At 68.8% G+C, this 54,824-nt stretch carries 55 protein-coding genes, 1 tRNA gene and 1 riboswitch (1 of these 57 only partly in view); of the genes, 16 read left to right on the top strand and 40 right to left on the bottom strand.

Annotated elements, in window-relative coordinates; all coding sequences use genetic code 11:
* Positions 1–40 precede the first annotated feature (40 nt).
* Complete coding sequence (locus tag ABIC63_RS13220; protein WP_354320072.1) at positions 41–940, top strand: 23S rRNA (adenine(2030)-N(6))-methyltransferase RlmJ; 900 nt, start codon at positions 41–43, stop codon at positions 938–940.
* Positions 941–984: 44 nt separating this feature from the next.
* On the opposite strand, the gene ABIC63_RS13225 is transcribed toward ABIC63_RS13220, so the two are convergent.
* From ABIC63_RS13225 to ABIC63_RS13245, 5 genes are all read right to left on the bottom strand, one after another.
* Positions 985–1,662, bottom strand: coding sequence for a septal ring lytic transglycosylase RlpA family protein (locus ABIC63_RS13225; protein WP_354320073.1), 678 nt, complete (start codon positions 1,660–1,662; stop codon positions 985–987).
* Positions 1,659–2,492, bottom strand: a complete 834-nt coding sequence (gene metF / locus ABIC63_RS13230) for a methylenetetrahydrofolate reductase [NAD(P)H] (protein WP_294370471.1) — start codon at positions 2,490–2,492, stop codon at positions 1,659–1,661. Before metF ends, ABIC63_RS13225 begins: the two co-directional genes overlap by 4 nt.
* A 21-nt stretch (positions 2,493–2,513) precedes the next feature.
* The gene (locus tag ABIC63_RS13235; protein ID WP_354320074.1) at positions 2,514–3,287 is read right to left on the bottom strand and encodes a TlyA family RNA methyltransferase; all 774 of its coding nucleotides are present in this window, start codon (positions 3,285–3,287) and stop codon (positions 2,514–2,516) included.
* Positions 3,288–3,405: 118 nt separating this feature from the next.
* Complete coding sequence (gene ahcY / locus ABIC63_RS13240) at positions 3,406–4,839, bottom strand: adenosylhomocysteinase (protein WP_354320075.1); 1,434 nt, start codon at positions 4,837–4,839, stop codon at positions 3,406–3,408.
* A gap of 77 nt (positions 4,840–4,916) precedes the next feature.
* Positions 4,917–4,986, bottom strand: a riboswitch (S-adenosyl-L-homocysteine riboswitch).
* A gap of 9 nt (positions 4,987–4,995) precedes the next feature.
* Positions 4,996–6,693 carry an adenylate/guanylate cyclase domain-containing protein gene (locus ABIC63_RS13245; RefSeq protein WP_354320076.1) on the bottom strand — a complete coding sequence of 566 codons (1,698 nt, stop codon included), beginning with the start codon at positions 6,691–6,693 and terminating at the stop codon, positions 4,996–4,998.
* Between the two features lie 26 nt (positions 6,694–6,719).
* Here ABIC63_RS13245 and ABIC63_RS13250 point away from each other — a divergent pair, with 26 nt between their 5' ends.
* On the top strand, positions 6,720–7,436 hold the full coding sequence (locus tag ABIC63_RS13250; protein WP_354320077.1) for a Crp/Fnr family transcriptional regulator: 717 nt from the start codon (positions 6,720–6,722) through the stop codon (positions 7,434–7,436).
* A 17-nt stretch (positions 7,437–7,453) separates the two neighbouring features.
* On the opposite strand, the gene ABIC63_RS13255 is transcribed toward ABIC63_RS13250, so the two are convergent.
* Positions 7,454–7,894 (bottom strand): DoxX family protein, encoded by a 441-nt coding sequence (locus ABIC63_RS13255; protein WP_354320078.1) that lies wholly within the window; start codon positions 7,892–7,894, stop codon positions 7,454–7,456.
* A gap of 8 nt (positions 7,895–7,902) precedes the next feature.
* The gene (locus tag ABIC63_RS13260; RefSeq protein ID WP_354320079.1) at positions 7,903–8,286 is read right to left on the bottom strand and encodes a DUF4148 domain-containing protein; all 384 of its coding nucleotides are present in this window, start codon (positions 8,284–8,286) and stop codon (positions 7,903–7,905) included.
* Between the two features lie 613 nt (positions 8,287–8,899).
* Between ABIC63_RS13260 and bcsD the strand changes: the two genes are divergently transcribed.
* Genes bcsD through ABIC63_RS13295 form a run of 7 tightly spaced genes read left to right on the top strand, consistent with a single transcriptional unit; the run spans position 8,900 to position 20,709 of the window.
* Positions 8,900–9,388 (top strand): cellulose biosynthesis protein BcsD, encoded by a 489-nt coding sequence (gene bcsD, locus ABIC63_RS13265; RefSeq protein WP_354320080.1) that lies wholly within the window; start codon positions 8,900–8,902, stop codon positions 9,386–9,388.
* An 8-nt stretch (positions 9,389–9,396) separates the two neighbouring features.
* Positions 9,397–9,795 carry a hypothetical protein gene (locus ABIC63_RS13270; protein WP_114802311.1) on the top strand — a complete coding sequence of 133 codons (399 nt, stop codon included), beginning with the start codon at positions 9,397–9,399 and terminating at the stop codon, positions 9,793–9,795.
* Positions 9,796–9,801: 6 nt separating this feature from the next.
* Positions 9,802–10,593: a cellulose biosynthesis protein BcsQ gene (bcsQ, locus tag ABIC63_RS13275; RefSeq protein ID WP_114802310.1), complete on the top strand. Its 792-nt coding sequence runs from the start codon at positions 9,802–9,804 to the stop codon at positions 10,591–10,593.
* Positions 10,594–10,639: 46 nt separating this feature from the next.
* Positions 10,640–12,805, top strand: a complete 2,166-nt coding sequence (bcsA, locus tag ABIC63_RS13280; RefSeq protein ID WP_354320081.1) for a UDP-forming cellulose synthase catalytic subunit — start codon at positions 10,640–10,642, stop codon at positions 12,803–12,805.
* Positions 12,806–12,810: 5 nt separating this feature from the next.
* Positions 12,811–15,117 carry a cellulose biosynthesis cyclic di-GMP-binding regulatory protein BcsB gene (gene bcsB / locus ABIC63_RS13285; protein ID WP_354320082.1) on the top strand — a complete coding sequence of 769 codons (2,307 nt, stop codon included), beginning with the start codon at positions 12,811–12,813 and terminating at the stop codon, positions 15,115–15,117.
* A gap of 10 nt (positions 15,118–15,127) precedes the next feature.
* Positions 15,128–16,336 carry a cellulose synthase complex periplasmic endoglucanase BcsZ gene (gene bcsZ / locus ABIC63_RS13290; protein WP_354320083.1) on the top strand — a complete coding sequence of 403 codons (1,209 nt, stop codon included), beginning with the start codon at positions 15,128–15,130 and terminating at the stop codon, positions 16,334–16,336.
* Positions 16,318–20,709: a cellulose biosynthesis protein BcsC gene (locus tag ABIC63_RS13295; RefSeq protein WP_354320084.1), complete on the top strand. Its 4,392-nt coding sequence runs from the start codon at positions 16,318–16,320 to the stop codon at positions 20,707–20,709. The genes bcsZ and ABIC63_RS13295 overlap by 19 nt, the downstream gene beginning before the upstream one ends.
* Before the next feature lie 181 nt (positions 20,710–20,890).
* Here the strand turns inward: ABIC63_RS13295 and ABIC63_RS13300 are convergent.
* From ABIC63_RS13300 to petA, 6 genes are all read right to left on the bottom strand, one after another.
* Positions 20,891–20,966: transfer RNA gene (locus ABIC63_RS13300), tRNA-Thr, on the bottom strand.
* A 36-nt stretch (positions 20,967–21,002) separates the two neighbouring features.
* Positions 21,003–21,524, bottom strand: a complete 522-nt coding sequence (locus tag ABIC63_RS13305; RefSeq protein WP_354320085.1) for a ClpXP protease specificity-enhancing factor — start codon at positions 21,522–21,524, stop codon at positions 21,003–21,005.
* A gap of 37 nt (positions 21,525–21,561) precedes the next feature.
* Entirely contained in the window at positions 21,562–22,173 is a 612-nt protein-coding gene (locus tag ABIC63_RS13310) for a glutathione S-transferase N-terminal domain-containing protein (protein WP_017761645.1), read from the bottom strand.
* A gap of 102 nt (positions 22,174–22,275) precedes the next feature.
* Positions 22,276–23,031, bottom strand: a complete 756-nt coding sequence (locus ABIC63_RS13315; RefSeq protein WP_017761644.1) for a cytochrome c1 — start codon at positions 23,029–23,031, stop codon at positions 22,276–22,278.
* A 24-nt stretch (positions 23,032–23,055) separates the two neighbouring features.
* Positions 23,056–24,459 (bottom strand): cytochrome b, encoded by a 1,404-nt coding sequence (locus ABIC63_RS13320; protein ID WP_114802304.1) that lies wholly within the window; start codon positions 24,457–24,459, stop codon positions 23,056–23,058.
* A 16-nt stretch (positions 24,460–24,475) separates the two neighbouring features.
* Entirely contained in the window at positions 24,476–25,096 is a 621-nt protein-coding gene (gene petA, locus ABIC63_RS13325; protein WP_354320086.1) for a ubiquinol-cytochrome c reductase iron-sulfur subunit, read from the bottom strand.
* 240 nt (positions 25,097–25,336) lie between these two features.
* On the opposite strand from petA, the gene mscL reads away from it, so the two are divergent.
* Positions 25,337–25,771, top strand: coding sequence for a large conductance mechanosensitive channel protein MscL (gene mscL, locus ABIC63_RS13330; protein WP_294370502.1), 435 nt, complete (start codon positions 25,337–25,339; stop codon positions 25,769–25,771).
* 72 nt (positions 25,772–25,843) lie between these two features.
* On the opposite strand, the gene pdxA is transcribed toward mscL, so the two are convergent.
* The 3 genes from pdxA to ABIC63_RS13345 are packed head-to-tail and all read right to left on the bottom strand — an operon-like array spanning position 25,844 to position 28,981.
* The gene (gene pdxA, locus ABIC63_RS13335) at positions 25,844–26,896 is read right to left on the bottom strand and encodes a 4-hydroxythreonine-4-phosphate dehydrogenase PdxA (protein ID WP_354320087.1); all 1,053 of its coding nucleotides are present in this window, start codon (positions 26,894–26,896) and stop codon (positions 25,844–25,846) included.
* A gap of 10 nt (positions 26,897–26,906) precedes the next feature.
* Positions 26,907–27,671, bottom strand: coding sequence for a Nif3-like dinuclear metal center hexameric protein (locus ABIC63_RS13340; RefSeq protein WP_294370506.1), 765 nt, complete (start codon positions 27,669–27,671; stop codon positions 26,907–26,909).
* Positions 27,668–28,981, bottom strand: coding sequence for an MFS transporter (locus ABIC63_RS13345; RefSeq protein ID WP_354320088.1), 1,314 nt, complete (start codon positions 28,979–28,981; stop codon positions 27,668–27,670). The genes ABIC63_RS13340 and ABIC63_RS13345 overlap by 4 nt, the downstream gene beginning before the upstream one ends.
* 299 nt (positions 28,982–29,280) lie before the next feature.
* Between ABIC63_RS13345 and ABIC63_RS13350 the strand changes: the two genes are divergently transcribed.
* Entirely contained in the window at positions 29,281–30,438 is a 1,158-nt protein-coding gene (locus tag ABIC63_RS13350) for a S1C family serine protease (RefSeq protein ID WP_354320089.1), read from the top strand.
* A 127-nt stretch (positions 30,439–30,565) separates the two neighbouring features.
* On the opposite strand, the gene tatC is transcribed toward ABIC63_RS13350, so the two are convergent.
* The 7 genes from tatC to hisI form a co-directional block, all read right to left on the bottom strand.
* Entirely contained in the window at positions 30,566–31,381 is an 816-nt protein-coding gene (gene tatC, locus ABIC63_RS13355) for a twin-arginine translocase subunit TatC (RefSeq protein WP_354320090.1), read from the bottom strand.
* A 92-nt stretch (positions 31,382–31,473) separates the two neighbouring features.
* Positions 31,474–31,935 (bottom strand): Sec-independent protein translocase protein TatB, encoded by a 462-nt coding sequence (tatB, locus tag ABIC63_RS13360; protein WP_294370512.1) that lies wholly within the window; start codon positions 31,933–31,935, stop codon positions 31,474–31,476.
* Positions 31,936–31,970: 35 nt separating this feature from the next.
* Complete coding sequence (gene tatA, locus ABIC63_RS13365) at positions 31,971–32,210, bottom strand: Sec-independent protein translocase subunit TatA (RefSeq protein WP_017761020.1); 240 nt, start codon at positions 32,208–32,210, stop codon at positions 31,971–31,973.
* A gap of 43 nt (positions 32,211–32,253) precedes the next feature.
* Positions 32,254–32,610 carry a histidine triad nucleotide-binding protein gene (locus tag ABIC63_RS13370; RefSeq protein WP_354320091.1) on the bottom strand — a complete coding sequence of 119 codons (357 nt, stop codon included), beginning with the start codon at positions 32,608–32,610 and terminating at the stop codon, positions 32,254–32,256.
* Between the two features lie 48 nt (positions 32,611–32,658).
* On the bottom strand, positions 32,659–33,048 hold the full coding sequence (locus tag ABIC63_RS13375; RefSeq protein WP_234194549.1) for a DUF4870 family protein: 390 nt from the start codon (positions 33,046–33,048) through the stop codon (positions 32,659–32,661).
* Positions 33,049–33,096: 48 nt separating this feature from the next.
* On the bottom strand, positions 33,097–33,474 hold the full coding sequence (locus ABIC63_RS13380; RefSeq protein WP_476346733.1) for a phosphoribosyl-ATP diphosphatase: 378 nt from the start codon (positions 33,472–33,474) through the stop codon (positions 33,097–33,099).
* 23 nt (positions 33,475–33,497) lie between these two features.
* A complete protein-coding gene (gene hisI / locus ABIC63_RS13385; RefSeq protein WP_294370519.1) occupies positions 33,498–33,890 on the bottom strand; it encodes a phosphoribosyl-AMP cyclohydrolase in 393 nt (130 codons plus the stop codon).
* Positions 33,891–34,033: 143 nt separating this feature from the next.
* Between hisI and ABIC63_RS13390 the strand changes: the two genes are divergently transcribed.
* From ABIC63_RS13390 to ABIC63_RS13410, 5 genes are all read left to right on the top strand, one after another.
* Positions 34,034–34,393 (top strand): hypothetical protein, encoded by a 360-nt coding sequence (locus tag ABIC63_RS13390; protein ID WP_354320092.1) that lies wholly within the window; start codon positions 34,034–34,036, stop codon positions 34,391–34,393.
* A 56-nt stretch (positions 34,394–34,449) separates the two neighbouring features.
* Positions 34,450–35,163: a YjbF family lipoprotein gene (locus ABIC63_RS13395; protein WP_294370521.1), complete on the top strand. Its 714-nt coding sequence runs from the start codon at positions 34,450–34,452 to the stop codon at positions 35,161–35,163.
* Positions 35,160–38,138, top strand: coding sequence for a YjbH domain-containing protein (locus tag ABIC63_RS13400; protein ID WP_502935872.1), 2,979 nt, complete (start codon positions 35,160–35,162; stop codon positions 38,136–38,138). Before ABIC63_RS13395 ends, ABIC63_RS13400 begins: the two co-directional genes overlap by 4 nt.
* A gap of 108 nt (positions 38,139–38,246) precedes the next feature.
* Complete coding sequence (locus ABIC63_RS13405) at positions 38,247–38,681, top strand: low molecular weight protein-tyrosine-phosphatase (RefSeq protein WP_043115070.1); 435 nt, start codon at positions 38,247–38,249, stop codon at positions 38,679–38,681.
* Positions 38,682–38,707: 26 nt separating this feature from the next.
* The gene (locus ABIC63_RS13410) at positions 38,708–40,939 is read left to right on the top strand and encodes a polysaccharide biosynthesis tyrosine autokinase (RefSeq protein WP_354320094.1); all 2,232 of its coding nucleotides are present in this window, start codon (positions 38,708–38,710) and stop codon (positions 40,937–40,939) included.
* Positions 40,940–41,074: 135 nt separating this feature from the next.
* On the opposite strand, the gene ABIC63_RS13415 is transcribed toward ABIC63_RS13410, so the two are convergent.
* From ABIC63_RS13415 to ABIC63_RS13495, 17 genes are all read right to left on the bottom strand, one after another.
* Positions 41,075–42,166 (bottom strand): polysaccharide biosynthesis/export family protein, encoded by a 1,092-nt coding sequence (locus ABIC63_RS13415; RefSeq protein WP_502935873.1) that lies wholly within the window; start codon positions 42,164–42,166, stop codon positions 41,075–41,077.
* 195 nt (positions 42,167–42,361) lie between these two features.
* Entirely contained in the window at positions 42,362–43,141 is a 780-nt protein-coding gene (gene hisF / locus ABIC63_RS13420; RefSeq protein ID WP_114802299.1) for an imidazole glycerol phosphate synthase subunit HisF, read from the bottom strand.
* 7 nt (positions 43,142–43,148) lie between these two features.
* Entirely contained in the window at positions 43,149–44,015 is an 867-nt protein-coding gene (locus ABIC63_RS13425) for a D-hexose-6-phosphate mutarotase (protein ID WP_354320095.1), read from the bottom strand.
* A gap of 48 nt (positions 44,016–44,063) precedes the next feature.
* Positions 44,064–44,810, bottom strand: coding sequence for a 1-(5-phosphoribosyl)-5-[(5-phosphoribosylamino)methylideneamino]imidazole-4-carboxamide isomerase (gene hisA, locus ABIC63_RS13430; protein WP_294370529.1), 747 nt, complete (start codon positions 44,808–44,810; stop codon positions 44,064–44,066).
* 129 nt (positions 44,811–44,939) lie between these two features.
* Complete coding sequence (gene hisH, locus ABIC63_RS13435; protein WP_476346724.1) at positions 44,940–45,596, bottom strand: imidazole glycerol phosphate synthase subunit HisH; 657 nt, start codon at positions 45,594–45,596, stop codon at positions 44,940–44,942.
* A gap of 43 nt (positions 45,597–45,639) precedes the next feature.
* Positions 45,640–46,287, bottom strand: coding sequence for an imidazoleglycerol-phosphate dehydratase HisB (hisB, locus tag ABIC63_RS13440; protein ID WP_244917690.1), 648 nt, complete (start codon positions 46,285–46,287; stop codon positions 45,640–45,642).
* On the bottom strand, positions 46,284–47,396 hold the full coding sequence (gene hisC, locus ABIC63_RS13445) for a histidinol-phosphate transaminase (protein ID WP_354320096.1): 1,113 nt from the start codon (positions 47,394–47,396) through the stop codon (positions 46,284–46,286). The genes hisB and hisC overlap by 4 nt, the downstream gene beginning before the upstream one ends.
* Before the next feature lie 35 nt (positions 47,397–47,431).
* A complete protein-coding gene (locus ABIC63_RS13450; RefSeq protein ID WP_354320097.1) occupies positions 47,432–47,788 on the bottom strand; it encodes a hypothetical protein in 357 nt (118 codons plus the stop codon).
* On the bottom strand, positions 47,785–49,110 hold the full coding sequence (hisD, locus tag ABIC63_RS13455) for a histidinol dehydrogenase (protein ID WP_294370538.1): 1,326 nt from the start codon (positions 49,108–49,110) through the stop codon (positions 47,785–47,787). Before hisD ends, ABIC63_RS13450 begins: the two co-directional genes overlap by 4 nt.
* 28 nt (positions 49,111–49,138) lie before the next feature.
* The gene (gene hisG, locus ABIC63_RS13460; RefSeq protein WP_017759882.1) at positions 49,139–49,780 is read right to left on the bottom strand and encodes an ATP phosphoribosyltransferase; all 642 of its coding nucleotides are present in this window, start codon (positions 49,778–49,780) and stop codon (positions 49,139–49,141) included.
* Positions 49,777–51,057: a UDP-N-acetylglucosamine 1-carboxyvinyltransferase gene (murA, locus tag ABIC63_RS13465; RefSeq protein ID WP_354320098.1), complete on the bottom strand. Its 1,281-nt coding sequence runs from the start codon at positions 51,055–51,057 to the stop codon at positions 49,777–49,779. Before murA ends, hisG begins: the two co-directional genes overlap by 4 nt.
* 43 nt (positions 51,058–51,100) lie before the next feature.
* Positions 51,101–51,343, bottom strand: a complete 243-nt coding sequence (locus ABIC63_RS13470) for a BolA family protein (protein ID WP_234194533.1) — start codon at positions 51,341–51,343, stop codon at positions 51,101–51,103.
* A 74-nt stretch (positions 51,344–51,417) separates the two neighbouring features.
* On the bottom strand, positions 51,418–52,188 hold the full coding sequence (locus ABIC63_RS13475) for an ABC transporter permease (RefSeq protein WP_294370765.1): 771 nt from the start codon (positions 52,186–52,188) through the stop codon (positions 51,418–51,420).
* 5 nt (positions 52,189–52,193) lie between these two features.
* Positions 52,194–53,141, bottom strand: coding sequence for an ABC transporter ATP-binding protein (locus ABIC63_RS13480; protein ID WP_294370546.1), 948 nt, complete (start codon positions 53,139–53,141; stop codon positions 52,194–52,196).
* A 51-nt stretch (positions 53,142–53,192) separates the two neighbouring features.
* On the bottom strand, positions 53,193–53,483 hold the full coding sequence (locus tag ABIC63_RS13485) for an STAS domain-containing protein (RefSeq protein WP_017759877.1): 291 nt from the start codon (positions 53,481–53,483) through the stop codon (positions 53,193–53,195).
* Between the two features lie 13 nt (positions 53,484–53,496).
* On the bottom strand, positions 53,497–54,150 hold the full coding sequence (locus ABIC63_RS13490; RefSeq protein WP_294370548.1) for an MlaC/ttg2D family ABC transporter substrate-binding protein: 654 nt from the start codon (positions 54,148–54,150) through the stop codon (positions 53,497–53,499).
* A 121-nt stretch (positions 54,151–54,271) separates the two neighbouring features.
* Positions 54,272–54,824, bottom strand: the 3' portion of a protein-coding gene (locus ABIC63_RS13495) for an MlaA family lipoprotein (RefSeq protein ID WP_354320099.1). The gene runs 236 nt beyond the window's last position; the window shows 553 of its 789 coding nt (coding positions 237–789); the start codon falls outside the window, past its right edge; its stop codon occupies positions 54,272–54,274.

Consider the following 54,824-nt stretch of genomic DNA (forward strand, 5'->3'; position numbering starts at 1 on the left):
ATAGGCGCCACCTGAAGGCTGCCGCGGTTAGCATTGCCCCATGTTCAGCTACCGCCATGCCTTCCACGCCGGCAACCACGCCGACGTGCTCAAACACACGGTGCTGATCGCCGTGCTCGACTACCTGCTCGAGAAGGAAACCGCCCTCACGATGGTCGACACCCATGCCGGTGCCGGCCTCTATCGCCTGGATGGTGACTATGCCGGCAAGAGCGGCGAGGCCGCCGAGGGCGTGCTGCGGCTGGCCGAGGCGGCCGCCGCGTCCGACACCCCCCTGCCCGATGCGCTCGGTCGCTACCTGGCGCTGGTGCGCGAGTTCAATCGCGGCGAGGCGCTGCGCGTGTACCCGGGCTCGCCTTTCGTCGCCCATCAGCTGCTGCGCGAACACGACCGCCTCAAGCTCTACGAACTGCATCCCACGGACGCCAAGACCCTCGACGGCAACGTGGCCCAGCTCGATGCCGGCCGGCGCATCGCCGTGCTGCGGGAGGACGGCTTCGGCAGCGCTACCAAGTTCCTGCCGCCGCCCTCGCGCCGCGCGCTCGTGCTCACCGATCCGAGCTACGAAATGAAGACCGACTATGGCCGCACCGCCGCCTACGTGGGCGAGGCGCTCAAGCGCTTCGCCACGGGCGTCTACGCGGTCTGGTATCCGATCATTCCCCGACCGGAGGCGCACGAGCTGCCGCGCCGGCTCAAGACGCTGGCAACCAAGGCCGGCAAGCCGTGGCTCAATGCCAGCCTCACGGTCAAGTCCAGCCGCATGGCTGTCGCGCTGCCGGGCGAGACCAGCCGCCGGCCTGGCCTGCCCGCCAGCGGCATGTTCATCATCAATCCGCCGCACACCCTGGCCGCGCGGCTGCGTCCCAGCCTGGCCCGCATGGCGCAAGTGCTGGCGCAGGACGCCAACGCCGCCTTCACGCTGGAGCACGGCGGCTGATCCACGGCTGCGGTCGGGCTTGCCCGGCCAAGGCCGGGCCTACCTCAGCGCTTTCGCTTGTTCACCACGCGCGCTGGCGCACGGCGCGCTGGCGCGGGACGCGGCGCCGCCGCCATGTTGATGGGCGCCAGACCACCTTCGACGCGCTCGCCCGCGCAACGACCGCCCTCCTCCGGGATCATCGTCAGCGACACCTGCTTGAAGCCGATGGTGGTCAGCTGGATCTGCTCGGCCGCGGCCTGACTCAGGTCGATGATGCGACCCGGCGTGAAAGGCCCGCGGTCATTGATGTAGACCAGCACCTCGCGCCCATTGACCAGGCTGCGCACGCACACCTTGGTGCCGAAGGGCAGCGTCTTGTGGGCGGCGGTGAAGCTGGTCATGTCGAACAGCTCGCCGCTGGCGGTGCGCCGGCGGTGGAACTGCACGCCGTACCAGGAGCCCCCGCCCCGCTCGAATTCCTCGACCTGCAAATCGTCGGGCGGGCCGTCGGGCGTCTCGCCCAGGTCGGGAAAGATCTGGACCACGCGCGAACGCGGTGCCTCGGCGGCGGCTGGCGGTTGCCGTTCCAGCGGGCGCAGCGTGGGCCGGGCCGCGGGAGCACCGGTCGCCGAAACGCCGTCAGCCCCGGCCTCCGGGGTCGTCGGCAGCGGCGCACAGGCCACGGCCAGCAGCGTCGCGAGTGCCGCACATGCGGCCCGCGCCGTTGCCCAGACGCTCATTCGCCCAGGCCCAGCCGATCCAGCAGCGCCAGGGTGGGCGCGGCCTGGTTCATGGTGTAGAAGTGCAGCGCCGGTGCGCCGCCCGCCACCAGCCGCTCGCACAGGGCCGCGACCACATCGAGGCCGAAGGCCTTGATCGAAGCCGTGTCGTCGCCGAAGGACTGCAGCCGCAGCCGCACCCAGCGCGGAATCTCGGCGCCGCAGGCATCCGAAAAGCGCATCAGCTGCGTGGAGCTGGTGATGGGCATGATGCCCGGCACGATCGGCACGTCGGCACCGGCGACGCGCGCCTCGTCGACGAAGCGGAAGTAGGCCTCGGGCGTGAAGAAGTACTGCGTGATGGCCGAATCGGCGCCCGCACGCACCTTGGTCGCGAAGGCCTGCATGTCGGCCTGGGGCGTGCGCGCCTGCGGATGCACCTCGGGATAGCAGGCCACTTCCAGGTGGAAGTCGCGTCCGGTCTCAGCACGGATGAAGGCGACCAGGTCGCTCGCGTACTGGAATTCGCCGCCGATGCCGTAGCCGCTGGGCAGGTCGCCGCGCAGCGCCACGAGGCGGCGCACGCCCATGGCCTTGAGCTGATGCAGTTGATCGCGCACCGTCTCGCGCGTGGCGCCGATGCACGAGAAATGCGAGGCGGCATCGGTGCCTTCTTCCAGGATTTCCTTCACCGTGGCGAAGGTGCCCGCCTGGGTGGAACCGCCGGCGCCATAGGTCACCGAGCAGAACTGCGGCGCGCGGGCACGCAGCTGCGCCCGCACGGCCCGCAGCTTGACCGCGCCTTCGGGCGTCTTGGGCGGGAAGAACTCGAAACTGATCGGCAGCGCCATGGGGAACCCCTTTTCTTGTCGTTAGTTGTCGTGCACGGCCGCCGAAGGCGCCGCGTGGATGAAGAACTCGCGGTTGCCGTCGCCGCCGACGATGGGGCTGTCCAGCCATTGGAGCAGCCGCAGGCCGGCATCGGCACAGCCCTGCCGCAGCCGGGCCTCGACCTCGGCGTACAGCGCGGGATCGCGGACGATGCCGCCCTTGCCGATCTGCGCCGGCTGAAGCTCGAACTGCGGCTTCACCAGCATCAGCAGGCGCCCCGTCGGTGCCATCAGCGGCACCAGCGCCGGCAGCACCAGCGTCAGCGAGATGAAGGACAGGTCGCCGACGACCAGCCCGAAATCCGCGCCGCCCACCGGCGCGAACTGCGCAGGCTGCAGATGGCGCGCGTTGACCTTCTCCAGCGCCTGCACGCGAGCATCGGCCCGCAGCCGTTCATGCAGCTGACCATGGCCGACGTCCACGCCCACCGCGGCGGCGGCACCGCGCTGCAGCAGGCAGTCGGTGAAGCCGCCGGTCGACTGGCCCACGTCCAGGCAACGCAGGCCGGCGACATCGAGCTGCGCCGCATCGAGTGCGCCTTCGAGCTTCAGGCCGCCGCGCGAGACGTAACGGGCCTCGGCCGCGTCCGCCAGTTCGAGCTCGGCCGTGGGCGGCACCTCGTCGCCGTTTTTGGTGGCCGAACGCCAGGGCTGGCCGGCATGCAGGCGCCAGCGCAGGCCGCCCGCGATCAGGCGCGCCGCCTGCGAGCGTGAAGCGGCCAGGCCGCGTTCGACGAGCAGCTGGTCAGCGCGCATGGGAGGAAACAGGAGCAGGCCGGGCCGCCCCGTGCGAGGCGCCGCGGCCACCGGCTCCGGCGCGCCGCTTGCGCCCTGCACGGGCGCCCAAGGCGGCGGCACGAAGCCCGGTGGGTGCTCAATAGCGGTAGGTGTCGGGCTTGTAGGGCCCGGTCTTGGCGACGCCGATGTAGGCGGCCTGCGCGTCGGTCAGCTCGGTGAGCTGGGCGCCGACCTTTTTCAGGTGCAGGCGTGCGACCTTTTCGTCCAGCACCTTGGGCAGCACGTACACCTTGCCGGCCTCGTAGGCGTCGGGCTTGGTGAACAGCTCGATCTGCGCGATGGTCTGGTTGGCGAAGGAGGAGGACATCACGAAGCTGGGATGGCCCGTGGCGCAGCCCAGATTGACCAGGCGGCCCTTGGCCAGCAGCGTGATGCGCTTGCCGTCCGGGAAGATCACGTGATCGACCTGGGGCTTGACCTCTTCCCACTGGTACTTCTCGATCGAGGCAACGTCGATCTCGTTGTCGAAGTGGCCGATGTTGCAGACGATGGACTCGTTCTTCATCGCCAGCATGTGCTCGTGGCGGATCACGTCCTTGTTGCCGGTGGTGGTCACGAAGATGTCGGCCTTGTCGGCGGCGTATTCCATGGTGACGACTTTGAAGCCTTCCATCGCGGCCTGCAGGGCGTTGATCGGGTCGATCTCGGTCACCCACACCTGGGCCCGCAGGGCGGCCAGGGCCTGGGCGCAGCCCTTGCCCACGTCGCCGTAGCCGGCCACCACGGCGACCTTGCCAGCGATCATCACGTCGGTGGCGCGCTTGATGCCGTCCACCAGCGATTCACGGCAGCCGTAGAGGTTGTCGAACTTGCTCTTGGTGACCGAGTCATTGACGTTGATCGCGCGGAACAGCAGCGTGCCCTTGGCGGACATCTCGTTCAGGCGGTGCACGCCGGTGGTGGTCTCTTCGGTCACGCCGATGATCTCGGCGGACTTGCGGCTGTACCAGGTCGGGTCCTGGGCGATCTTGGACTTGATGGCGGCGAAGAGGATGCGCTCTTCTTCGCTCGACGGGTTGGCGACCACCGAGAGGTCCTTCTCGGCGCGCTGGCCCAGGTGCATCAGCAGCGTCGCATCGCCGCCGTCGTCCAGGATCATGTTGGGGCCTTCGCCCTTCGAACCCTTGGGGCCGAAATCGAAGATGCGGTGGGTGTAGTCCCAGTAGTCCTCCAGCGACTCGCCCTTGATGGCGAACACCGGGGTGCCGCCGGCGGCGATGGCGGCGGCGGCATGGTCCTGCGTCGAGAAGATGTTGCACGAGGCCCAGCGCACGTCGGCGCCCAGGGCCTTGAGGGTCTCGATCAGCACCGCCGTCTGGATGGTCATGTGCAGCGAACCCGTGATGCGGGCGCCCTTCAGGGGCTGCGCTGCCGCGAATTCCTCGCGGATGGCCATGAGACCGGGCATCTCGGTCTCGGCAATCTTGATTTCCTTGCGGCCCCAGTCGGCCAGCGAGATGTCGGCGATCGCCAGATCGGCGGAAAGGTCGGCTTTGAGAACGGCGCTCATGCAATGCTCCAGAACACGGGTTTCAGGGTTTCCGCTGCACGTCGGGAGAGGGAGAGAAAGCACTCACCACGGCGCGATGCGGGTGAGCGTGGTTGCGTATGAATTCCGAGCCTCACGCCTGACGGCGCTGCAACGCTCCTCGGTTGGGGGCGGATTCTACAAAAGCGGCGATGCACCCTGACCCTGCACGGCCACGGCCAGCGCCTCCGCCGACCAGGCGACCACCTCGATGGGCTCGCGGCGGCCCCGCACCTCGATGCGCCGCATTTCCCCGGCCGCCGGCGACAGGCCCGCATGCCTCACCGCGAAGCGCGAGGCCACCAGCGCCGCGCCGGCCGCCTTGGTCTGCTCCTGCAGCCGGCTGGCGGTGTTCACGACCTCACCCACGGCGGTGAAGCTCTGCACGTCCAGGTGGCCGACCTCGCCCACGGCGGCCGTGCCCGCATGCAGGCCCATGCCGAAATCGAGGGACTGGCCGAATTCGCGCTCGAATTCGGCGCTCCACGCGCGCAGCCGCGCGCTGATGAGCGCCGCCGCGCGGAAGGCCCGCCGGCAGGCGAGATCCAGGCCTTCCTCCAGGCCGAAGAGGGCCATCACGCTGTCGCCGATGAACTGGTTGGGCACGCCGCCCGCCTCCCGCACGGCCTGGCCGACCAGCGCGAAGTAGCGGTCGAGCACGTAGACGAGGTCGAAAGGCCACTGGCGCTCGGCCAGGCCGGACCAGCGGCGCAGGTCGACGAAGAGCACGGCCACCTCCCGCTCGCCGTCCAGCCGCGGACGGTGGCCTTCGGCGGCCGCGCCGGCGCCCAGCAGCGGGGAGACCTCCAGATCGCCCGTCGGCCTCAATTGGCAGGCGAGCCTGACCTGGGCGCCGGCACGCACACGGGCCAGCGTGCGTTGCTCGTCGGGGCCGGGCGGCGGGCAGTGCCCGGCAGGGCCCGCCACCCGCACGCGGCAGGTGGAACAGCGCGCCCGGCCGCCGCACAGCGACAGGTGGGCAATGCCATGGGCCCGGCTGGCCTCCAGCACGCTCCAGCCGACAGGCACCTGCACGCTGCGATCCGGATAGCGCAGCGTCAGCATGCGGGTGCCGGACAGCCGATGCAGGCGCCCTCGTGCCATCCGCGCGAGCAGGCACGCCGCCAGCAGCGTCACGTAGAGGTCCTGGCCATGCTCGGCGAGCATGCCCAGCCGGTGACCCTGGACGGCGTCGGGCGCGTTCACCGGTCCTGGCGCGAACTGCCACTCCCGCCCCATCGCCACGAAACCCAGCGCCGCCAACGTGGGCAGCAACACAGCCGCCGTGAGCAGCAGCGGCTGCGCCCGCCGCCAGCGCGGGTCCGCGCGCAGGGCGAAATGCAGGCCCATGCAGCCGTGCAGCCAGGCGGCGGCCAGTGCGATGACCTGGAAGGCACCGCCGGCGCTGGCCCACAGGCCCTCGACCACCCAGGCGTAGCTGCCGTTCAATCCGAACACGGTGTAGCCGCCGCGCATCGACGCCAAGTGCGAGGCCAGCAGCAGCGGCAAGGCGAAGCCCAGCACGATGCGCAGCCCCTGCGAAGGCGGCATGCGCAGGCTGCGCCGCTCCCACAGCGCCACGAAGGCGAGGGCCAGGTGGACGGCGACCGCGCCATAGAGCAGCAGCGTGCCCGGCCAGGAATGCCAGAAGGCGCGAAGCGGCCCCAGCGCTCCTTCGGCCACCCGGAGCGAGACCAGCCCCAGCGCGTGGTTGAGCAGGTGCAGCGTCACGTAGGCCATCAGCACCAGGCCGCTGGCCCAGCGCAGATCGCGGCGCGAACGCAAGGAGAAGGGGGCGGGGGCGGCCGGTGCGGCGACCGGCGGAGGCGGGCTCATGGGCGGCTGAGCATAATCGCGCGCCCATGATCGACCGGCCCTCCAGTCTCGCGCTTCGGCGCTTCGCCCTCTTCGACGACCTGCCCCCGGCGCGCCTGGACGCACTGGCGGGCCGCTGCGTCTGGCGCCGGGTGGCTGCCGGCCAGCCGCTGCTGCTGCGGCGGCAGCCGCGCGCCGACATCTACCTGGTGATCGACGGCGCCGTGCGTGTGACCACCTACGGCGCCAATGGCCGGCAGGTCACTTTCCGCGACCTGGGTGCCGGCGAGATCGTCGGCGACCTGGCCGCGCTGGACGGCCAACCCCGCTCGGCGGACGTGATGACCGTCGAGGACAGCCTGGTGGCGGTGCTCGACCGCGAGGCCTTCCTGGAGCTGCTGCAGGACGAACCGACGGTGGCGCGGCGCCAGATGCAGCGCCTGACCACCCTGGTGCGCCAGTTGTCGGAGCGGGTGATCGAGCTGAGCACGCTGGGCGTGCAGAACCGGCTTCACGCCGAATTGCTCCGGCTGGCCCGCACCGCCAGCCCGGATGCCGCCGCCGGCGAGGTGCGGCTGGCGCCGGCGCCTCGCCATGCCGAACTCGCCAGCCGCATCAGCACCAACCGCGAGCAGGTCACCCGCGAACTCAATGCGCTGGTGCGCAGCGGCCTGCTGCGCAAGGAGGGCGACGCCCTCGTCGTCACCGACGTGGCGCGCCTGGCCCGCGTGGTCGCCGAGGTGATGGGCGACGGCGGCGCCTGAGGCGCGTCGTGCTCAATTCAGTTCAGCCCGCGCTGGCCGCCGGCCACGGCATAGCGGCCCGCGCCCAGCAGCATCACCGCCAGGGCACCGAAGAGGTACAGCCCCTGCAGTTCCAGCGCCCAGCCGCCCTGGCCGGTCAGCGAGAAGAACTGGCTGGTATGCACCAGCAGGAAGGCCACGATCATGTTGATCACGACCACCGCCGCGGCCGGGCGCGTCCACAGGCCCAGGATCATCAGCGCCGGCGCCAGCACTTCGCCCACATAGACGAGGTAGCCGATGGCCCCGGGAAGGCCGTGGGCGGCCAGCATCTTCACGATGAAGCCCGGGCCCGTGCCCAGCTTGAAGATGCCGTGCAGCAGCACCAGCACGCCGACCGCCAGGCGCAGCACCAGCTTGCCGGCATCGTCGTGGCGGGGAAGCAGCGCGGCGCCCGTCTCGGAGGAAGCGTAGGACATGGCGGGCCTCACAGGGGTTGTTGGGCGGCGCCGGAGGCCTGCTGACGCTGCGGCTCACGCTGCATGTTGGCGGGCAGGCGGCTGTCGACGAAGGCGCGCGGGTCCAGGTTCTGGTTGGGGGCATGGGCCGCGGCCACCGCCTCGGCCTGCACCTGGGCGCGCGTGCGGGCGCTGACGAACACGGGCTGCTGGCCGAAGCTGCTCGCTTCGCCGATGGCGGCCACGTCGCCGCTGCGCTCGGCGGCGACCAGTTGCTGTTGCACCTCGGCACGCGACAGGGTGCTGTGCACCGCCGTGCGGTTCTGCTGGATGTAGTCCTCCTGCGTTTCGGCGGAGGCGGCACCGGCAGCGAGCGTCAGCAGGGCGGCGGCGAGGAGAGCGGTCTTGTTCATGGCGAATCCTTTCGAGGGTCGGGAGAGAGAGGTCGATCCCGTCGCGGCAGGTGCCACCGGATCGATGCCTTGCAGTTTCTGCCCCTCGCCGGTGCGCGGAAGTGCGTTTACGCACACGTCCGGACAAGTCGCCCCGCGCGCTCCTGCCGCCGCAGGCCGTGTTGTCCCGGATTTCTGTGGATAAGTCTGGGCATATTCCTGGGAAGGCATCGCCAAGGCCCGTTCCCCCGTGCACTTTGGACGGATTGCCTGTTTCGCAGGCACAGGGCCGGCCTGCACCTGCGCCTCCCCGGTACGAGGGCCGGCCATGCCCCGTTCCCGCCGGGCCGGCTGCAAAGCGGAATTGTCCGACGCGGTCCCCTTCGCAATGCGAGGACATTTTCCGGATTTGCATCGTCTCGGAGACGGCCTGTCAGCCTCAACGGCCAATTGGCCGTTGAGAAACAAAGCGCGATACCATGGTTGCGAAAGGTTCCCCAACATGAGGAAAACTCTCGCCAAATGTCATCCAGGTTGTTGTTTTCAAAGGAAAATCAAATCTGATCTTTGTTAAAAACATTTAATTACAAGTGAATGTTTTTTTCTGACCCATTGAGATGCGGGTCCCGTTTTTATGTCCTCCTTGAGCTCCGAAGAAATAGCGTATTACGAAAGTGTTCACTGCGATCGGCAATGGCGCCTTTTCAATCAGGCGCTGGGCGTGGAACTGGGCGAAGGGCTCCCGGACAGCGAATTGAAGGCGCTGTTCGCCCGTCTGGGCCGGCGAGTGGCGCAGTCGATGCCGCTGGAGCGCTGCCAAACCGTCGCCGAACTCGAGGCGGCGATGAACCGCGCCTGGGCCGACATGCGCTGGGGCTTCGTGCGCCTGCACGAGGACGAGGACCGGCTGTGGCTGCAGCACCACTGCCAACCGCTGGTGGCCAGCTTCGGCAGCGTCTCGCTGCCCTGGGCGCAGAGCTTCTTCGAGGGCGTGTACGAGGGCTGGCTCGAAGCCCAGGGCTCGCCCGCCGCGCTGGCCGTGTCGGCGCTCGTGCCCGATGCGGCCGAGCCCACCGTCAGCCCGCGCATCCATCTCCAACTCCACCGACGCGCCGATCGATGACTGCTCCCGTGCCTCCCGACGACATCGTCGGCCTGTTCCAGAAATTCGACGGCGACGCCGGCAGCTACCGCAAGTTCGCGTCGCCGGCCGCGCCCGAGCCGACGGCCGAGTGGCCCCTGCTTGCTTCGCCCCATACGGGGGCTGCGCCGTCGACGGGGACCGGCCCCGCGCAGGCGGAGCCGACCTCCCCGGCCATGCCCTCCGCGCGACTGGCGCCACTGCTTCGCCATGCGGCAGCCAGCGCAGCGGCGCCCTCGCTGCCCGTAGGCGCAGCGACCGCCGGCAACGATGCGCGCATGGCACCGCTGCAGCAGCTGTTCGAGCGGCTGGCGCAGCAGCCGCCTGCATCGTCCAGCCCGCCCGCGGTGCGGCATGGGCTGCTGCGCAGCTGGCGCCGCCAGGCCTGAGCCGCCATGGCGACCGTGCTGGCCCTGGTGGCCTCCAAGGGCGGGGTGGGCAAGACCACGCTGGCAGCCAACCTGGCCGCGGCCCTGGCACGCCAGGGCCGGCCCGTGCTGGCGCTGGACCTGGATCCACAGAACGCGCTGCGGCTGCATCTGGCGCCACAGCCCCTGCCCACCAACGGCCTGGCCGACGTGGTGCTCGGCCGCATCGGCTGGCGCCAGAGCATGATGCGCGGCCGCGGCGGCGTGGTGCTGCTGCCCTTCGGCCAGCTCGACGACGAGCAGCTCGTCGCGTTCCAGCAGTCGCTGGCCGCCCAGCCGGACTGGCTGGCGCTGGCCATCGAGGGCTGGGCCTTGCCGGCCGACGCCGTGGTGGTGGTGGACACGCCGCCCGGCCCGTCGGTCTATCTGCAGCAGGTGCTGCGCGTGGCCTCGCTCGCGCTGATGCCGCTGCTGGCGGACGCGGCCTCCTTCGCCACGCGTGAGCTGGTCGAGCGCATGGTCGACAAGTACGCCCGTGCACGCGCCGGCTTCGGCGGGCTGCTGTACCTGGTCAACCAGGTCGCGCCCGAGCGGCGGCTGGCGCGCGATGTGCTCCAGCGCCTGCGCGACGAGCTGGGCCCGCGCCTCATCGGCGAACTGCACCAGGACCAGGCCGTGAGCGAGGCCATGGCGCACATGCTCCCGGTGGCGCAGTACGCGCCGCACAGCCAGGCCGCGCACGACATCGACGAGGCGGTGCGGCGCCTGCTGCCCCACCTGGACGCCACCAGCCCCGGCCACTGGCCCGCCCAGGCGTGAGGCGTCGCTCCACGGCGCCCCCAGGCGCATCGGGAAGGCCCGCCGCATGACGCCGTCGCCGGCGCAGCCCGCCGCACAGCCGCCCGCCTGGCTGGGCCTGCTGCCCGTGCGCGTGGGCGGCTGGCTGCTGGCGCTCGTGCTGCTGGCGCTGGTGGTCATCACGCCGCTCACGCTCGGGCAGCAGCTCCTGCTGTCGGTGACGTGCTTCGTCGCCGCCCTCGTGGTCGGCCGCGCCCGCGGCCGCTTCGCCAGCCTGGTGATGATGGTGCTGTCGGTGACGGTGTCCTCCCGCTACCTCTACTGGCGCTTGACCGAGACGCTGGTGCTGCCCGGCGTGCTCGACCTGACGCTGGGCGCCGGACTGCTGGTGGCGGAGGTGTACGCCTTCGTGGTGCTGGTGCTGGGCTATGTGCAGACGGCCTGGCCACTGCAGCGCCGGCCGGTGCCGCTTCCTGCAGACCCGGCCCATTGGCCCACGGTGGACCTGTTCATTCCGACCTACAACGAGCCGCTGGATGTGGTGCGCAGCTCGGTGCTGGCGGCCCAGACCATCGACTGGCCGCGCGACAAGCTGCGCATCTACGTGCTGGACGATGGCCGGCGCGAGGAATTCCGCGTCTTCTGCGAAGCCGCCGGCGTGGAGCACCTCACCCGCACGGACAACCGCCATGCCAAGGCCGGCAACATCAACGCGGCCCTCAAGCACACCCATGGCGAGTTCGTCGCCATCTTCGACTGCGACCACATCCCCACCCGCTCCTTCCTGCAGATCGCGATGGGCTGGTTCGGGCGCGACCCGAAGCTGGGCATGGTGCAGTTGCCGCACTACTTCTTCTCGGCCGATCCCTTCGAGCGCAACCTGGGCACCTTCGGCACCGTGCCCAACGAGGGCGAGCTGTTCTACGGCCTGATCCAGGACGGCAACGATCTGTGGAACGCGGCGTTCTTCTGCGGCTCCTGCGCCGTGCTGCGGCGCACGATCTGCGAGGCCGTGGGCGGCATCGCCGTGGAGACGGTGACCGAGGACGCCCACACGGCGCTCAAGATGCACCGCGCCGGCTACAACACCGCGTACCTGGCCCTGCCGCAGGCAGCGGGCCTGGCCACGGAGAGCCTGTCCGGCCACGTGGGCCAGCGCATCCGCTGGGCGCGGGGCATGGCGCAGATCTTCCGCACCGACAACCCGCTGCTGGGCAGGGGGCTGAACTGGGCCCAGCGGCTGTGCTACCTGAATGCGATGCTGCACTTCCTGTACGGGTTGCCGCGGCTGATCTACCTGACCGCGCCGCTGGCTTACCTGCTGCTGGGTGCCAGCGTGATCCATGCGTCGGCGGCCATGATCTTCGCCTTCGCGCTGCCGCACATCCTGCATGCCAATCTCACCAACAGCCGCATCCAGGGGCGGTTCCGCTACCTGCTGTGGAACGAGGTCTACGAGGCGGTGCTGGCCTGGTACATCTTCCGTCCCACGCTGGTGGCGCTGCTCAATCCCAAGCTGGGCAGCTTCAACGTCACGGCCAAGGGCGGGCTGATCGCGGAGCGCTACTTCGATGCGCAGATCGCCAAGCCCTACCTGGTGCTGCTGCTGCTGAACGTGGTGGGGTTGGGCTTCGGCGTGTGGCGCCTGGGCTGGGTGCCGGCGCACGACACCCTCACGGTCTGGCTGAACATGGCCTGGACGGTCTACAACGTGCTGATCCTGGGCGCCTGCGTGGCGGCTGCCAACGAAGCGCAGCAACGGCACGAGACGCATCGGGTGCGGCTGCAGGTGACGGCCACGCTCTACACGCCGGACGGCGTGTCGATGCGTTGCGAGACCAACGACTTCTCCCGGCAGGGCCTGGGCCTGCGCCTGCCGCAGCCGGTGGCGGCGAAGACGGACGACCGCGTGTCGGTCGCGCTGTTCGCGGGCGCGCAGGAGCACCGCTTCGACGCCGTGGTGCGTCACCACCAGGACGGGCGCATGGGCGTGCGCCTGGACGCCATGACGCTGGCGCAGGAGCGCGCCTTCGTGCAGTGCACCACCGCGCGCGCCGACCTGTGGGCGGCCCGCTGGGGCAACCATCCCCGCGCGTCCGTGTGGTCGGTCCTCGCGCACATCAGCCGGATCAGTGTCATCGGACTTCGCGACATGAGCTTCCACTACCTGCGCCAGGCGGGCCTGCGCATCGGCCCCGATCCGCGGCCCTCGGTGCGACAGGCGGCGAAATGAACGGCATGCGCGCTGCGCCCCATGCGCCCCGCCGGTCGCCGGCATCCGGCCGCCGCCTGCTGCCCGCCGCGCTCGCCCTCGGCCTGCTGGCAGGCCCGGCGCCGGGCCTGCACGCGCAGCAGCCAGCGCCGACGGGCGCGGCGGCGGCGACCGTCCCGGCACCGGGCACGGCCGTGGCAGGCCCGTCCGTGCGCGAGGCCACGCTGCGCCAGCTGGGCGTGGACTACGCCATCCAGCTGCGCGGCACCAGCGGCGCCGTGGGCATTCCCTTCAGCGTGCGGGCCGACGAGCTGGTCACCGGGGGCAGCCTGCGGCTGAACTACACCTTCTCGCCGGCGCTGATCCCCGCGCTGTCGCACCTGAAGGTCAGCGTCAACGACGTGGTGCTGGCCACCTTGCCGGTGGACCCTGCCGCCGCGGGCCGGCCGCAGACCGCCGAGATCGCCATCGACCGCCGGCTGGTGACCGAGTTCAACCGGCTCGTGGTCGAGCTGGTCGGCCACTACACCCGCGACTGCGAGGATCCCAACCACAGCAGCCTGTGGGCCGCCATCGACAGCGGCAGCACGCTGCGACTGTCCGTCCAGCCGCTCACGCTCGACAACGACCTGCGCCTGCTGCCGGTGCCCTTCTTCGACCGGCGCGACGTCGGCCGGCTGACGCTGCCCTTCGTGCTGCCCACAGGCGCCACCCCCGAGGTGCTGGAGGCCGCGGGCATCGTCGCCTCATGGTTCGGTGCGCTGGCCGGCTACCGCGGCGCCCGCTTTCCGGTCAGCGAGGACACCCTGCCCACCGACGGACATGCGGTGGTCTTCGCCACGCCGCAGGCGCTACCCGCGGGGGTGGCGATGCCGCCCATCGACGGTCCCCAGCTCGCGGTCGTGCCGATGCCCGGCCACGCCCAGCGCAAGCTGCTGCTGGTGATGGGCCGCGACGCCACCGAGCTGCGCAGCGCCGCCTCGGCGCTGGCCCTGGGTTCTCCCGCGCTCGCAGGTGCCCAGGCGCGCATTGCCGGCTTCGAACCGCCGCCCGCGCGCAAGCCCTACGACGCACCGCGCTGGGTGCCCAGCGACCGCCCCGTGCAACTGGGCGAACTGGCCCAGGCCCAGGACCTCAACGTCAGCGGCTATGCCCCCGACGTGATCCGCGTCAACCTGCAACTGCCGCCGGATCTTTTCACCTGGCGCAGCCACGGCATGCCGCTGGCGCTGCACTACCGCTACACCCCGCGTGTGCGGCCCGACCAGTCCACGCTGAACATCAACATGGGGCAGAGCTTCATCGGCGCGGTGCCGCTGCGGGCCGCCAACACGCTGCACGACGCGTGGTGGAACCCCTTCGCGCTGCCGCTGCTGCCCGACGGCACCGTGGCCGAGAAGAAGACGGTGCAGGTGCCGCCGCAGCTGCTGGCGCCCAGCAGCCAGCTGCGGCTGCACTACTACTTCGAGCCCAGCGCGGGCAAGTGCCAGCCGCTGCTGGCCAACGTGCGCGGGGCCATCGACCCGGACTCCACGCTCGACCTCTCGGGCCTGCCGCACTACATCGCCATGCCCGATCTGGCCGCCTATGCCAATGCGGGCTTCCCGTTTTCGCGCCTGGCGGACCTGGCGGACAGCGCGGTGCTGCTACCGCCCGCGCCCACGGCGCAGGATCTGGGCCTCTACCTGGGTCTGATGGGCCAGATCGGCCGCAGCACCGGCTACCCCGCCCTGCGGCTGCGCGTAGGCGACGTCCGCAGGCCGGCAGAGGTGGCCGACAAGGACCTGCTGGTGCTCGGCGATCTGGACCGCCAGCCGCTGTTCGGCGAGTGGCGCGCGCGCATGCCCCTGAGCCAGCCCGCGGCCGACACCCAGAGGCTGGAACTGCCGGGCTGGCTGCGCCGCGCGCTCGACATCGTGGCCGGCTCGCGCATGCGGCAGGACCTGCCCCAGGCCGCGCAACTGGACCTGCGCGGCGCCGGCCGCGAGACGGCGGTGCTGGCCGGCTTCGAGTCGCCACTGCGGCCCGGCCGCAGCGTGATCGCCGTGGTGGCCGAGCCGGGCCAGGGCGACAAGCTGCTGGACGCGCTCCAGACGCCAGAACTGCTGCAGCGCGTACAGGGCAGCATGGCCGTGGTGCGCGAAGGCCGCGTGGAGAGCGTGCTCGGCGGCCAGCCTTACTACGTCGGCCGACTGCCGCCCCTGACCTGGCTGCAATGGCAGCTTTCGCGCAATGCCTTCATGCCCGCGTTGCTGGCCCTGGCCTCCGCGGCGCTGGCAGCGGCCGTGGCCTATGCCGGGCTGCAACGGCGCGCGCGGCGCCGGCTGGAGTGACAGCGATCCCATGCAGCAAGACCTCCATTCCCCCTCCCTGCCCCTCGCCCGGCGCCGCTGGTTGCAGCAGGCACTGCTGTGCGCGCTGCCGGGCGCGGCACCGCATGTCTGGGCTCAGGCGGGAGCGGCCAGCCCGCCGGGGCCAGCCTGCCTCGACCGCAGCGACTGGCCTGCCTTCGCCGCCCGCCACCTGCAGGCCGACGGCCGCATCGTGGATTTCGACACGCCGCGCCAGCAATCGACCTCGGAAAGCCAGTCCTACGGCCTCTTCTTTTCGCTGGTGCACGGCGACCGCGCCGCTTTCCGGCGCATCCTGGACTGGACTGTCGCCAACCTGTGCGACGGGCAGCCCGACCGCCGCCTGCCGGCGTGGCAGTGGGGCCGGCGCGACGATGGCAATTGGGGCGTGATCGATGCCAACCCCGCCTCCGACGCCGACCTGTGGATCGCCTATGCGCTGCTGGAGGCCGGGCGCCTGTGGCAGCAGCCGGCCTACACCGCGCTCGCCCGCCAGATGCTGGTGCTGGTGATCCGCGAGGAAGTGGTGCGCCTGCCCGGCCTGGGCGCCATGCTGCTGCCCTGGCCGCGCAGCGTGGGCAAAGGCCCCGTGTGGCGGCTCAATGCCAGCTACATGCCCCTGCCCCTGCTGCGCCGGCTGGCCGCCGAGAACCCGGCCGGCCCCTGGAGCGAGATCGCGCAGAACACGGTGCGCATGGTCGCCGCTACCTCGCCGCACGGCTTCGTGCCCGACTGGTGCGCCTGGAGCGAGGCCCGGCAGGCCTTCGTCACCGATCCCGAAAAGGGGGCGGAAGGCAGCTACGACGCCATCCGGGTGTACCTGTGGGCGGGCATGACGGCGACGGGCGACACGGGCCGGGCGCCGCTGCTGCACAGCCTGTACGGGCCCCGCGCCCTGCTGCAGTCCACCGGCCGCGTCGCCGAGCGGGTCGACACCGCCACCGGCACGGTCCGCGGCGATGGCCCGCCGGGCTTCTCGGCGGCGCTGCTGCCCTACCTGCGCGCCCTGGGCCATGAACAACTCGTGCAGGCCCGGCTGGCCTTCGTCAACCTGCGCACCGCCGCCGGCCAGCCGCTGCTGCCCTATTACGAACGCATGCTGCTGCTCTTCGGGCGTGGCTGGCTGGAAGGCCATTTCGCCTTCGACGCCAGCGGCCGGCTGCAGCCGAATCCTGCCCCGCCATGCCCCGCCAACGCCTGACCCCCTTCCCCGCGTCCCTGCGCACGCTGCCTGCCGCGCTGGGCCTCGTCTGCTCGCTGATGCCCGGCACGCCCGCCCGGGCCCAATCGGACGCGGCCACGGCCCTCGTCGAGCAGGGCCGCTACTGGCAAGCCCTGGGCCGCAACGACCTGGCGGAGGAGAGCTGGCGCAAGCTGCTGCGGGTCGACCCGAACGCACCCGATGCGCTGGCTGGCATGGCGCAGCTCGAACTGGCGCGTGGCAATGCCGATGCGGCCCGCAGCTGGATCGAACGGTTGCGGGCTGCGCGGCCGGGCGATGCCCGGCTCGCGCGACTGGACGAGCAACTGCGCCGCCCGGCCGGCGCCCCGGCGCCGGCCAACGACCTGCAGCGCGCCCGGGCCGCGGCGCAAGCCGGCCGTACCGAGGAAGCCATCCGGCTGTACCGGGAGGTGATCGGCAACCAGCCGGTGCCCGAACCGCTCGCCCTGGAGTACTACCAGGTGCTGGGCGGTTCCGCCCAGAGTTGGGACGAAGGCCGCCGCGGCCTGGAGCAGCTGGTGCAGCGCAACCCCGGCAACGCCGCCTACCGGCTCGCCCTGGCACGCCTGCAGACCTACCGGGAGCCCAGCCGGCGCGAGGGCATCCGCAGCCTGGCCGAACTGGCAGGCCAGGGCGGCGACACGGCCACCGGCGCGCGGGAGGCCTGGCGCCAGGCCCTGATCTGGCTGGACGCGCGGGCCAGCGACACGCCGCTGTATGAGCAGTACCTGTCCGGCCGCACCGATGAGGCGGTGAACGCCCGTCTGACCCGCCTGCGCGAAGGCGCGCAGGCCAGCGCCCAGGCCCAGCCGCTGGCACAGGGCTACCGCGCCCTGCAGCAGGGCGACGAGAACACGGCCCAGGCCCGCTTCCAGGACGTGCTGCGCCAGAACCCGAACGACCCCGAGGCCCTGGGCGGCCTGGGTGTGGTGCGGCTGCGCCAGCAGCGCTATGCCGAGGCGCGCCAGTTGCTGGAGCGCGCCAGCCGCGGTGGACAGGCCAGCCAGTGGGCGCAGGCCCTGCGCAGCGCGACCTACTGGCAGCAGGTGGGCGAGGCCCAGGCCGCGCGCGAACGCAACGACAGCGCGGCGGCGCGCCGCCTGTACGAACAGGCCACGCGCACCGACCCGGCCGAGCCCGTGGCGCGTCTCGGCCTGGCCGACCTCCAGCAGGCGGCGGGCGAACTCGGCGCCGCCGAAGAGAATTACCGCCGCGTGCTGCAGGCCCAGCCCGCGCAGGCGCAGGCCCTGGCTGGCCTGGTCACCGTCTACACCCGGCAGGGACGCCAGGCCGATGCGCAGGCCCTGCTGCAACGCCTGACGCCCGAGCAGGTCGCGCAAATGGGCGACCTGTCGGCGCTGCGCGCCGAGCAGGCCCGCGCACAGGCGCAGCAGCAACTTGCGACGGGCGACACCGCCGGCGCCCAGCGCACGCTCGAGGACGCGCTGCTCGCCGCCCCCAACAGCCCGTGGGTGCGGCTGGACCTGGCCAACCTCTACCGCCGGGCCGGCCTGGTACCGCAGGCCCGCGCGGTGATGGACGGCCTGCTGATGAGCCAGCCCGACATGCCCGACGCGCTGTATGCGTCGGCCCTGCTGGCCGCCGACACCGGCGACGGACGTGCCGGCCTGCAGTACCTGGAGCGGATTCCCGCCGCACGCCGCACGCCGGCCATGGCCCAGTTGCAGCGTCGCCTCTTCGTGCAGGACAGGGCGGCCCAGGCCACCGCGCTGGCACGCCGCGGCCAGGTGCAGGCCGCGCGCGAACTTCTATCCGCCACCCAGTCCAGCCTTGGCGCCGACCTGCCGGCCGAACCCTGGAGCCAGCTGGCCGAGGCCTATGCCGAAATTGGCGACGCGCCGCGGGCGCTGGCCATGGGCCGGCAACTGCTCAGCCGCACGCCCAACCCCAGCGTGGCCGACCGCCTGCGCTACGGCCAGTTGCTGCTGGCCACGCGGCAGGACATCGAGCTCTCGGCCCTGCTGCGGCAAATGCAGGCGGGCGCGCTGACGGCCGCACAACGCCAGGACTTCGACGGACTGCGCAGCGCCTATGCGATCCGCCAGACCGACGCCCTGCGCCAGGTCGGCAACCTGGAAGCGGCCTACGCCATGCTGTCGCCGCTGCTGGCGGAACGCCCGGACGACGCCGGCGTGCTCGGCGCGCTGGCACGGCTGTACTCCGCCGCACGCGACGAGCGTCAGGCGCTGGCGCTGTACCAGCGGGTGCTGCAGCGCCAGCCTACCGACCTCGACACCCTGCTCGCCGCCGCCGCCAGTGCCAGCGCGCTGCGCGACCACGACGACGCACAGACCTATGTGCAGGCCGCCCTCAAGCAGGCCCCAGGCGAATCCCGCGTGCTGGCGGCGGCGGGCCGCGTCTACCGCAACGCGGGCGACAGCCGCCAGGCCGAGCAATTCCTCGCCGCGGCCGTGCAGGCCGAAGCCCGGCAGGCCGGCCTGGCCACCGCCGTGCCTGGTGCTGGCGGCGCGGCCCCAGCCAGTGTCAACCCGTTCGCGGGCATGACCGGCCCTGCCGGCAGTGCGGGCGCCTGGCCCGGCGGTTTGGGTACGTCCACGGCGCCTGCCGCCGTTGCCGCCTACATTCCGCCGCCGCTGAGCGCAGGTGCCGTCTACGCCTCGGCCGGCGCATTGCCGGCGCCGCCCGCGGGCTGGTCGGGTACTGCCGCGCCCGGCGCGCTTCAGCCCGCCTCCGCTTACGGCGCGGGGGCCGGTACCTGGCCGATGGCGACAGCGGGCGGTGACGTGCTGCAGCCCTGGCCGGCGGGGCCGGTTGCATCGCCGCCGGTCGCCGCGTCCTCTGCTCCGGCGCCGAGCGGCGGGGCGACCCGCCACCGACGAGCGGCAGGCAGCGGCGGGGCCACCGGCACTGCGGCGGCGCCCGCGCAGCCTGCGCCCCCCCTCGCCGCCGCGCCCGCTTCCTGGCCGGGCCCCGCCAACGCCGGCGCAGCCGCGCCCCTCTGGCTGCCCGTGCCCGGCGCGGCGGTGGCAGGCGCCACCTCGCGCAGCCTGCCCATGGTGCAGGTGCAGGCACGGGCCGACACCGACTGGCCCACGGCGCCCATTGCGCCCGCCGCCACAACAACCGTGGCCGCCACGCCGCTGCAGGCCGAACTGTCCGACCTTCAGAGCGCACGCAGCCCCAGCCTGAGCGTCGGCACGGTGTTGCGCGCCCGCGGCGGCGAATCCGGCCTGAGCCGGCTGAGCGATCTGCAGACGCCCATCGAGGCACGCTTTCCCGTCGGCGAAGGCAAGCTGGTGGTCAGCGCCACGCCCACGCTGCTGGACTCGGGCACGCCAGCGGCGGATTTCGCCACCGGCGCCCGCTTCGGCGGCGGGCCCCAGGCCACGCTCGCGCAGGCCTACGGTAGCGTGGCGCCGGCGGGTGCCCAGGACGCGGCGGGCGTCGGCCTGAGCGTGGGCTACGAGGGACCGCAACTCAGCGCCAGCATCGGCACCACGCCGCTCGGCTTCGCCGAGACCAACGTCATCGGCAAGGTGGCGTACCAGGGCAGCTTCAGCGACAGCCTGAGCTACAAGGCCGAGCTCTATCGCCGGCCGGTGACCGACAGCCTGCTGTCCTTCGCGGGCGCCAAGGACAGCCGCACCGGCGAGCGCTGGGGCGGCGTGGTCGCCAGCGGCGGCCGCTACGACATGACCTACGACAACGGCACCATGGGCATCTACGGCTACGCTGGTGCCGCCGCGCTCAACGGCACCGAGGTCCAGGACAACGCCCGTGCGGAGTTGGGGGCGGGCCTGTATTTCCATGTGCTCAAGAGCGCCGGCTCCTCGCTCACGGCCGGCGTCAACCTCGGGCTCATGCACTACGACAAGAACCTGAGCTACTTCACCTACGGCCACGGCGGCTACTTCAGCCCGCAGCGCTACTTCAGCCTCGCCTTCCCGGTCGCGTGGGAGGGCCGCAGCGACCGGCTGTCATGGCGACTCAATGCCTCGCTGGGCGTGCAGTCGATCCAGCAGGATGCGGCGGACTACTTTCCGACAGACAGCGCGCGCCAGACGGCCGCTGCCACCGCGCTGCGGCAGGCCTTCGCCGCCAACCTCTACACTGGCGTGCTCGACGCGCGCTATGCGGCCCAGAGCAACACCGGCCTCGCCTACGGACTGGGTGCGGTGGTGGAGTACCAGGTGATGCCGCGGATGTTCCTGGGCGGGACGGTCAGCCTGAGCAACGCGCGCAACTACCGCGAGTTCAGCGGCGGCGTGTACCTGCGCTACCTGTTCGATGGCGGCGACACCTTCGGCACGGGCGCTGGCCGGGGCAGTGGACCGTCGCCGCTCAGCTCGCCGTACACGCCGCTGCTGTGAGCACGGCGGCCGTGCCGCAGGCGACCGCCGAGCCGGCCGCTTGCCGGGCGGCGGCGGCCCGATGGCGGGCTCGGCGATCGGCACGCCGGACAGCCGCGCGCACCGGGCACAAAAAAGCCCCCGGACCTTGATGTGTCCGGGGGCTTCGATCGGCATCCCGCCAAGCGGGATGGCGACAGTCTGGTGCCGCTTGTCGGAATCGAACTGACGACCTACCGCTTACAAGGCGGGTGCTCTACCAACTGAGCTAAAGCGGCAAAGCCCGCGATTCTATCGAAAGGGTCGCGGGCCGATCACTTCACGCGCTTGAGCGCTGGCCGGCCGCCGCTGGGGGGCCGCGGCGGCTCGCCCGGCGGCGGCTCGATGGCGGCGGCCGACCCGCCCGGCTGGGATTCGGCGGCTTCGCCCACCAGATGCATGCCCGGCCGGGGCTCCGGCGTGGCCTGAGCCATTCCGGGCGCGATGACCTCGCCCGCCTCGGACGCCTGCGCGTCGAGCGGCGGGAAGGCCATGCCCTGGCCGTTCTCCCGCGCATAGATGGCCACCACCCGTCCGATGGGAACGATGATGTCGCGCGCGGTGCCGGCGAAGCGGGCCTTGAACTCGATGAAGTCGTTGCCGATCTTCAGCGCGCTGGTCGCGTCGTAGCTGATGTTCAGCACGATCTCGCCGTTCTTGACGTACTCGCGCGGGACCTGGACGGTCTCGTCCACCACGACCGCGATGTACGGTGTGAAGCCGTGGTCGGTGCACCATTCGTAGAGCGCACGCAACAGGTACGGCCGCAACGATGTGGATTCGAGGGCGCTGATCATGAATGGCGCGTCGTTCTCTCTTGCCGTCGCCGCGCGCTTACTTGCGCATCACCTTCTCGGAAGGCGTCAGCGCCTCGATGTAGGCGGGGCGCGAGAAGATGCGCTCGGCGTACTTCAGCAGCGGCGCGGCGTTCTTGCTCAGGTCGATGCCGTAGTAGTCCAGACGCCACAGCAGCGGGGCGATGGCCACGTCGAGCATCGAGAAGTTCTCGCCCAGCATGTACTTGTTCTTGAGGAACACCGGGGCCAGCTGCGTCAGGCGGTCGCGGATGTGCGAGCGGGCCTTCTCGATGGCCTTGTCGTTGCCCTTGGCGCCGCGGTTCTCGAGCGTGGAGACGTGGACGAACAGTTCCTTCTCGAAGTTCAGCAGGAACAGGCGCACGCGGGCGCGGTCCACCGGGTCGCCAGGCATCAACTGCGGATGCGGGAAGCGCTCGTCGATGTACTCGTTGATGATGTTCGATTCGTACAGGATCAGGTCGCGCTCGACCAGGATCGGCACCTGCCCGTAAGGGTTCATCACGCTGATGTCCTCGGGCTTGTTGTAGAGGTCGACGTCACGGATTTCGAAGTCCATGCCCTTTTCGAACAGCACGAAGCGGCAGCGGTGGGAGAAAGGGCAGGTCGTTCCGGAATACAGCACCATCATGGCGAAAGGCTCCAAAAAATCAAAAAAGAGTGGGCCGCTTGAGCAGCCCACTCTGTACGTTCACGCACCCGGAAAGCCCGGGCCACGCCGTCTGTGTCCTCTCTACTTCACGTCCTTCCAGAACGCGGCATTGAGACGCCAGACGAAGACCAGCGACACCGCCAGGAACAGCAACACCCACACGCCGACGCGCACGCGGGTGTTCTGCGCGGGCTCTGCCATCCACTGCAGGTAATTGACCAGATCGCCAACGGCCTGGTCGAACTGCAGGGGCGTCATCTTGCCCGGCTTGACCTGCTCCCAGCCCTTGAGCACCTCGGTTTCGTGGCCGTGCTGCTCCACCTTGTCATAGACCGGGCGGCGCTCGCCCTGGAGTTCCCACAGCACGTTGGGCATGCCTACGCTCGGGAAAGCCAGGTTGTTCCAGCCGGTTGCCTTGGTGTCGTCGCGGTAGTAGGTGCGCAGGTAGGTGTAGAGGTAGTCGGCACCGGTGCCATTGTGACCTGCGCGCGAACGCGCCACCAAAGTGAGGTCGGGCGGGGTGCCGCCGAACCATTCCTTGGCCTGTCGGGCATCGATGTTGGCCTTCATCGTGTCACCCACCTTTTCGGTGGTGAACAGCAGATTGTCCTTGATCTGCTGTTCGGAGAGGCCGATGTCCTGCAGGCGGTTGTAGCGCATGAAGGCGGCCGAGTGGCAGTTGAGGCAGTAATTGACGAAAAGCTTGGCGCCGTTCTGCAGCGAAGCCAGGTCGTTGGTGCGCACCGGCGCCTTGTCCCAGGCGATGCCGCCTTCGGCCGCCAGGGCGCCCGTGGCAAGGCCCAGCGCCATCATCAGCGAGAGGATCAGTTTCTTCATGGGGATGCTTCTCCGGCGGCTCGGTCAGTGCGCGGCAAAGGTCACGCGCTCGGGCACGGGCTTGAACTCGCCCAGGCGGGTCCACCACGGCATGAGCAGGAAGAAGCCGAAATAGAACAGGGTACCGACCTGCGACACACGCTCGCCGATGGGAGACGGCGGCTGCACACCCAGATAGGCCAGCACCACGAAGACGACGACGAACACGCCGTAGAGGTACTTGTGCCAGGAAGGACGGTAGCGGATCGACTTCACCGGGCTCTTGTCCAGCCAGGGCAGGAAGAACAGGATGATCACGGCGCCACCCATGACGACCACGCCCCAGAACTTGGCGTCGATGGACAGCATCATCGCGCAGGCAATGACGGCGGCCACCACCACGGCGATCTTGGCGACGCTGGCCATGCGCGTCTTCCAGACGCCGAACACCGCGGCACCGACGACGCAGGCGATGAGGGCATACATCATCTCGCTGGTGATGGCGCGCAGCATCGAATAGAAGGGCGTGAAGTACCAGACCGGGGCGATGTGGTTGGGCGTCTTGAGCGGATCGGCCGGGATGAAGTTGTTGTACTCCAGGAAGTAGCCGCCCATTTCCGGCGCGAAGAAGATCACCGCCGTGAACACGATCAGGAACATCACGACCGCGAAGATGTCGTGCACCGTGTAGTACGGGTGGAACGGGATGCCGTCCAGCGGCCGGCCCTGCGCGTCCTTGTTGGCCTTGATCTCGATGCCGTCGGGGTTGTTGGAACCCACGTCGTGCAGCGCCAGCAGGTGCGCCACCACCAGGCCCAGCAGCACCAGCGGCACCGCGATCACGTGGAAGCTGAAGAAGCGGTTGAGGGTGGCGTCGCTCACCACATAGTCGCCACGGATCAGCAGCGCCAGGTCGGGTCCGATGAAGGGAATCGCGGAGAACAGGTTCACGATCACCTGCGCGCCCCAGTAGGACATCTGGCCCCAGGGCAGCAGGTAGCCCATGAAGGCCTCGGCCATCAGGCACAGGAAGATCGCGCAGCCGAAGATCCAGACCAGCTCGCGCGGCTTGCGGTAACTGCCGTACAGCAGGCCGCGGAACATGTGGAGATACACCACCACGAAGAAGGCCGAAGCGCCGGTGGAGTGCATGTAGCGGATCAGCCAGCCCCAGGGCACGTCGCGCATGATGTACTCGACCGAGGCGAAGGCCTGGGTCGCATCGGGCTTGTAGTGCATCACCAGGAAGATGCCGGTCACGATCTGGATGACCAGCACCAGCAGCGCCAGCGAGCCGAAGATGTACCAGAAGTTGAAATTCTTCGGCGCGTAGTACTCCGACATGTGGACGCGGTAGGCGTCGAAGGCGGTCGGGAAGCGGTTGTGCAGCCAGTTGCCCAGCTTGGCGCCGGCGGGCGCGTTGGGCGAGATGTCCTTGAATTCGGCCATGGGTGTCTCCTCCCGCTCAGGCGTTGGCGTTGCCGTCTTCGCCGATCAACAGGCGCGTTTCCGACAGGTACCTGTGCGGCGGAACGGGCAGGTTGTCGGGCGCGGGCTTGTTCTTGAACACGCGGCCGGCCAGATCGAAGGTCGAGCCGTGGCAAGGGCAGAGGAAACCGCCCTGCCAGTCGTCGGGCAGCGAGGGCTGAGGACCCGCCTGCAGCTTGTCGGTGGGCGAGCAGCCCAGGTGGGTGCAGATGCCGACCACGACCAGCACCTCCGGCTTGATCGAGCGGTTCTCGTTCTGGGCGTACTTGGGCGTGAATTCGGACGGATTGCGCTTGGACAGCGGATCGGCGAGCAGCGGATCCAGCTTGGGCAGCTCCGCGATCTGCGTGGGCGAGCGCTTGAGGATCCAGACGGGCTTGCCACGCCATTCGACCGTGATCTTTTCGCCGACCTGCAGGCCGCCGATGTCGACCTCGACCGGCGCGCCGGCCGCCTTGGCTTTTTCGGACGGCTGGAAGGTGCTCACGAAGGGAATCGCTGTGGCAACCCCACCCACAGCGCCGGCACAGCCGGATGCAATCAGCCAGGTCCGCTTGCTGGCGTCGACCCGTTTCGGGCCGACCGGGATATCACTCATGGGGGTTCCTCGATGTACTTGTGGGCTGTGCCGGGTCAACAAACAATTTTAGCGGAGGGGTTTTCGCTGCTTCAACGCGGGACACCCCCGATATCCAAGCCGTCGCGGCCGTCCGCCAAGAGGCAGGAAAAGGCCCGACAACCGCGGATCGGAGCCATCATGCCGTCGGGCTCGACGCCCGTCCGACTCTCTATACTTTCCCCTAAAGTGTTAACACACATGGGAAAGGAGAAACTTTTCATGAGCTTTTTCAGCGAGTTCCGCGAATTTGCGGTCAAGGGCAATGTGGTCGATCTGGCCGTGGGCGTGATCATCGGCGGCGCATTCGGAAAGATCGTCGATTCGCTGGTCGGCGACGTGATCATGCCGCTGGTGGGGCTGGTCTTCGGCCGACTCGATTTCTCCAACCTCTACGTCGTGCTCGGCACGATACCTGCGGGCGTGACCAATACCTTGGCCGATCTCAAGAAAGCCGGTGTTCCCGTCCTGGCCTACGGCAACTTCCTGACGATCGTCGTCAACTTCGTGATCCTGGCCTTCGTGATCTTCATGATGGTCAAGCAGATCAACAGGCTGCGCCGCGAAAAGGCGGAACCGGCCGCCGCCGCGCCTGCCGCGCCGCCGGAAGACATCGTGCTGCTGCGCGAGATCCGCGACAGCCTCGCACGCCGCTGAACATCCACCCGCCCCTGCGCGCCGTGCGGCGCCGGGGCCGTCGGCGCAGTACGCCGTTCGCCGGCAGCCCGCTCAACAGCCGGCCAGGCTTCGCGCCATCCGCACGGCGGCGATCAGGCTGTCGGCCTTCGCGACGCCCTGGCCTGCGATGTCGAAGGCGGTGCCGTGGTCTGGGCTGGTTCGCACGAAGGGCAGGCCCAGCGTCACGTTGACGCCGGTCTCCACGCCGAGGTACTTCACCGGGATGAGCCCCTGGTCGTGGTACATCGCGATCACGGCGTCGAATTCGACTGCGGCCTGGCCCGGCTGGCGTCGAGCCCGCATGAACACCGTGTCCGGCGCGAAGGGGCCGAAGGCCTCGATGCCCTCGGCGCGCGCGTCGGCCACCGCCGGGGCGATCCGCTCGATTTCCTCCCGGCCGAACAGGCCGCCCTCCCCGGCGTGCGGATTGAGTCCCGCCACGGCGATGCGTGGCACGCGGCCCAGCATGCGGGCCAGCGAGGCATGCGTGATGCGCAGCGTCTGCAGCACGCCGCCGCGGCTCAGGCGATCGATGGCCTCCCGCAGCGACACATGGATGCTGACCAGCACGGTGCGCAGTTCGTCGTTGGCCAGCATCATCCGCACCGGAACCTCCTCGATGCCCACGCCCCGGAAGGCCGCGGCCTCGGCCTGGAGCAGTTCGGTGTGGCCCGGAAAACCGTAGCCGGCCGCAGACAACGCCTCCTTGTGCAGGGGGGCCGTCACCATGGCCGCGATCTCCCGGCGCAGCGCGGCGCGCGCTGCCCATTCGACGGCAGTGCCCGCGCTGCGGCCCGCTTCGGCCGTGATGCGGCCATAGTCTGGCGGCACCAGCGATGCGCCGACCTGCAGCACGGGAATGCATCGAGGCGGCATGGCCCACGCGTCGGCCGGCCGCTCGATCTGCGCGACGGGCCAGGCCAGGCCCTGCGGACCGGCCATCAATCGGGCAGCACGGCGCATCACGGCGACATCGCCGGCGACGAAGCAATGCCGCAGCGCATCCGGCGCCTCCTGCCAGGCACGCACGATGATCTCCGGACCGACGCCCGCCGGGTCTCCCTGGGTAAGCGCCAGGACGGAAGAAGCATCGGGGGCACGCATGGCGAACGGCTCAGGCAGGGTTGTCGATGTCGATGAACTCATGCGCCAGTCCGAATTGCGCCGCGACATGCGCGGCAACGGCGGGGGCGCCGTAGCGCTCGGTGGCATGGTGACCGCAGGCAAGGAAAGCCACGCCCGACTCCCGGGCGTAGTGCGCCTGGGGCTCGGAGATCTCGCCGGTGATGAAGGCATCGGCCCCGGCGGCGATGGCCGCCTCGAAGAAGCCCTGCGCGCCGCCCGTGCACCACGCGATGCGCTGCAACGGCCGGCCGTCGCCGGGAATGGCGGTGACGCGCCGCTCCAGCCGTGCCTCGATGTGCAGGGCCAGTTGCTGCGCGCTCTCGAACTGCAGCCCCGCGCCCGGCGCGCCGAGCCAGCCCAGATCCTGGTCGCCGAATCGCTGATGCTGGGGGACGAGCCCCAGTTGCCTGCCCAACTGCGCGTTGTTTCCCAATTCGGCATGGGCGTCCAGCGGCAGGTGATAGGCAAAGAGATTGACGTCATGGCCGATCAGCAGGCCGAGCCGCTGGCGCATCCAGCCGGTCACCCGCCCGTCCTGGCCGCGCCAGAACAGGCCGTGGTGGACGAACAAGGCGTCCGCACCTGCCGCGATGCCCGCCTCGATGAAGGCGCGGCTGGCAGTCACGCCGGAGACGATCTTGCGGATCTCGCCCCGCCCTTCCACCTGCAGGCCGTTGGGCCCGTAGTCCTTGAACCGTTCGGGCGACAGCAGCTCGTCGAAGGCGTGCAGCAGGGCGGATCGCGTGATGCTCATGCGCGCATTGTCGCGGGCCGCATGGCATGGCCGCGCGCGGCCAGCGGCAACCAGGCCAGCACGAAGCCCAGCAGCGCGAGCGCACCGACATAGTGGGCGGGCGCCATCAGGTCGCGCTGCAGCCAGAGCGTCAAGATCACGGGCGTCAGCCCGCCGAAGATGGCGTACGACATGTTGTAGGCAAACGACAGGCCGGAGAAGCGCACCGGCGCCGGAAAGGCGCGCACCCCGGCGATCGGCACCGTCGCGATGGTGCCCACGAACAGGCCGACCAGCCCGTAGTGCCAGAAGAGCGAGGCGGTGGTGCCCGGCAGGCCGGTGTAGAAGAGATAGGCCGTAATGAACAGACCGGCCCAGCCGACCAGCATGGTCGGCCTGGTGCCGAAGCGGTCGCAGGCCCAGCCGACGATCACACAGCCCAGCGTCAGCGTCAGCGTGGCCAGGGCGTTGGCCTCCAGCGCGATGGCCGCAGGAATGTGGTGCACCTTCTGCAGGTAGGTGGGCGTGTACAGCACCACCACCACGATGGCGGCGGACAGCACCCAGGTCAGCAGTGCCACGAAGAAGACGGGGCCGCGGTGGTCGCGCACGATCGTCTTGAGGGGCAGTTCGGCCGCCACATTGCGCCGCTGGGCCAGTTCCTGGAACACCGGCGTCTCGTGCAGGAAGCGCCGCAGGTACACCGACACCAGGCCGAACACGCCACCCAGGATGAAGGGAATGCGCCAAGCGAAGTCGCTCACCTCCGCCGGAACGTAGTGGGTGTTGATGGCCACGGCCACCAGAGACCCGAGCAGGATGCCGCCAGTGATGCCGGCCGTGAGCGTGCCCACGCCCAGCCCGTAGCGCTGGGCCGGCACATGCTCGCCGATGAAGACCCAGGCGCCCGGCATCTCACCGCCGATCGCGGCGCCCTGCAGCACACGCATGAGCAGCAACAGCAACGGGGCGGCCACACCGATCGCCGCATAGGTGGGCAGCAGGCCGATCACCAGCGTCGGCACCGCCATCAGAAATATCGACAGCGAGAACATCCGCTTGCGGCCAAGCAGGTCGCCGAAATGCGCGATGACGATGCCACCCAAAGGCCGGGCCAGGTAGCCCGCCGCGAAGATGCCGAAGGTCTGCAGCTGGCGCAGCCAATCGGGCATCTCCGCCGGGAAGAACAGCGCCCCGATGACGGTGGCGAAGAAGACGTAGATGACGAAGTCGTAGAACTCGAGCGTGCCGCCCAGCGCCGAGAGGGCGAGCGTCTTGTAGTCGCGCGCGGTAAGCGCGCGCGGATCGGCGGAGGGAAATGCAGAGGACATGGCAGAGCGAAGCAGCGGAGACGGCCGCCGGCCGGCGCGCCCGACACGGGGCGGGAGATGAGAAACAGCGAGGGCATGGACAGGCGCGAGACGCAGACAACCGGATGGGTTGCGCGGGCCACTGTCGCGGGCGACCGGGTTGGACGCGACCCAACATTTTAGGATTCACCCCCAGCATCGAGCCGCAACGGGGTCTTGTCCGACGCTGAATCAAAAGTCGGCTCCAGCCGTTGGGAGACAATTCCCGGCCCTGCGGAACCCTCCGCCTTTCTCTGCCACTGCACCCCTCCTCTCCCCTCATGAAGCGCATCTGGCTGCTTTTTGCCCAGGCCGTGACCGTCCTGCTCGCGGGCTATTTCGTCGTCGCCACCCTCAAGCCCGAATGGGTCCGGCGGGGCAGCACCTCTCTGGGTGGGGTCGTCTCCATCATCGAGGCCCCCGCCTCGGCGCCGCCCGCGCCGGCCCCAGGCAGCTTTGCCGCAGCCGCGCAGAAAGCGGCGCCTGCGGTCGTCAGCATCAACACCAGCAAGGCGGCGCCGCGGCATCCGCGCTCGAACGACCCCTGGTTCCGCTTCTTCTTCGGCGACCAGGGCAACGAACAGCCCCAAGTCGGCCTGGGCAGCGGCGTGATCGTCAGCGCGGACGGCTACATCCTGACCAACAACCATGTGGTCGAGGGCGCCGACGAGATCGAGGTCACCCTGAACGACGGCCGGCACGCGAGCGGCCGCCTGATCGGCACCGACCCCGACACCGACCTGGCGGTCATCCGCATCGCGCTGGACAAGCTGCCGGTGATCGTGCTCGGCAACTCGGATGCGCTCCTCGTGGGCGACCAGGTGCTGGCCATCGGCAATCCCTTCGGCGTCGGACAGACGGTGACCAGCGGCATCGTTTCGGCACTGGGCCGCAACCAGCTCGGCATCAACACCTTCGAGAACTTCATCCAGACGGATGCCGCCATCAACCCCGGCAACTCCGGCGGCGCGCTGATCGACACCGAGGGCAATCTGCAGGGCATCAACACCGCCATCTATTCGCGCTCGGGCGGCAGCATGGGCATCGGCTTCGCCATTCCCGTGTCCACGGCCAAGCAGGTGCTCGAGGGCATCGTGAAGGATGGCCGCGTCACCCGCGGATGGATCGGCGTGGAGCCCGCCACGCTCACGCCCGAGATGGCCGAGACCTTCGGCGTCAAGGCGACCCAGGGCGTGATCATCACCGGCGTGCTGCAGAACGCGCCCGCTGCGCAGGCCGGCATCCGGCCGGGCGACGTGATCACCGGTGTGGGCGACAAGGCCATCGGCAACGTGCAGGAACTGCTGACCGCCGTGGCCGGGCTCAAGCCGGGCACGGCCAGCCGCTTCCAGGTTCAGCGCGGCAACGACCGGATCGAGGTCGACGTCACCGCCGGAACAAGGCCGGCCACGCCGGTGCGGCGGCGCCAGGCCGAGTAGCGCAGGCAAATCCTGGCCAGACGATTGGGCCTCCGCGCATGCGCGGAGGCCCTTGGGGTCGCCTGCGCGAGAAACGCGCTCCTCGCCTAGACAACAGCCGTGCGCGCCAGGTCCGCGCTTGCTTACTTTACTGTCCCGCCGACTTCGCTTCTTCGCTCGCGGCCTCGGTCTCTTCGGGCGCCCGCGTGGCGTTGGAGAAGTACCGCGCGGCGACGATGCCGATTTCGTACAGCACGCACATTGGCACGGCCAGCGCCAATTGCGAGATGACGTCGGGCGGCGTGACCACCGCGGCCACCACGAAAGACAGCACGATGAAGTAGCCACGGAAGCTGCGCAGCTTCTCGATGGTCACCATCTCGAACCGCACCAGCAGCATCACCACGATCGGCACCTGGAACGCGAGGCCGAAGGCGATGTACAGCGAAAGGATGGACTCCACGTACGAAGAAATGTCGGGCGTGGCCGCGACCGAGGCCGGTGTGAAGCGCTGGATGAAGGCGAACATCTTGTCCAGCACGAAGAACTGCACGAAGGCGATGCCCGCATAGGCCAGGAAGCTGCCAAAGATGATCAGCGGCAGGGCAAAGCGCTTCTCATGGCTGTAGAGGCCCGGCGCCACAAAGGCCCAGACCTGATACATGAGCCAAGGCAGCGCCAGCAGCACGGCTGCCATGGCCAGCACCTTCAGCGGCACGAAGAAGGGCGAGAACACACCAACGGCGATCAGCTTAGCATCGGGCGGCATGTGCGCCTTGATGGGCATGGCGATCCAGTCGATCAGGCCTCCGGGCCCCGGCCAGAGCGCCAGCAATGCCGCCGCCAGTGCGATGCCGTAGATGCAGTAGAGGAGCCGGTCGCGCAGCTCCGTCAGGTGGGCAACGAATGGCTGCTCCGTGCCTGCAAGCTCGTCTTCTTTGTCGTGGGAGGGAGATTCAGCCATCAGAGGTCACCGCGTGGCCGGATTCGGGCGCACAAATGAACGGAAAGGAAAAAAGCCGCGGAGCCAGGATGTACCGTGCAGGCTTCCGCGGCTCAGGCGCCGGGCCGTGGCCGATGACGGGCCACGCGAGCGGCTCCGGACTGCGCGCGGGTGCGAACCTTGTTGCGCGCCTTGTACCAGGTTGGAACGGCGCCCTGCTTGAGGCGCCAGTTCTTCTTCGGATGGCGGTAGACGGGGTAGACCGGCGCCGCCTCGTAAGAGGTGGCCGGCGTGACGGTGTCCAGGCCGGAGAGGTCGTTGTGCACGTCCTGCGCGCCGTCGCGGATGCTCTGCTCCACGTCGCGCGCCGCGCCTTCGACGCTGTCCTTCATCTTGCGCAGCTCATCCAGCTCCATGGAGCGGTTGACCTCCGCCTTGACGTCGTTGACGTAGCGCTGCGCCTTGCCGAGCAGCGTGCCGACCGTCCGCGCCACGCGCGGCAGCTTCTCGGGGCCGATCACGACCAGTGCAACGGCGCCGATCAGCGCCATCTTCGAAATGCCCAGATCGATCACCGGCGTGCCCCTCGCTCAGGAATTGCGCGCAGCACTCAGGACTTCTGACGCGCCTCGACGTCGATGGTGGACTTGTCGGCCGAGGGCTGGCCGGTCACCTGCTGCGTGGGCGTCCCTGCGGCGGGGGCGTCGGACGATCCGTCCTTCATACCGTCCTTGAAGCCCTTGACGGCGCCGCCGAGGTCCGAACCGATGTTCTTCAGCTTCTTGGTGCCGAAGACCATGACCACGATGAGCAGCACGATCAGCCAGTGCCAGATGGAAAACGAACCCATGGAAGACTCCTAACAATGTTCAAATTTTAGACTGCGGACGGGCTCAGCCCTTGAGCCAGGGACGCGGACCGCCCATGACGTGGACATGGAGATGGTGCACCTCCTGCCCGCCTTCCTTGCCGGTGTTCACCACCACGCGGAAGCCACCCTCGGGATAGGCGCCACAACCCTGCTCCAGGGCCAGACGGGGCGCCAGAGTCATGATGCGGCCCATCAACGACTCGTCCTCGGACGTGAGGTGCGCCATCGAAGCGATGTGCCGCTTCGGCACGATCAGGAAATGCACAGGCGCCCACGGCGCGATGTCGTGGAAAGCATACAGGTCGTCGTCTTCGTACACCTTCCGCGAAGGAATCTTTCCTTCGACGATCTTGCAGAAGATGCAGTCGGGCTCAGCCATTCGATTGGGTCTTTTAGGGGAGGGGAACGCAGAAAGGTGAGCTGGCGGTCACGCGGCAGCCGCAGTGTCCATGGGGCGCCCGGCATTCATCCGGACCATGCCCTTGACGATGCGGTACAGGAACCACAGCGAGATCAGGCTCCAGGCGATCCATCCGGGCACGAGAAAGAGCAGCCAGAGCCACGAGGTCAGAACGTAGAGCAGTCCCGCCCACAGCACCGACCGGATGCGCCACGTGAAGTGCGAGGCCTGCCAGGTGCCGGCCGCATCGTCGCGTTTGACAAAGTCGATCAGCAGGGCAATGAGCAACAGCAGCACCGACACCTGGGCGCCCGGCACCACGGCCGCGATGGCCACGATGAGGTGCAGCACATAGCTCACCCAGCCCACGGCGCGCAGCGAATCGCTGCCGCCCACGTCGATGATGTCCTTGCTCATAGCTTCCTCCAGCTGGATGTCGAAGCGCCTGCGGCGCGGGCCGAGGCGTCAATCACCCGCCGCCTCGCGGGCCTGCGCCTTGCGCAGGGCCTTTTCCTCGATGCCGCTCATCCCTTCGCGGCGCGCCAGTTCGGCCGCCACGTCCCGGGGCGAGAGCCCGTAATGGGCCAGCGCCACCATGCAGTGGAACCACAGGTCGGCCACTTCGTTCACTATTTTTTCCCGCGGTGCGCCGTGGTCGGCGTCCTTGCAGGCCATGACCACCTCCGTGGCCTCTTCGCCCACCTTCTTGAGAAAGCCATCGGGGCCCTTGTGAAGCAGTCGGGCGACATAGCTGGTGCTCGGATCGCCGCCCGCGGCGGGCCGGCGGCTGTCGATCACCGCGGCAAGGCGCTCCAGGATGTCGAGCGTCGGGGAGGCAGGCATCGGGTCGGAGGAATCGGAAACAGTCATTTGTAGATCGAGGTCGGGTCCTTCAACACCGGTTCGACGGCCACCCACCGCCCATCAGAATACTTTTGGAAGAAACAACTATGACGGCCGGTGTGACAGGCAATGCCGGGATCATGCCCTTCCTGCGTCACCGACAGCAGGACGACGTCGTTGTCGCAGTCCAGCCGCACCTCATGCACCCGCTGGATGTGGCCGGACTCTTCGCCCTTGAACCAGAGCCTGCCGCGCGAGCGGCTGAAATACACGGCGCGCCCCAACTCCACGGTCTTGGCAAGGGCCTCGCGGTTCATCCAGGCAAACATCAGGATGTCCTTGGAACCGTGTTCCTGGGCGATCACGGGCACCAGCCCCGCGGCGTCCCAGCTCACTTCATCGATCCATGTGGTCATGGGGACAGATTGTTACCCAGCTGCACTGCAACAAAAAATGGCCTTCCGCGGCCACGGCCGTTAAACTTCGGGAAACATTTTGGGTCAGGTGCGCCTTGGGCGCGGCTGGCATATTGGCCACACAGGCTTTTTGGGGAAGTGCCATGAACTTTGCTCGTTTCGTTTCGATGGTCGCTGCGGCCGCCCTGGTGTCCGCACCCATGATCGCCTCTGCCCAGACGCCTCCTCCGCCGTCTTCGACGCCCGCCGAGGCGACGCCCGGCGCTGGCGGTGGGGCAGGTGGCGCCGGTGGCGCAGCCGGCGGCGGGACCGCTGGTGCGGCCGGCGCTACGGGCGCGGCTGCAGGTGGCCTGGGCGCTGCGGGTCTCGCCGTGGCTGGCCTGGCTGGCGCCTTGGCCATTGGCGCAGCGGCCGGCGGCGGCAGCGACGGCGGTAACGCCGGTGTCTTCCCCGGCACCGGCACCACTGGCACGACGGGCACCACCGGTACCACGAGCCGGTGAGCCCCGGCACCCTTCGTGGCCGAGGGGTGCGCTCTTCCACGCGGCGGCAGCCTTCGATGCATCTCCATCTGAGGCTGCTTTGTTGCGTTCTGGCAACGGCGTTGGTGGGAGGCTGCAGTACCGGCAGTGCAGCGCTGGGCGACAGTGCCCGGCTTTTGTATGACCGCACGGCCGGCGGCATCCGGGACCAACAGCCTGCCGTCTTCAACCCGGCCTTTCGCTACCTGCGCGTGACGCATGCCGGCACCGCCGTCTACATGGTGCTGGGCTACCTCGATCCCACGCCGCAAGGCTTGGTCGAGGTGTGGTACAGCGGCGACGGCGAAGTCGTCCGCCTCCTGGATGGCCGGGTCGTCGGCACCACCGGGTTGAATCCGGACTGGCGGCGCGCCCAGGTGGAGCGGCTCCCGCTCTGGCCGGCAGGGGCGCAGGCACAGACCGCCGGCAGCTATCTGCGTGTGCGCGACGTCATGCCGGGCTACCACTCGAACATCCGCGAAACCGTGCGCGTTACGCCGCTGGCAAGCTACACGCCCGCAGCCCTGCAGGGCGCGCGTGCCGCTTCGCTGAAGTGGTTCGAAGAACAAGTCACCGAATCAACATCCCCCGGCCCTATGCTGCCTCCCGCCAGATTCGGGATTGCCATGACGGCGAACGGTTCGCCGTCCGTCGTGTACTCGGAGCAATGTCTGAGTGCCGAGGCCTGCTACACCTTCGAGCGGTGGAGCGCGCCCTCAGCGACAGCCACGCCGACATCTGCCGGCTCATGAAGACGCGCGAACGCACTTTCCGCCTCCATCCCCTCAGGATCCATCTGCTTGCCGCGTTCGGGCTCGGCGCCGCTGTGGCGGCGCAGGCGCAGCCCTTGGCGCCTCCGGCCGAGGATCCTGCGCCCCTGCCCACTCTGGAAGGCGAACGGCTGAGCCACTGGCTGCTGCGCCAGTCGCCCCAGCCTGCCGATCCGGCGTTGGCCTGGCTGGTGCCGCAGGAGAAGCTGCCGCAGCAATACCTGCGCAACGTCCTGCTGGTCCACCTGGAGCGCTCCGCCGCCCAGCTCTCGGGGCAGGACCGGGAGATCCGCCAGCGCCTGCTGGCCTGGCTGCACAGCCTGCCGGCCACGGGCCGGGTAGCGCTGAGCATCACCGACCCACGCTGGCTCGAAGTGAATCCGGGACAGGACCCGGTGGCGCGCGACCGCGCCCGCTTTGCGCTGCCCACGGGCCGCACGGCCGATGTGGTGGTCGTCCAGCCGGATGGCACGCTTTGCCATGTGCCCCACGCCAGCGGCCGCTGGGTGGGCGATTACCTGCAGGCCTGTGGACGGCTGGGTGCCACGGACTGGGCCTGGCTGGCGCAGCCCGACGGGCGCACCACCCGCATCGGCATCGCGGGCTGGAATGCGGAAGCGGGCGTGGAGCCGACGCCCGGTGCCTGGCTCTGGGCCCCTCCGCGCACAATGGCCGACCTGGTCGCTGCGTCTGAAGGGCTCATCAAGTTCCTGGCCACTCAGGGACCGGCCCCCGCGCGGCAGGGCCCCATGGTGCCGCCCGCCGGTATCTCAAGACCATCGACCGCCTTCGTCGCCGACGGCAACCTGCCCGCGGTGGCGAGCGCCCTGCCCCGCCCGCTGGACGTCAGCGCCAACGACTGGGGCGAGACCGGCCTGCTGCAGACGCCCACCGCACGCATGGCGTCTGCGGGCGAGATCCGCGCGTCGTACAGCTCCGTCTGGCCCTACAGCCGGCTGAACATCATGTTCCAGCCCTTCGACTGGATGGAGGCGGGCTTCCGCTACACGAGCATCTCCAACCGCGAATACGGCCCCAACATCAGCACGTTGAGCTACAAGGACAAGAGCATCGACGTCAAGTTCAGGCTCATGCGTGAATCGACGTACCTGCCCGAGGTGTCGCTCGGTTTCCGGGACATCGGCGGCACGGGCCTGTTCTCCAGCGAATACCTGGTCGGCAACAAGCGCTGGGGCGACCTGGATTTCAGCCTGGGCATCGGCTGGGGCTACCTGGGTGCGAGTGGCAACATAAAAAATCCCTTTACCTTACTTAGCGACCGCTTCAAGACTAGGCCTGCAGCTACTTCAGACGTAAACCAGGCCGGCTCAGCCAACTTCAGCAGCTACTTCCGCGGCCCGGCAGCCCTCTTTGGCGGCATTCAATGGCGCACACCCTGGGATCCACTGACACTCAAGATCGAGTACGACGGCAATAACTATCAAAACGACCCTCTGAACAACGCGCTGCCGCGCCGCTCCCCCATCAACGTGGGACTGGCCTACAAGCTCAACAAGAACGTCACCCTCGCCGCCGGCTTCGAGCGGGGCGACAAGTTCATGATCGGCCTCACCCTGTCCGGCAACGCGGCGGCAGCCCAGACGCCCAAGCTGCTGGACCCACCGCTGCCCCGCTTCATGCCCGAGGCCCCGGCCAAGCCCCCCGGCTGGGCGAGCACGGCCGAGCAGGTCGAGGCGCAGACGGGCTGGCGCGTGCTGCGCATCGCGCCCAAGGACGACGTGCTGCACCTTTGGGTGAGCGACAGCGATGCCGTCTACCGGGAGGTGCGCTCGGACCGCGCCGTGGCCGTGCTGCATCACAGCGCGCCAGCGGGGATCCGCACCTTCGTCATCCATTACGAAGAGCGCGGCATCGCGATCCAGGCCCAGGCCTTCCAGCGCGAGGAGTGGGTCGCGGCGCATGCGCAGCCCCTGCCGCCGCACCTGGCGCGCGACGTGACGCAGCGCGACTACGCGCCGGTGCCGGACGAACCCACCGAGGCACAGTTGCCCCCCGCCACGGGCTCGGGCGGCCCTGCCGAGACGGCCACGGCCTGGGAGCGGCCCGCGGACCGCTTCAACTTCAGCATCTCGCCGAACTTCAGCCAGGTGGTGGGCGGCCCCAACAACTTCGCGCTCGTCGAACTGGGCGCGAAGGCCAATGCCCAGTACCGCTTCACGCAACAGACCTGGCTGCAGGGCCAGGTCAACCTGCGGCTGGCCGACAACTACGGCAGCTTCACCTACGACGCGCCCAGCAACCTGCCCCGCGTGCGCACGGACCAGCGGCTCTACCTGACGACCAGCCGGGTGACAGTCCCGAACCTGCAGCTGACGCACGTCGGCCAGCTGGCCAGCGACCAGTACTACAGCGTCTATGGCGGCTACCTCGAATCGATGTTCGCGGGCGTGGGCGGCGAATGGCTGTACCGCCCATGGGGCAGCCGCCTGGCCTTCGGCATCGACATCAACCACGTGCGCCAGCGCGAGTACGCACAGCACTTCTCGCTGCGCGATTACCAGGTCAACACGGGACATGCGTCGCTGTACTGGAACACCGGCTGGAACGGTGTGCTCGTGCGGCTGAGCGCCGGCCAGTACCTCGCCGGAGACCGTGGCGTGTCGATCGACATCGCCAAGCGCTTCGACAACGGCCTGACCATGGGCGCCTACGCCACCAAGACCAACGTCTCGTCCGCCCAGTTCGGCGAAGGCAGCTTCGACAAGGGCATCTTCATCTCGATCCCGCTGGACGCGCTGCTGCCCCGCTCCAGCCGCTCCGTCATCGGCTTCAACTGGTCGCCGCTGACCCGCGACGGCGGCGCGCGCCTGGGCCGCGCCGTGACGCTGTACGACCTCACCTACGCCCGTGACCCGGATTCGCGCAGCTTCGGCCCGCCCCCCGATACACGCCCGCGTGCGGGAGACAACATTCTCGACTTCGATGTCCAACGCTGAATTCATCGTGCCGGTTAGCATCCGGGCGACCGGCGCGTGCGTAATCCTCGCAGTGCCCGCTGCAGCCGCGCCCCGTGCGCGCTGCGCCCTTTCTCTTTGCGTTCGTCCATGAATTCCCTCCTCGTCCTCTGCGTCGGGAACATCTGCCGCAGCCCCATGGCCGAGGCCCTGTTCGCACAGCAGCTTCCCGGCCTTGCCGTGAGTTCCGCCGGCATCGGCGCGCTCATCGGCCACGGTGCCGATCCCACGGCGCTCGCCCTCATGAGCGAACGTGGCATCGACATCGGCGCGCACCGCGCGCGTCAGGTGAGCCTGGCCATGTGCCAGGAGACCGACCTGATCCTGACCATGGACGATGCGCAGAAGCGCTTCGTCGAACAGAGCTATCCCTTCGTGCGCGGCAAGGTCTACCGGCTCGGCGACGCCGCCCGGCTGAATGTGCCCGACCCGTACAAGCTCGGCCGCGAAGCCTTCGAGAACGCACTGCAGCTGATCGATGCCGGCGTCCAGACGTGGACCGAACGCATCCGCAAACTCTCCTGAAGTCCTCCGCCATTCCGGCAAGCCCCATGCAAACACCACCCGCTCCCGCTGCGTCCCTGGAGAACGACGATGACGAAATCCACCTGGCCGAGTATTTCGACATCCTGGTCGACAACAAATGGCTGGTGGCCGGCATCACGGCACTGGCACTGATCGTCGGCGCCGCCTACGCGCTGCTGGCCACGCCGATCTATCGCTCGAACCTGCTGATCCAGGTCGAGGATGCGGCGCCGGACGCCAAGAACTTCCTGGGCGATGTCTCCAGCCTGTTCGAAGTCAAGACGCCCGCCACTGGCGAAATCCAGGTGCTGGGCTCGCGACTCGTCGTGGGGGGCGCCGTGGACGCCACCCGGTACTACATCGACGCCAAGCCGGCCTACATCCCGCTGATCGGTGAATGGCTGGCGCGACGCGCCGACTCCCTCTCGACGCCGACATCCTTGCCTGGCTTGCCAGGACGTGTTTCCGGCACCGAAAAAATCGAGGTGAGCCGCTTCAACATTCCTGGCAGCCTGGAAGATCAGAAGCCGTTCATCGTCACGGCACTGGGTGGAGGCCGGTTCCAGGTCGAGCATCCGGAACTGGAGGCAAGCTTGGAGGGCCGCGTCGGCGAGCCTCTCAAGACCCAGACCCCGGATGGCAACTTCGACATCCTGATCGACAGGCTGGACGGACAACCGGGTGCCAAGTTCTTCGTCAGCAGAAGCTCCTGGCTGCTCACCATCGAAGACCTGCAAAAGAAGTTGCAGATCAGTGAGCAGGGCCGCCAATCGAACGTGATCAGCGTGGAACTGGAGGGTAGCGATCGCGCCCGGCTGATCGCCATCCTGAACGCGCTCGGCACCAAGTATGTCGATCAGAACCGTGAGCGGAAGGCGGCCGAGGCCGAACGGACGCTCAACTTCCTGGATGAGCAACTGCCCGAGTTCAAGCGCCAGCTCGAACGCTCGGAAGAGGCCTATACGCGCTTCAGGAATCAGAACGGAACGGTGGCCTTCGATGACGAAGCGAAGGCTGCGCTGACGCAGATCGTCGACCTCCAGAGCAAGTTGCTGGAAGCGCAGCAAAAGCGCCGTGAGCTCATCGCCCTCTTCACGCCCAACCATCCGCGGGTCCAGACCATCGACCAGCAGATCAATCTGGTCCAGAGGGATATCGATGGCATCAATGCACGCGTGAGGCGCATGCCCACCATCCAGCAGGACGCCTTCCGCTACGAGCGCGACGTGCGCGTCAACAGCGAGCTGTACCAGTCACTGCTGACCAACTCGCTGCAGCTTCGCCTGGTCAAGGAAGGCAAGACCGGCAACGTGCGCCTGCTCGATTCCGCGGTGTCGCCGCGCCTGCCCGTGAAGCCGCAGAAGGCCCTTGTGGTGGCGCTGGCTGCCGTTCTGGGCCTGCTTGCCGGCGTCGCGGTCGCCTTCGTGCGCAGCATGTTCTTCAGCGGCATCCGCAATCCCCAGGAAATCGAGAGCCACACCGGCATGAGTGTGATGTCGGTCATCCCGTACACGCAGGAGCAAGGGGTGCTGGAAGTGCGCATGGAGTCCGGCCAGAAGGGCGTACATGTGCTGACCGTCACCAACCCCGAGAGCACGACGGTGGAAAGCGTGCGCAGCCTGCGTATCGCGCTGCAGTTCGCCATGCTCGAAGGCGCCAACAACCGCGTGCTGATCACCGGTCCGACGCCTGGCATCGGCAAGAGCTTCGTCTCCGCCAACTTCGCGGCCATCATGGCGGCGGCGGGCAAGCGGGTGCTGCTGCTCGACGCCGACATGCGCAAGGGCTACATCAACAAGCAGTTCGGGCTCGCGCGCGAGGGCGGCCTGTCCGAACTGCTGGTGGGCGAGGTCACCACGGAGCAGGCGATCCATCGTGAGGTGGTGCCCAACCTGGACGTCCTGACCAGCGGCCGCTATCCGCCCAATCCCGCGGACATGCTGATGTCCGACACCTTCGCCCGCCTGCTGGACACGCTGTCGGCCCAATACGACTTGGTGGTGATGGATGCGCCGCCGGTGCTGGTGGCGGCCGATGCCGCCGCGGCAGGCACGCATTCGGCCGTGGTGCTGCTGGTGGCGCGTGCCGACCAGACGCAGATGGGCGAGCTCGTCGAAAGCGTCAAGCGCCTGCGCCAAGGCAACGTCACGCCGACGGGCGTGGTGTTCAACGCCATGGACATGACGCGCCGCCACTATGGCAGCTATGGCTACCGCTATGGCGGCTACCGCTACACCGAGTACAAGTACAAGCGCTGAGAGTCCTCTCCCTGCGGCCTCTCCCTTCGACGGGAGGCTGCGGTCCGGTTGATCGAGGCATGGCAAAAAAATGGCCGCCCAGTGGGCGGCCATTTTTTTGCGCAGTCACGGCCTGTCGGCCAGGCCGTCCCGGCCTTACCAGCCTCGGGCGCGGTCGACCACTTCCGAACCGTAATTCACAGCAGAGGCCGACGGCAGGATCAAGCTGATGACGCGGTTCCAGCGAACGAGCGGCACCGGATCGATGTACACCACGTCCTGGGGACGCAACGGGAACTGCGTGGCCAGGGCAAAGGCCGCGGGGTTCTTGGCGTCGAGCTGGAAGATCGCCGGCGAGCCCGTCTGTCCCTTGCGGATCACATAGATCTGCCCAGGATTGGAGGTCTCCAGCGACGGCCCACCCGCTTCGCCCAGCGCCTCGTTGAGGGTCAGGCGACCGGATCCGCGCAAAGCGAGCGCGGTGGGCCGCAGTACCTCGCCCATCACGTAGATCTTGGTGTCTTCGCGCGTGCCGACGGTAATGGTGTCGCTGCTGCGCAGCGGGATGTCGTTGAGGTCATGGCCGGCTTCGCGCAGTGCCGTCAGGTCGATGCGCACGGACCGCCCACCGCGCATCAGCATGATCGAGGAACGGTCCCCCGCATCCGTGATGCCCCCGGCCCGATTGATGGCCTCGGCCAAAGTCATGGGCACGTCGGTGAATATCTGCATCCCAGGCGTCCGCACCTGTCCTTCCACATAGGCCCGGCGGCTGCGGAAGGACTGGATGCGCACCGAAACCTGCGGGCTCTGGATGGTGCGCTCCAGGCGGCGTGCGATCAGGTCCGATGCCTCGGCCTCGGTCAGCCCTTCAAGCTTGACGCGGCCCACGTAGGGGAAATAGATCTCGCCATTGCCCCCGACGATGAAGCCGGGCGCCACGCTGACGCCCGTCGGATCGGTTTGTTGCGAAATCACGGCGCCCGCGTTGGGCAGCAACTCGGGGTGGTCGTACACGATGACGCCGACCACGTCGCCGGGCCCGATGGAATAGGGCTCCGGTTTGCCGAACAGGGCCTGCACTTCAGGCGGAACACCACGCGGCGCAACTTCCTGCAATGTGCGCACCAGCGCCTGAGTGATGGGAGTGATGCGCCCTTCGGGTGCCTCATCCGGCACATATTGAAACTTAGGTGGTAATTCGGCCTGATCCGAATAAGGAGCGACAGGCCCCATGCCGGGAACCACGGTGCAACCCTGTAGAAGCGCTGCAGTCGCCAACGCCGTCCACGCCGGCAAATTCACTGGGAGTTTCAAATCAAATACCTGTCAGATCGTGGATCACGCACTGCTGCAGCAACGGCCCTGCGCGCAGCGGTGGCCAAAAAAAGTCAACGCTATGTTGATGATATTCGGCTTTGGATGCGGCTCCGTATAAGTCTGTCAGGTACGCACCACTATGCCGCGTTTAGCCATGTGGGCCTTGGCTTCGCCCACCGTGTGCTGGCCGTAATGGAAGATGCTGGCGGCCAGCACGGCGTCTGCACCGCCCTGCTGCACGCCGTCGGCCAAATCGGCCAGCGAGCCGACGCCGCCCGAGGCGATCACCGGCACGCTCACCGCATCGCTCACGGCACGGGTGAGTGCAAGATCGAAGCCACTTCGGGTGCCGTCGCGGTCCATGCTGGTCAGCAGGATCTCGCCGGCGCCGCGGCGTGCCATCTCGCTGGCCCACTGGACGGCATCCAGGCCGGTGTTCTTGCGGCCCCCGTGGCTGTAGACGTCCCAGCCTTCGCCCCGCGTCGCCGCTTCCTCGGGCGTGCGCCGCTTGGCGTCGATGGCCACCACGATGCACTGGGCGCCGTACTTGGACGAGGCGTCCTCGATCACCTGCGGATTGGCGATCGCGGCGGAGTTGAAGCTGGTCTTGTCGGCGCCGGCATTGAGCAACCGGCGTACGTCTTCCACCGTGCGCACGCCGCCGCCCACGGTGAGCGGGATGAAGACCTGCGAGGCCACGGCCTCGATGATCGGCAGGATCAGGTCGCGGTCGTCGCTGGTGGCCGTGATGTCCAGGAAGGTCAGTTCGTCCGCGCCCTGGGCGTTGTAGCGGGCAGCGATCTCCACCGGATCGCCCGCGTCGCGCAGTTCCAGGAAGTTGACGCCCTTGACCACCCGCCCCCCGGTGACGTCGAGGCAGGGAATGATGCGTTTGGCAAGCATGGCAGGATCAGGAAGTCGAGGAGGAGGAGGAGGAGGAAGGCCTGGCATCGAGTTGCTGCCACAGGTGCACTTCGCTGCCCGGCGCCAGTTCGACGGGGGTGTCGATGGCCGCAGCCTCGACGCAGAGCATGCGGCGCCAACCATCGGCCGGCATGTCGGCCAGGCGCGCGCACAGCGCGGGGCCGGGATTCCACACCACCGTCTCCGGGCAGGTGGGCGCGGCGGTGATGCGCAGTTCGCCAGACGCCGCGCGAAGCACCAGAGGATGGGCGGGCGCGGCATAGACGCTGTCGAACTCCTCGCCGAAGCGCAGTACCTCGCGGCCTTCGGTCGAACGCTCGTCGCGCACCGCGTCCCAGCGAGCGGCGCCCTGCAGCCCCTGGAGTTGCACGTCCGCCAGGTCGTCCACCTGCAGGTAGCTGTGCAGCGCCGCAGTGAAGGGCCAGGGCGTCGTGCCCGTGTTGCGCACCTGCAGGTCGATGCGCAGTACATTCGCCTTGGGCACGTGCACGTTCAGGCGAAGCTGAAAGTGCTCCGGCCAGACCGCCAGGGTTTCGTCGCTGGCCGTCAGGCCCAGGCTGACGGTGTCGGCAGCCGCGTCGGGGACCACCTGCCAGGGCAGGTTGCGCGCAAAGCCGTGCTTGACGAGCGGGCCGCGCTGGTTGAACTGGGGAAAGCAGACCGGGACGCCACCGCGGATGGCCGCGCGACCATCGAACACCGCCTTGGGGCTGAGGTAGAGCCGCTCCGTGCCGTCCGCGCTGCGCCAGGACAACACATGGCCGCCATGCAACGCCACCGTGACCTGGTCGCCCGTGGTGGCCGACAGTTCGACGGCCGGCTGGCCTTGGACGGTGATCTCGCGCAGGCTCATCCGAAAGTCCTCAAGCGGCCGGTGAAGGCAGGAAGGCGGAGCGCGGCGTCAGGCCGCATCGGCCAGTTCGTCGGCCCGGGCCTGTGCCTTGGCGAAGTCCAGGTCGCCCGAGTAGATGGCGCGACCGCAGATCACGCCTTCCACGCCCTCGCCTTCCACCGCGCACAGCTGCTCGATGTCGGCGATGTTGGACAGGCCGCCCGATGCGATCACCGGGATGGTCAGCGCCTGCGCGAGCTTCACGGTGGCGTCGATGTTGATGCCCGACAGCATGCCGTCGCGGCCGATGTCGGTGTAGATGATCGACTCGACGCCGTAATCCTCGAACTTCTTGCCCAGGTCCACCACCTCGTGGCCGGTGAGCTTGCTCCAGCCATCGGTGGCCACCTTGCCGTCCTTGGCGTCCAGGCCCACGATGATGTGGCCGCCGAAGGCCACGCAGGCATCCTTGAGGAAGCCGGGATTCTTCACCGCCGCCGTGCCGATGATCACGTAGCGCAGGCCGTCGTCGATGTAGCGCTCGATGGTGTCCAGGTCGCGGATGCCGCCGCCCAGTTGCACCGGAATGTCGTCGCCCACCTCGCGCAGGATTGCCTTGATGGCCGCATGGTTCTGCGGCTTGCCGGCGAAGGCGCCGTTCAGGTCCACCAGGTGCAGGCGGCGGGCGCCCGCCTCCACCCACTTGCGCGCCATGGCCGCGGGGTCTTCGCTGAAGACGGTCGATTGGTCCATGTCGCCCTGCTTGAGCCGAACGCAATGGCCGTCCTTGAGATCGATGGCGGGAATGAGGAGCATGATGAGGCGCTGGGGAGTGCCGGGAACGAAAGAGGAGTAGGCGAAAAGAATCTGTTCCGAGCCGGCCGCCGTAGGCTGATGCGGGGCACGCGGGCACCCACCGCAACCGCGGTGATCGGCTTGGCCGATTCAGGGAGTCCAGTGGAGGAAGTTCCGGTAGAGCTGCAAACCGTGGTCGGCGCTCTTTTCCGGGTGAAATTGGGTCGCAAAAATGTTATCGCGGGCCACCGCCGCGGTAAAGCGGCCACCATAGTCGGCCTCGCCCACGCTGTGCGCCGCGTCCTGCGGGCGCGCGTAGAAGCTGTGGACGAAATAGAACCACGCCCCCTCGGGAATCCCCTGCCACATGGCATGCGGGCGCGCCTGCGAGACCTGGTTCCAGCCCATCTGCGGCACCTTGAAGTGGCTGCCGTCGGGTTGCAGGCGACCGGCCAGCTGGAAGCGCAACACCTCACCGGGGATCAGGTCCAGGCCCTCGCTGGGGCCTTCCTCGCTGCGGCCCAGCAACATCTGCATGCCGACGCACACACCGAACAGCGGCTTGCTTGCGGCCGCTTCGAGCACCGAGGCCAGCAGGCCGGACTCGCGCAGCTCGCGCATGCAGTCGGGCATGGCGCCCTGGCCGGGCAGAACCACGCGGGTGGCCGCGCGCACGACCTCGGGGTCGGCCGTCACGTGCACCTCCACGCCCGCGGCGTCTGCCGCATGGCGCACGGCCTGGGACACGGACCAGAGGTTGCCCATGCCGTAGTCCACCACGGCGACGCTGTTCTTCATCGGAGTCATTCGGGTCGGAAAGGACCGGTCGGGCGGCGGTGCGCCGGGAGGTTTACAGGGAGCCCTTGGTGGAGGGAATCACGCCCGCCGAGCGGGGGTCGAGTTCGAGCGCGGCGCGCACGGCGCGGGCGAAGGCCTTGAAGATCGTCTCGCACTGGTGGTGCGCATTGACGCCCTTGAGGTTGTCGATGTGCAGCGTCACGCCCGCGTGGTTGACGAAGCCCTGGAAGAACTCGAAGGTCAGCTGGGTGTCGAAGCCGCCGATCATGCCGCTGGTGAAGCGCACATCCATGTGCAGGCCCGGGCGGCCGGAGAAGTCGACCACCACGCGCGACAGCGCCTCGTCGAGCGGCACATAGGCATGGCCGTAGCGGCGGATGCCCTTCTTGTCGCCCACCGCGCGGGCGACCGCCTGGCCCAGGGTGATGCCGACGTCTTCGACCGTGTGATGGCCGTCGATGTGCAGGTCGCCCTCGCAATGCACGTCCAGGTCGATCAGGCCGTGGCGGGCGATCTGGTCGAGCATGTGGTCGAAGAAGCCGATGCCGGTGGCCAGTTGGGCCTTGCCGCTGCCGTCGAGGTCGACGCGCACGCGGATCTTCGTCTCGGCCGTGTTGCGGGCGACCTCGGCGATACGCGCCGGGGGCGTGGAGCCGCCGGCGGCGGCAACGATGGCGTCGGGAGCCGTGGGGGTGTTCATAGGGAGGCTTGGAGGGCCGCCAGCATGCGCGCGTTGTCGTCGGGGGTTCCGACCGTCAGGCGCAGGCAGTTCGCCAGCAGCGGGTGCATTCTAGAAACGTTCTTGATGAGGACCCCACGCGCCTTCATGCCGGCAAAGGCGGCATCGGCATCGGGCACGCGCAGCAGGACCATATTGGCCTCGCTGGGCCACACCTTCACGCCCGGCAGCGCCTTCAGCGCCTCCACCAGCCGGCTGCGCTCATCACGGATCGCGCGGGCCTGCGCTTCGAACACCTCGGCATGCGCCAGCGCGAAAAGCGCGCATTCGGCATTGAGCACGCTGATGTTGTAGGGCGGGCGCACCTTGTCGATCTCGGCCGCCAGCGCCTCGGGCGCCAGCAGGTAGCCCAGGCGCACGCCCGCCAGGCCGAACTTGCTGAGCGTGCGCATCAGCACGACATGGCCGTGCGCGGACGGGTCGCGTCGGATCTCGTCCAGCCAGCTGTGGGCGGCGAAGGGCTGGTAGGCCTCGTCGATCACGACCAGGCCGCCCTGCTCGCCCTGGGCAGCGATCAGCCGGCGCATGACGGCGGCGTCGAACAGGTTGGCGGTCGGGTTGTTGGGGTAGGCCAGGTACAACAGCGCCGGCTTGTGCTCGGCGATGGCGGCCAGCATGGCGGCCTCGTCGAGCTGGAAATCGGCATCCAGCGGCACGCCGACGAAGCGCAGCCCCTGGAGCTGCGCGCTCAGCGCATACATCACGAAGCCGGGCAGCGGCGCCAGGATGGTGGCGCCCGGCCGGTCGCACGCGATGGCCAGCAGCGAGATCAGCTCGTCCGAGCCGTTGCCCAGCACCAGCGACTGGCCAGCCGGCAGGTCCACATGGGCCGCGATCGCCGTCTTGAGCCGCTGGGCCTCGTCACCGGGATAGCGGTTGACGGCCAGCGCGCCCAGGCGGGCACCCAGCTCGGCCTGCAACTCGGGCGGCAGGCCGTAGGGGTTCTCCATCGCGTCGAGCTTGAGCAGGCCTTCGGCGGACTGCACGACGTAGGCATGCATGTCGCGCACGTCGGGGCGGATGCGTTCGAGGGCGCGGCGGGTCAGGTCAGAAGTCGAGGAGTTGGTCATGACGGTAGGACGTTCGGACGCGGACGATCGGCCGCTCACGGGCTGCAGCGGTAGGCGCTCTGCAGGGCCGCCGACAGCACCAGCTGCACCGGCATGTCGGCCTCGTAGAGTTGGGCATTGCGCGCCAGCTCGCCCTGGAACAGGGATCGCGCCATCGAGGGCTCCAGCCGGCGGCCCGCCACGCAGAAGGGCGGCTTCTGGCCACTGCGCTGCGTCGCCTCGGCCGATTCGCGAAGGCCCTCGACCACGCCGACCAGGTAATAGCTGGCGTAGTTGGGACCTTCCTTGCCGGCGGCCTCCAGCGTGCGGAACTCGCGCAGGCTCATGGCGGGGGCCGCTGCGGCGACGCCCAGCAGCGCCAGCGCCAGCAGCGCCTGGCGCGCGGCGTTCACGGCCGCCCTTCCAGCCGCAGTTCGGCCGCGCGGGCATGCGCCTGCAGGCCCTCGCCATAGGCCAGCTCGGCGGCAATGGGACCGAGCGCGCGCGCGCCGGCCTCGCTCACCTCGATCAGGCTGCTGCGCTTCTGGAAGTCGTACACGCCCAGCGGCGAGGAGAAGCGCGCCGTGCCCGAGGTGGGCAGCACATGGTTGGGCCCCGCGCAGTAGTCGCCCAGGCTTTCGCTGGTGAAGGCACCCAGGAAGATCGCACCGGCGTGCTTCAGCAGCGGCTCCCAGCGCTGCGGCTCGAGGCTGGAAACCTCCAGGTGCTCGGGCGCGATGCGATTGCTGATGGCGCAGGCCTCTTCCATGTCGCGCGTGTGGATCAGCGCGCCGCGGCCGTTGAGGCTGGCCGCGATGATCTCGCGCCGCGGCATGGTGGGCAGCAGGCGGTCGATCTCGCGCTGCACGGCGTCGATGTAGGCCGCGTCGGGGCACAGCAGGATGCTCTGGGCAAGCTCGTCGTGCTCGGCCTGGCTGAACAGGTCCATGGCCACCCAGTCGGGCGGCGTGCTGCCGTCGGCCAGCACCAGGATTTCGCTGGGGCCCGCGATCATGTCGATGCCCACGGTGCCGAACACGCGGCGCTTGGCGGCCGCCACGTAGGCATTGCCCGGGCCGGTGATCTTGTCCACGGCCGGCACCGTCGCCGTGCCGTAGGCCAGCGCGGCCACGGCCTGTGCGCCGCCGATGGTGAAGGCGCGTGTGACGCCAGCCACATGGGCGGCAGCGAGCACCAGCGGGTTTTTCTCGCCGCGCGGGGTGGGCACCACCATCACGATTTCGCCGACGCCGGCGACCTGGGCCGGAATCGCGTTCATCAGCACGCTCGACGGATAGGCCGCCTTGCCGCCCGGCACATAGATGCCCACGCGGTCGAGCGGCGTGACCTTCTGGCCCAGCAGCGTGCCGTCCTCGTCGCGGTAGCTCCAGCTTTCGCCGCTGGCCTTCTTCTGGGCCTCGTGGTAGCTGCGCACACGGCGGGCGGCGGCTTCGAGGGCGTTGCGCTGGGCATCCGGCAGCGCGTCGAAGGCGGCCTTCAGCTCGGCCGGATCCAGAGCCAGCGCCGCCAGCGAATCCGCTTCGAGGCCATCGAAGCGGCGGGTGTAGTCCAGCACTGCCGCGTCGCCGCGCTGCTGCACGTCGGCCAGGATGTCCGCCACGCGCTGCTCGATGGCTGCATCGGTGTCCGCCGCCCAATGCAGACGCGCCTTGAACGCGGCCTCGAAATCGGGCGCGGAGGTGGCGAGACGCAATGGAGTGGCTTGCAGGGTCATGGCAGCGGCGGGGTGGGAGAAGAATCGGTCAGTTCTGCGGAAGGGCCGACGCGAAAGCGTCGATGATGCGGCGGATGGGCTCGCGCTTGAGCTTGAGCGCGGCCTGGTTGACGACCAGGCGGGCACTGATGTCCATGATGCGCTCGACCTCCACCAAGTGGTTGGCGCGCAGGGTGTTGCCGGTGGAGACCAGGTCGACGATGGCATCGGCCAGGCCGGTGAGCGGCGCCAGTTCCATGCTGCCGTAGAGCTTGATCAGGTCCACGTGCACGCCCTTGCGGGCGAAGAACTCGCGGGCCAGGCCCACGTACTTGGTGGCCACGGCCAAGCGCGCGCCCTGGCGCACCGCGTGGGCATAGTCGTAGTCGGCGCGCACGGCCACGCTCAGGCGGCACCGGGCGATGCGCAGGTCCAGCGGCTGGTACAGGCCTTCGCTGCCATGCTCCAGCAGCACGTCCAGGCCCGTCACGCCCAGGTCGGCGCCGCCGTACTGCACGTAGGTCGGCACGTCCGATGCGCGCACCAGCACCACGCGAACATCGGGGCGGGTCGTGGGCAGGATCAGCTTGCGCGACTTCTCGGGGTCCTCGGTCACCTCGATGCCGGCGGCGGCCAGCAGCGGCAGGGTCTCTTCGAAGATGCGTCCCTTGGACAAGGCGAGCGTGATCACGCGGCGGCTCCGGTGGAAATGCGTTCGATGTCGGCGCCCAGGCTGCCGAGCTTGCGTTCGATGCGGTCGTAGCCGCGGTCCAGGTGGTAGATGCGGTCGACCAGCGTCTCGCCCTCGGCCACCAGGCCGGCGATGACCAGGCAGGCGGACGCGCGCAGGTCGGTGGCCATCACCGAGGCGCCCGACAGGCGGGGCACGCCTTCAATGACGGCCGTGCGGCCATCGGTCTGGATGCGCGCGCCGAGCCGCAGCAGCTCGTTGACGTGCATCATCCGGTTCTCGAAGATGGTCTCGGTCACCGTCGACGCGCCTTCCGAGATGACGTTCAGCGCCATGAACTGCGCCTGCATGTCGGTCGGAAAGCCGGGGTACTCGGTCGTGCGGAAACTCTGGCCCTTGAGGCGACCCTGAGAACGGATGCGCAGTCCGCCCGCCTCCTCGGTGATCTGCGCACCGGCATCGCGCAGCTTCTCGACCACGGCATCCAGGTGATCGGCGCGGGCGCCGTGCAGCAGCACGTCGCCGCCAGTGGCCGCCACGGCGCACAGGAAAGTGCCGGCCTCGATGCGGTCCGCCACCGTCGCATGTTCGCAGCCGTGCAGGCGCTCCACGCCCTGGATGCGGATGCGGCTGGTGCCGTGGCCTTCGATCCTGGCGCCCATCCTGATGAGCATCTCGGCCAGGTCGGGAATCTCCGGCTCCTGGGCCGCGTTCTCCAACACCGTCTCGCCTTCGGCCAGCGTGGCGGCCATCAGCAGGTTCTCGGTGCCGGTCACGGTGACCATGTCGGTGGTGATGCGCGCGCCCCGCAGGCGCGTGAGGCCAGGCTGCAGCCGGGCCATCATGTAGCCGTGCTCGACATCGATCTCGGCGCCCATGGCCCGCAGGCCCTTGATGTGCTGGTCGACCGGCCGCGAGCCGATGCCGCAGCCGCCGGGCAGCGACACCTTCGCATGGCCGAAGCGCGCCACCAGCGGGCCCAGCGCCAGCACGGAGGCCCGCATGGTCTTGACCAGCTCGTAGGGCGCCTCGGGCTGCGTCAGGTCGGCGGCGTCGAGGCTCACCGTGCCGTTTTCATCGCGCTGCGCAGTCACGCCCATATGGCGGACCAGCTTGAGCATGGTGGAGACATCCTGCAGGCGCGGCACGTTGTGCACGACGACCGGGTCGGTGGTCAGCAACGCGGCGCACAACTGGGGCAGCGCCGCATTCTTGGCGCCGGAAATGGTGACTTCGCCGCCGAGCCTGCGCCCGCCGCGAATGAGGAGTTTGTCCATCAGGATTCCTTGGAACGGCGGCTGGGCCGTTCGGTCAACGGGCTCAGGCGCTCTGCTTGGCCCACTCGGCAGGCGTGTAGGTCTTCATCGACAGCGCATGCACTTCGTCGGTATGCATTTTCTCACCGAGGGTGGCATAGACCCGCTGATGGCGCTGGATGAGACGCTTGCCCTCGAATTCGGCCGAGACGATGGTGGCGAACCAGTGTCGGCCGTCGCCTTCCAGCGTGATGTGCTGGCAGGGCAGGCCGGCCTCGATCAGGGCCTGGAGTTCTTGGGCGGTCATGGTGGGGCGCGGGGCGGTCGTTGGATGCAGCAGCGGCCGAAAGGCAGTCGCGGCCTCGAAATGGCAGGCCTTCTTCAGCCTCGGATCTTGTAGCCGGTACGCAGCAGGTGCACCGCCACGGTACTCACCACGGCCAGCGCACCGGCCACGACGCCCAGGCTCAGCCAGGGCGACACGTCCGACATGCCGAAGAAGCCGTAGCGGAAGCCGTCGATCATGTAGAAGAAGGGGTTAAGGTGGCTCACCGCCTGCCAGAAGGGCGGCAGCGAGCCGATGGAATAGAACACGCCCGACAGGAAGGTCATGGGCATGATCAGGAAGTTCTGGAACACCGCCATCTGGTCGAACTTCTCGGCCCAGAGGCCGGCGATCAGGCCCAGCGTGCCGAGCAGGCCCGCGCCCAGCAGGGCGAAGAGCACGATCCACAGCGGCTGCGCGAAGGGCGGCACGGCGAAGAACATGGTGACCAGCAGCACGCCCGCGCCGACCACCAGGCCGCGCACCACCGACGAGCCCACATAGGCGAAGAACCAGCCCCAGTGCGACAACGGCGTCAGCAGCACGAACACCAGGTTGCCCATGATCTTGCTCTGGATGATGGACGAGGAGCTATTGGCGAAGGCGTTCTGCAGCACGCTCATCATCACCAGACCGGGGATCAGGAAGGCGGTGTAGCTGAAGCGGCCGTAGACCTGGACGTGGTCCTCCAGCACATGGCCGAAGACCATCAGGTAGAGCACCGAGGTCAGCACCGGCGCACCGACGGTCTGGCCGGCCACCTTCCAGAAGCGCAGCACTTCCTTGGCCAGCAGGGCGCGCCAGCCCATGGCGCGCGACAGCAGCATGTCTCTCATCGCGCCACCTCCAGCGGTGTCTGCTCGCCGGCCATCAGGTCGATGAAGACGTCCTCCAGGTCGGCCTTGCGCATTTCCACGTCCTCGACCGACACGCCGGCCTGTCGCAGGTTGGACAGCAGTTGTTCCACCTCCAGCGCGTTCTGCGCCGGCAGTTGGACGATGCGGCCGGTGATCCGGGCGTTGCGGGCCAGCTCCCAGGGCAGCTCGGCATCGGTCTTGAAGCGCAGCACGTTGCTGGCCGCCGCCTTGAGCAGTTCGCTGGTGCGGTCCAGCGCCACCACCCTGCCCTTCTTGAGCATGGCGATGCGGTTGCACAGCGCCTCGGCTTCCTCGAGGTAGTGGGTGGTCAGCAGCACGGTGCTGCCTTCGCGGTTGAGGCGGGCGACGAATTGCCACAGCGTCTGGCGCAGTTCCACGTCCACGCCGGCCGTGGGCTCGTCGAGCACGATCACCGGCGGCTTGTGCACCAGTGCCTGCGCCACCAGCACGCGGCGCTTCATGCCGCCCGAGAGCTGGCGCATGTTGGCATCGGCCTTGTCGGCCAGACCCAGGCTGGTGAGCAGCTCGTCGATCCAGTCGTCGTTGTTCGGGATGCCGAAATAGCCCGACTGCAGCCGCAGCGTCTCACGGACGTTGAAGAAGGGGTCGAAGACCAGCTCCTGCGGCACGATGCCCAACTGTCGGCGCGCATCGGCGAAGTGGCTCTGCACGTCGAAGCCATGCACGCTCACATGACCTGACGTGGGCCGCGACAGCCCGGCGAGGATGCTGATGAGGGTGGTCTTGCCCGCGCCGTTCGGGCCCAGGAGGCCGAAGAACTCGCCTTCCTCGATGTCGAAGCTGACATCCTCCAGCGCCCGCAGACCGGGATTGCCATGGGCCCGCTGTGCGCGGGACGGAGGATAGGTCTTGGAGACGGACTGGAAGGAGACGGCGGCCATAGGGGGTGGGGATTCTAGGTTGTTCCCCTTGGCCCCGCCCCTGGCGGGAGATCAGGGCGCGGAAGGCAGCAGGCCGGCCACACCGTAGAGCATGGCCAATTCGCGCAGGCGCGCGGGTAGCCCCTTGACGGCAAAGCCCCGGCCCAGCGCCGCGGCCTCCCGGCGGCATTCAAGCAGCACGGCGATGGCCGAGGAATCGAACTGGTTCAGCGCGCTCGCGTCGACCACGGCCGAAGACCCGGGCTGCGCCGTCAGCCCTTGCTGGAGCATGCGCATGCAGGCCGGTGCCTCGTCGTGCGTCAGACGAGGCGGCAGCATCAGTGTCAGGGCATCGAGCGCCATGCGGTCACCCCGGTCAGCTGCGGGCGTTGGCCTTGTTGCGGGCCGCCAGCGTGGCAATCAGGCCGTCGATGCCCTTGGCGTTGATCTCCTGGGCGAACTGGGTGCGGTAGGTATCCACCAGCCACACGCCCATCACGTTGAAGTTGAAGACCTTCCAGCCGTAGCCTTCGCCGGGGGTCTTCTCGAGCCGGTAATCGATCTGCACCGGGTCGCCAGAGCCGCCGCGGACCTCGGTGCGCACCAGCACTTCCTTGTCGTCCGGCGAGCCACGGAAGGGCTTGATGGTGACGGTCTGGTCACTGACCTGGTCCAGGGCGCCGGCGTAGGTGCGCACCAGCAGCGTCTTGAATTCCTGCTGCAACTGGGTGCGCTGCTCCGGCGTAGCCTGACGCCAGGCGGGGCCCACGGCCGAGGAGGTCATGCGCTGGAAATTCACGTTGGGCATGATCTTGGCGTCAACGAGCGCCATGATCTTCGGAATGTCCCCGGCCTTGATCGACTTGTCGGCCTTGATGGTGTCCAGCACTTCGCTGGACAGCCGCTTGACCAGCGCATCAGGGGCTTCATCGGCGGCCATTGCCGACAGCGAGGCGCTGCCCAGCGCCACGAGGATCGCGCCCATTCCGGCCCAGCGGCCGATGGTGCGTCGTTGGATGGCGAAGTTCATGGTGGGTATCCCTTCTATCGTTGTGTGCGGCGACGCTGCCTGCCCTTTCGAGCGGCTCGTTGCGGCGCGGGTTTCCGTCGAGGCGGCGGCACTTGCAACCAACTGCAAGGGCCCTGCTTGGTCACTGGTCGTCGTCCTGACGCGTGCGTCCGTCGTTCACTTCTGCACGGCGCCGCTGGAGATAGGCGTCGCGGGAGAAGCTGTACGGGTCGAGTGCCGCGTCTTCCAGGAGACTGGTGGTCCGCAGCAACCGCGCGCGACGGTCCACCAGCCACAGGCCAGTCAGACTCCAGCGCACCGTCTTGTCGTCGATGGAGGGCACCGGGTCGCCCTGCCAGTCGATGGGCAGCGCGGCGGTGTCGCGCACGGTCGAAGGGCCCAGGAGCGGCAACATCAGGTACGGGCCGGAAGGCACGCCCCAGTAGCCCAGCGTCTGGCCGAAGTCCGCGCTATGCCGCTCGATGCCGAGGTCGGAGGCCACGTCCAGGATGCCGCCCAACCCGAACACCGTGTTCACGTTCAGGCGCATGAAGGTCTCGGCACTGTTCTGCGCCTTCAATTGCAGGACGTTGTTGGCGAAATTCCAGATGTCGCCCAGGTTGTTGAAGAAGTTCGTGACACCGCTTCGCACCATCGACGGCAGCACGTCACGGTAGGTGGTGGCCACCGGCTTG

It is taken from the genome of Pseudacidovorax sp. 1753 (assembly GCF_040544975.1).
Taxonomy (GTDB): domain Bacteria; phylum Pseudomonadota; class Gammaproteobacteria; order Burkholderiales; family Burkholderiaceae_C; genus Xenophilus.

Excerpts from the sequence above, each read along its gene's own strand:
- ABIC63_RS13315 (WP_017761644.1), bottom strand. The coding sequence starts at position 23,031 with ATGAAGAAACTGATCCTCTCGCTGATGATGGCGCTGGGCCTTGCCACG.
- ABIC63_RS13470 (WP_234194533.1), bottom strand. The coding sequence starts at position 51,343 with ATGACCGCCCAAGAACTCCAGGCCCTGATCGAGGCCGGCCTGCCCTGC.
- ABIC63_RS13350 (WP_354320089.1), top strand. The coding sequence starts at position 29,281 with ATGAAGCGCATCTGGCTGCTTTTTGCCCAGGCCGTGACCGTCCTGCTC.
- bcsA (WP_354320081.1), top strand. The coding sequence starts at position 10,640 with ATGACGCCGTCGCCGGCGCAGCCCGCCGCACAGCCGCCCGCCTGGCTG.
- ABIC63_RS13395 (WP_294370521.1), top strand. The coding sequence starts at position 34,450 with ATGCATCTCCATCTGAGGCTGCTTTGTTGCGTTCTGGCAACGGCGTTG.
- ABIC63_RS13295 (WP_354320084.1), top strand. The coding sequence starts at position 16,318 with ATGCCCCGCCAACGCCTGACCCCCTTCCCCGCGTCCCTGCGCACGCTG.
- petA (WP_354320086.1), bottom strand. The coding sequence starts at position 25,096 with ATGAGTGATATCCCGGTCGGCCCGAAACGGGTCGACGCCAGCAAGCGG.
- hisD (WP_294370538.1), bottom strand. The coding sequence starts at position 49,110 with ATGACCCTGCAAGCCACTCCATTGCGTCTCGCCACCTCCGCGCCCGAT.
- ABIC63_RS13340 (WP_294370506.1), bottom strand. The coding sequence starts at position 27,671 with ATGAGCATCACGCGATCCGCCCTGCTGCACGCCTTCGACGAGCTGCTG.
- ABIC63_RS13380 (WP_476346733.1), bottom strand. The coding sequence starts at position 33,474 with ATGCCTGCCTCCCCGACGCTCGACATCCTGGAGCGCCTTGCCGCGGTG.
- hisH (WP_476346724.1), bottom strand. The coding sequence starts at position 45,596 with ATGACTCCGATGAAGAACAGCGTCGCCGTGGTGGACTACGGCATGGGC.
- ABIC63_RS13490 (WP_294370548.1), bottom strand. The coding sequence starts at position 54,150 with ATGAACTTCGCCATCCAACGACGCACCATCGGCCGCTGGGCCGGAATG.
- hisA (WP_294370529.1), bottom strand. The coding sequence starts at position 44,810 with ATGCTCCTCATTCCCGCCATCGATCTCAAGGACGGCCATTGCGTTCGG.
- bcsB (WP_354320082.1), top strand. The coding sequence starts at position 12,811 with ATGCGCGCTGCGCCCCATGCGCCCCGCCGGTCGCCGGCATCCGGCCGC.
- ABIC63_RS13255 (WP_354320078.1), bottom strand. The coding sequence starts at position 7,894 with ATGTCCTACGCTTCCTCCGAGACGGGCGCCGCGCTGCTTCCCCGCCAC.
- ABIC63_RS13305 (WP_354320085.1), bottom strand. The coding sequence starts at position 21,524 with ATGATCAGCGCCCTCGAATCCACATCGTTGCGGCCGTACCTGTTGCGT.
- hisI (WP_294370519.1), bottom strand. The coding sequence starts at position 33,890 with ATGACCACATGGATCGATGAAGTGAGCTGGGACGCCGCGGGGCTGGTG.
- ABIC63_RS13410 (WP_354320094.1), top strand. The coding sequence starts at position 38,708 with ATGCAAACACCACCCGCTCCCGCTGCGTCCCTGGAGAACGACGATGAC.
- ABIC63_RS13425 (WP_354320095.1), bottom strand. The coding sequence starts at position 44,015 with ATGAGCCTGCGCGAGATCACCGTCCAAGGCCAGCCGGCCGTCGAACTG.
- ABIC63_RS13345 (WP_354320088.1), bottom strand. The coding sequence starts at position 28,981 with ATGTCCTCTGCATTTCCCTCCGCCGATCCGCGCGCGCTTACCGCGCGC.
- bcsZ (WP_354320083.1), top strand. The coding sequence starts at position 15,128 with ATGCAGCAAGACCTCCATTCCCCCTCCCTGCCCCTCGCCCGGCGCCGC.
- ABIC63_RS13475 (WP_294370765.1), bottom strand. The coding sequence starts at position 52,188 with ATGCTGCTGTCGCGCGCCATGGGCTGGCGCGCCCTGCTGGCCAAGGAA.
- ABIC63_RS13485 (WP_017759877.1), bottom strand. The coding sequence starts at position 53,483 with ATGGCGCTCGATGCCCTGACACTGATGCTGCCGCCTCGTCTGACGCAC.
- ABIC63_RS13375 (WP_234194549.1), bottom strand. The coding sequence starts at position 33,048 with ATGAGCAAGGACATCATCGACGTGGGCGGCAGCGATTCGCTGCGCGCC.
- ABIC63_RS13250 (WP_354320077.1), top strand. The coding sequence starts at position 6,720 with ATGATCGACCGGCCCTCCAGTCTCGCGCTTCGGCGCTTCGCCCTCTTC.
- tatA (WP_017761020.1), bottom strand. The coding sequence starts at position 32,210 with ATGGGTTCGTTTTCCATCTGGCACTGGCTGATCGTGCTGCTCATCGTG.
- ABIC63_RS13390 (WP_354320092.1), top strand. The coding sequence starts at position 34,034 with ATGAACTTTGCTCGTTTCGTTTCGATGGTCGCTGCGGCCGCCCTGGTG.
- ABIC63_RS13400 (WP_502935872.1), top strand. The coding sequence starts at position 35,160 with ATGAAGACGCGCGAACGCACTTTCCGCCTCCATCCCCTCAGGATCCAT.
- ABIC63_RS13220 (WP_354320072.1), top strand. The coding sequence starts at position 41 with ATGTTCAGCTACCGCCATGCCTTCCACGCCGGCAACCACGCCGACGTG.
- ABIC63_RS13320 (WP_114802304.1), bottom strand. The coding sequence starts at position 24,459 with ATGGCCGAATTCAAGGACATCTCGCCCAACGCGCCCGCCGGCGCCAAG.
- murA (WP_354320098.1), bottom strand. The coding sequence starts at position 51,057 with ATGGACAAACTCCTCATTCGCGGCGGGCGCAGGCTCGGCGGCGAAGTC.
- ABIC63_RS13235 (WP_354320074.1), bottom strand. The coding sequence starts at position 3,287 with ATGCGCGCTGACCAGCTGCTCGTCGAACGCGGCCTGGCCGCTTCACGC.
- ahcY (WP_354320075.1), bottom strand. The coding sequence starts at position 4,839 with ATGAGCGCCGTTCTCAAAGCCGACCTTTCCGCCGATCTGGCGATCGCC.
- bcsD (WP_354320080.1), top strand. The coding sequence starts at position 8,900 with ATGTCCTCCTTGAGCTCCGAAGAAATAGCGTATTACGAAAGTGTTCAC.
- ABIC63_RS13310 (WP_017761645.1), bottom strand. The coding sequence starts at position 22,173 with ATGATGGTGCTGTATTCCGGAACGACCTGCCCTTTCTCCCACCGCTGC.
- hisF (WP_114802299.1), bottom strand. The coding sequence starts at position 43,141 with ATGCTTGCCAAACGCATCATTCCCTGCCTCGACGTCACCGGGGGGCGG.
- ABIC63_RS13225 (WP_354320073.1), bottom strand. The coding sequence starts at position 1,662 with ATGAGCGTCTGGGCAACGGCGCGGGCCGCATGTGCGGCACTCGCGACG.
- ABIC63_RS13245 (WP_354320076.1), bottom strand. The coding sequence starts at position 6,693 with ATGAGCCCGCCTCCGCCGGTCGCCGCACCGGCCGCCCCCGCCCCCTTC.
- hisB (WP_244917690.1), bottom strand. The coding sequence starts at position 46,287 with ATGAACACCCCCACGGCTCCCGACGCCATCGTTGCCGCCGCCGGCGGC.
- ABIC63_RS13480 (WP_294370546.1), bottom strand. The coding sequence starts at position 53,141 with ATGGCCGCCGTCTCCTTCCAGTCCGTCTCCAAGACCTATCCTCCGTCC.
- ABIC63_RS13370 (WP_354320091.1), bottom strand. The coding sequence starts at position 32,610 with ATGGCTGAGCCCGACTGCATCTTCTGCAAGATCGTCGAAGGAAAGATT.
- tatC (WP_354320090.1), bottom strand. The coding sequence starts at position 31,381 with ATGGCTGAATCTCCCTCCCACGACAAAGAAGACGAGCTTGCAGGCACG.
- ABIC63_RS13405 (WP_043115070.1), top strand. The coding sequence starts at position 38,247 with ATGAATTCCCTCCTCGTCCTCTGCGTCGGGAACATCTGCCGCAGCCCC.
- metF (WP_294370471.1), bottom strand. The coding sequence starts at position 2,492 with ATGGCGCTGCCGATCAGTTTCGAGTTCTTCCCGCCCAAGACGCCCGAA.
- pdxA (WP_354320087.1), bottom strand. The coding sequence starts at position 26,896 with ATGCGTGCCCCCGATGCTTCTTCCGTCCTGGCGCTTACCCAGGGAGAC.
- bcsQ (WP_114802310.1), top strand. The coding sequence starts at position 9,802 with ATGGCGACCGTGCTGGCCCTGGTGGCCTCCAAGGGCGGGGTGGGCAAG.
- mscL (WP_294370502.1), top strand. The coding sequence starts at position 25,337 with ATGAGCTTTTTCAGCGAGTTCCGCGAATTTGCGGTCAAGGGCAATGTG.
- ABIC63_RS13260 (WP_354320079.1), bottom strand. The coding sequence starts at position 8,286 with ATGAACAAGACCGCTCTCCTCGCCGCCGCCCTGCTGACGCTCGCTGCC.
- hisC (WP_354320096.1), bottom strand. The coding sequence starts at position 47,396 with ATGACCAACTCCTCGACTTCTGACCTGACCCGCCGCGCCCTCGAACGC.